53 protein-coding genes are annotated in these 53,828 nt (G+C 63.9%); 27 read left to right on the top strand and 26 right to left on the bottom strand.

The window, feature by feature from the left end:
- Together VM94_RS15470 and VM94_RS15465 are read left to right on the top strand one after the other, a co-directional pair.
- Nucleotides 1-2,167 (top strand): methyl-accepting chemotaxis protein (locus VM94_RS15470; protein WP_046684702.1); only part of this gene is annotated, 2,167 nt, incomplete at its 5' end.
- 41 nt (nucleotides 2,168-2,208) lie between these two features.
- The gene (locus tag VM94_RS15465) at nucleotides 2,209-7,485 is read left to right on the top strand and encodes a hybrid sensor histidine kinase/response regulator (protein WP_046684218.1); all 5,277 of its coding nucleotides are present in this window, start codon (nucleotides 2,209-2,211) and stop codon (nucleotides 7,483-7,485) included.
- Nucleotides 7,486-7,636: 151 nt separating this feature from the next.
- Here VM94_RS15465 and VM94_RS15460 read toward each other — a convergent pair whose 3' ends face one another.
- A complete protein-coding gene (locus tag VM94_RS15460) occupies nucleotides 7,637-9,100 on the bottom strand; it encodes a cryptochrome/photolyase family protein (RefSeq protein WP_046684217.1) in 1,464 nt (487 codons plus the stop codon).
- Between the two features lie 386 nt (nucleotides 9,101-9,486).
- Between VM94_RS15460 and VM94_RS15455 the strand changes: the two genes are divergently transcribed.
- The 6 genes from VM94_RS15455 to VM94_RS15430 all read left to right on the top strand — a co-directional run bounded on the left by VM94_RS15455 (nucleotide 9,487) and on the right by VM94_RS15430 (nucleotide 14,226).
- Nucleotides 9,487-10,089 (top strand): YqgE/AlgH family protein, encoded by a 603-nt coding sequence (locus VM94_RS15455; protein ID WP_034746689.1) that lies wholly within the window; start codon nucleotides 9,487-9,489, stop codon nucleotides 10,087-10,089.
- On the top strand, nucleotides 10,086-10,484 hold the full coding sequence (ruvX, locus tag VM94_RS15450) for a Holliday junction resolvase RuvX (RefSeq protein ID WP_235432920.1): 399 nt from the start codon (nucleotides 10,086-10,088) through the stop codon (nucleotides 10,482-10,484). The genes VM94_RS15455 and ruvX overlap by 4 nt, the downstream gene beginning before the upstream one ends.
- A 39-nt stretch (nucleotides 10,485-10,523) precedes the next feature.
- The gene (gene pyrR / locus VM94_RS15445) at nucleotides 10,524-11,048 is read left to right on the top strand and encodes a bifunctional pyr operon transcriptional regulator/uracil phosphoribosyltransferase PyrR (protein WP_034780225.1); all 525 of its coding nucleotides are present in this window, start codon (nucleotides 10,524-10,526) and stop codon (nucleotides 11,046-11,048) included.
- Nucleotides 11,041-12,006, top strand: coding sequence for an aspartate carbamoyltransferase catalytic subunit (locus VM94_RS15440; protein WP_034746695.1), 966 nt, complete (start codon nucleotides 11,041-11,043; stop codon nucleotides 12,004-12,006). The genes pyrR and VM94_RS15440 overlap by 8 nt, the downstream gene beginning before the upstream one ends.
- A gap of 24 nt (nucleotides 12,007-12,030) precedes the next feature.
- Nucleotides 12,031-13,332: a dihydroorotase gene (locus VM94_RS15435; RefSeq protein ID WP_046684216.1), complete on the top strand. Its 1,302-nt coding sequence runs from the start codon at nucleotides 12,031-12,033 to the stop codon at nucleotides 13,330-13,332.
- Nucleotides 13,333-13,479: 147 nt separating this feature from the next.
- Nucleotides 13,480-14,226, top strand: a complete 747-nt coding sequence (locus VM94_RS15430; RefSeq protein ID WP_046684215.1) for a lysophospholipid acyltransferase family protein — start codon at nucleotides 13,480-13,482, stop codon at nucleotides 14,224-14,226.
- On the opposite strand, the gene VM94_RS15425 is transcribed toward VM94_RS15430, so the two are convergent.
- The 7 genes from VM94_RS15425 to VM94_RS15395 form a co-directional block, all read right to left on the bottom strand.
- Complete coding sequence (locus VM94_RS15425; protein WP_035822080.1) at nucleotides 14,223-14,987, bottom strand: ABC transporter permease; 765 nt, start codon at nucleotides 14,985-14,987, stop codon at nucleotides 14,223-14,225. The two genes, VM94_RS15430 and VM94_RS15425, sit on opposite strands and share 4 nt — an antisense overlap.
- Nucleotides 14,988-14,989: 2 nt before the next feature.
- On the bottom strand, nucleotides 14,990-16,234 hold the full coding sequence (locus tag VM94_RS15420; RefSeq protein WP_046684214.1) for an ABC transporter substrate-binding protein: 1,245 nt from the start codon (nucleotides 16,232-16,234) through the stop codon (nucleotides 14,990-14,992).
- Nucleotides 16,235-16,251: 17 nt separating this feature from the next.
- Nucleotides 16,252-17,046 (bottom strand): ABC transporter ATP-binding protein, encoded by a 795-nt coding sequence (locus VM94_RS15415; RefSeq protein WP_046684213.1) that lies wholly within the window; start codon nucleotides 17,044-17,046, stop codon nucleotides 16,252-16,254.
- Nucleotides 17,043-18,128, bottom strand: coding sequence for an acyl-CoA dehydrogenase family protein (locus VM94_RS15410; RefSeq protein WP_046684212.1), 1,086 nt, complete (start codon nucleotides 18,126-18,128; stop codon nucleotides 17,043-17,045). Before VM94_RS15410 ends, VM94_RS15415 begins: the two co-directional genes overlap by 4 nt.
- A 1-nt stretch (nucleotide 18,129) precedes the next feature.
- Nucleotides 18,130-18,684: a carboxymuconolactone decarboxylase family protein gene (locus VM94_RS15405; protein ID WP_046684211.1), complete on the bottom strand. Its 555-nt coding sequence runs from the start codon at nucleotides 18,682-18,684 to the stop codon at nucleotides 18,130-18,132.
- Between the two features lie 129 nt (nucleotides 18,685-18,813).
- Nucleotides 18,814-19,734, bottom strand: coding sequence for an AraC family transcriptional regulator (locus VM94_RS15400; RefSeq protein WP_046684210.1), 921 nt, complete (start codon nucleotides 19,732-19,734; stop codon nucleotides 18,814-18,816).
- A gap of 93 nt (nucleotides 19,735-19,827) precedes the next feature.
- Complete coding sequence (locus VM94_RS15395; RefSeq protein ID WP_046684209.1) at nucleotides 19,828-20,667, bottom strand: symmetrical bis(5'-nucleosyl)-tetraphosphatase; 840 nt, start codon at nucleotides 20,665-20,667, stop codon at nucleotides 19,828-19,830.
- A gap of 431 nt (nucleotides 20,668-21,098) precedes the next feature.
- Here VM94_RS15395 and VM94_RS15390 point away from each other — a divergent pair, with 431 nt between their 5' ends.
- From VM94_RS15390 to waaA, 4 genes are all read left to right on the top strand, one after another.
- Entirely contained in the window at nucleotides 21,099-21,407 is a 309-nt protein-coding gene (locus VM94_RS15390; RefSeq protein WP_046684208.1) for an H-NS histone family protein, read from the top strand.
- Nucleotides 21,408-21,511: 104 nt separating this feature from the next.
- Nucleotides 21,512-22,894 carry a phosphomannomutase/phosphoglucomutase gene (locus tag VM94_RS15385; RefSeq protein ID WP_046684207.1) on the top strand — a complete coding sequence of 461 codons (1,383 nt, stop codon included), beginning with the start codon at nucleotides 21,512-21,514 and terminating at the stop codon, nucleotides 22,892-22,894.
- A 4-nt stretch (nucleotides 22,895-22,898) separates the two neighbouring features.
- On the top strand, nucleotides 22,899-23,921 hold the full coding sequence (gene waaC, locus VM94_RS15380; RefSeq protein ID WP_046684206.1) for a lipopolysaccharide heptosyltransferase I: 1,023 nt from the start codon (nucleotides 22,899-22,901) through the stop codon (nucleotides 23,919-23,921).
- Nucleotides 23,922-23,939: 18 nt separating this feature from the next.
- The gene (gene waaA, locus VM94_RS15375; RefSeq protein ID WP_046684205.1) at nucleotides 23,940-25,214 is read left to right on the top strand and encodes a lipid IV(A) 3-deoxy-D-manno-octulosonic acid transferase; all 1,275 of its coding nucleotides are present in this window, start codon (nucleotides 23,940-23,942) and stop codon (nucleotides 25,212-25,214) included.
- A gap of 1 nt (nucleotide 25,215) precedes the next feature.
- Here the strand turns inward: waaA and VM94_RS15370 are convergent, their stop codons facing one another.
- The 13 genes from VM94_RS15370 to miaB form a co-directional block, all read right to left on the bottom strand.
- The gene (locus VM94_RS15370; RefSeq protein ID WP_046684204.1) at nucleotides 25,216-26,292 is read right to left on the bottom strand and encodes a hypothetical protein; all 1,077 of its coding nucleotides are present in this window, start codon (nucleotides 26,290-26,292) and stop codon (nucleotides 25,216-25,218) included.
- A gap of 1 nt (nucleotide 26,293) precedes the next feature.
- Nucleotides 26,294-26,608, bottom strand: a complete 315-nt coding sequence (locus tag VM94_RS15365; protein WP_046684203.1) for a hypothetical protein — start codon at nucleotides 26,606-26,608, stop codon at nucleotides 26,294-26,296.
- 64 nt (nucleotides 26,609-26,672) lie between these two features.
- Entirely contained in the window at nucleotides 26,673-27,596 is a 924-nt protein-coding gene (locus tag VM94_RS15360; protein WP_046684202.1) for a M48 family metallopeptidase, read from the bottom strand.
- 44 nt (nucleotides 27,597-27,640) lie between these two features.
- Entirely contained in the window at nucleotides 27,641-28,381 is a 741-nt protein-coding gene (locus VM94_RS15355; RefSeq protein WP_034746739.1) for a lysophospholipid acyltransferase family protein, read from the bottom strand.
- Between the two features lie 16 nt (nucleotides 28,382-28,397).
- Nucleotides 28,398-28,985 carry a D-glycero-beta-D-manno-heptose 1,7-bisphosphate 7-phosphatase gene (gmhB, locus tag VM94_RS15350; RefSeq protein WP_046684201.1) on the bottom strand — a complete coding sequence of 196 codons (588 nt, stop codon included), beginning with the start codon at nucleotides 28,983-28,985 and terminating at the stop codon, nucleotides 28,398-28,400.
- Nucleotides 28,985-31,087, bottom strand: coding sequence for a glycine--tRNA ligase subunit beta (glyS, locus tag VM94_RS15345; protein ID WP_046684200.1), 2,103 nt, complete (start codon nucleotides 31,085-31,087; stop codon nucleotides 28,985-28,987). Before glyS ends, gmhB begins: the two co-directional genes overlap by 1 nt.
- Before the next feature lie 39 nt (nucleotides 31,088-31,126).
- Nucleotides 31,127-32,044 carry a glycine--tRNA ligase subunit alpha gene (gene glyQ / locus VM94_RS15340; RefSeq protein WP_034746745.1) on the bottom strand — a complete coding sequence of 306 codons (918 nt, stop codon included), beginning with the start codon at nucleotides 32,042-32,044 and terminating at the stop codon, nucleotides 31,127-31,129.
- 147 nt (nucleotides 32,045-32,191) lie between these two features.
- Entirely contained in the window at nucleotides 32,192-33,772 is a 1,581-nt protein-coding gene (lnt, locus tag VM94_RS15335; RefSeq protein WP_046684199.1) for an apolipoprotein N-acyltransferase, read from the bottom strand.
- A 16-nt stretch (nucleotides 33,773-33,788) separates the two neighbouring features.
- Nucleotides 33,789-34,667, bottom strand: a complete 879-nt coding sequence (locus tag VM94_RS15330) for an HlyC/CorC family transporter (protein WP_034746750.1) — start codon at nucleotides 34,665-34,667, stop codon at nucleotides 33,789-33,791.
- 117 nt (nucleotides 34,668-34,784) lie between these two features.
- Nucleotides 34,785-35,213, bottom strand: a complete 429-nt coding sequence (locus VM94_RS15325; RefSeq protein WP_046684198.1) for a DUF4259 domain-containing protein — start codon at nucleotides 35,211-35,213, stop codon at nucleotides 34,785-34,787.
- 94 nt (nucleotides 35,214-35,307) lie between these two features.
- Nucleotides 35,308-35,778, bottom strand: coding sequence for an rRNA maturation RNase YbeY (ybeY, locus tag VM94_RS15320; protein WP_046684197.1), 471 nt, complete (start codon nucleotides 35,776-35,778; stop codon nucleotides 35,308-35,310).
- Nucleotides 35,762-36,826: a PhoH family protein gene (locus VM94_RS15315; protein ID WP_046684196.1), complete on the bottom strand. Its 1,065-nt coding sequence runs from the start codon at nucleotides 36,824-36,826 to the stop codon at nucleotides 35,762-35,764. Before VM94_RS15315 ends, ybeY begins: the two co-directional genes overlap by 17 nt.
- Nucleotides 36,823-38,190 (bottom strand): tRNA (N6-isopentenyl adenosine(37)-C2)-methylthiotransferase MiaB, encoded by a 1,368-nt coding sequence (gene miaB, locus VM94_RS15310; RefSeq protein ID WP_046684195.1) that lies wholly within the window; start codon nucleotides 38,188-38,190, stop codon nucleotides 36,823-36,825. Before miaB ends, VM94_RS15315 begins: the two co-directional genes overlap by 4 nt.
- A 649-nt stretch (nucleotides 38,191-38,839) precedes the next feature.
- Here miaB and VM94_RS15305 point away from each other — a divergent pair.
- Nucleotides 38,840-39,166 (top strand): hypothetical protein, encoded by a 327-nt coding sequence (locus VM94_RS15305; RefSeq protein WP_034746769.1) that lies wholly within the window; start codon nucleotides 38,840-38,842, stop codon nucleotides 39,164-39,166.
- Nucleotides 39,167-39,307: 141 nt separating this feature from the next.
- Here VM94_RS15305 and VM94_RS15300 read toward each other — a convergent pair whose 3' ends face one another.
- Nucleotides 39,308-40,153 (bottom strand): HDOD domain-containing protein, encoded by an 846-nt coding sequence (locus VM94_RS15300; protein ID WP_046684194.1) that lies wholly within the window; start codon nucleotides 40,151-40,153, stop codon nucleotides 39,308-39,310.
- On the bottom strand, nucleotides 40,150-40,488 hold the full coding sequence (locus VM94_RS15295) for a hypothetical protein (RefSeq protein ID WP_046684193.1): 339 nt from the start codon (nucleotides 40,486-40,488) through the stop codon (nucleotides 40,150-40,152). The genes VM94_RS15300 and VM94_RS15295 overlap by 4 nt, the downstream gene beginning before the upstream one ends.
- 207 nt (nucleotides 40,489-40,695) lie before the next feature.
- Between VM94_RS15295 and VM94_RS15290 the strand changes: the two genes are divergently transcribed.
- Genes VM94_RS15290 through VM94_RS15275 form a run of 4 tightly spaced genes read left to right on the top strand, consistent with a single transcriptional unit; the run spans nucleotide 40,696 to nucleotide 43,439 of the window.
- Entirely contained in the window at nucleotides 40,696-42,261 is a 1,566-nt protein-coding gene (locus VM94_RS15290; protein ID WP_046684192.1) for a sensor histidine kinase, read from the top strand.
- A gap of 13 nt (nucleotides 42,262-42,274) precedes the next feature.
- Nucleotides 42,275-42,862: a DUF1697 domain-containing protein gene (locus VM94_RS15285; RefSeq protein ID WP_046684191.1), complete on the top strand. Its 588-nt coding sequence runs from the start codon at nucleotides 42,275-42,277 to the stop codon at nucleotides 42,860-42,862.
- The gene (locus tag VM94_RS15280) at nucleotides 42,862-43,263 is read left to right on the top strand and encodes a DUF3224 domain-containing protein (RefSeq protein ID WP_046684190.1); all 402 of its coding nucleotides are present in this window, start codon (nucleotides 42,862-42,864) and stop codon (nucleotides 43,261-43,263) included. The genes VM94_RS15285 and VM94_RS15280 overlap by 1 nt, the downstream gene beginning before the upstream one ends.
- Nucleotides 43,260-43,439 (top strand): hypothetical protein, encoded by a 180-nt coding sequence (locus VM94_RS15275; protein WP_034746783.1) that lies wholly within the window; start codon nucleotides 43,260-43,262, stop codon nucleotides 43,437-43,439. Before VM94_RS15280 ends, VM94_RS15275 begins: the two co-directional genes overlap by 4 nt.
- 70 nt (nucleotides 43,440-43,509) lie before the next feature.
- On the opposite strand, the gene VM94_RS15270 is transcribed toward VM94_RS15275, so the two are convergent.
- Complete coding sequence (locus VM94_RS15270) at nucleotides 43,510-43,917, bottom strand: PEP-CTERM sorting domain-containing protein (protein WP_046684189.1); 408 nt, start codon at nucleotides 43,915-43,917, stop codon at nucleotides 43,510-43,512.
- Between the two features lie 334 nt (nucleotides 43,918-44,251).
- Here VM94_RS15270 and VM94_RS15265 point away from each other — a divergent pair, with 334 nt between their 5' ends.
- The 4 genes from VM94_RS15265 to VM94_RS15250 are packed head-to-tail and all read left to right on the top strand — an operon-like array spanning nucleotide 44,252 to nucleotide 46,356.
- Nucleotides 44,252-44,605, top strand: coding sequence for an ArsR/SmtB family transcription factor (locus tag VM94_RS15265; protein ID WP_034746789.1), 354 nt, complete (start codon nucleotides 44,252-44,254; stop codon nucleotides 44,603-44,605).
- Between the two features lie 8 nt (nucleotides 44,606-44,613).
- Nucleotides 44,614-45,039 (top strand): YeeE/YedE family protein, encoded by a 426-nt coding sequence (locus VM94_RS15260; RefSeq protein WP_046684188.1) that lies wholly within the window; start codon nucleotides 44,614-44,616, stop codon nucleotides 45,037-45,039.
- Entirely contained in the window at nucleotides 45,036-45,467 is a 432-nt protein-coding gene (locus tag VM94_RS15255; protein WP_046684187.1) for a YeeE/YedE family protein, read from the top strand. Before VM94_RS15260 ends, VM94_RS15255 begins: the two co-directional genes overlap by 4 nt.
- A 43-nt stretch (nucleotides 45,468-45,510) precedes the next feature.
- Nucleotides 45,511-46,356 (top strand): ChaN family lipoprotein, encoded by an 846-nt coding sequence (locus tag VM94_RS15250; RefSeq protein WP_052755778.1) that lies wholly within the window; start codon nucleotides 45,511-45,513, stop codon nucleotides 46,354-46,356.
- A 38-nt stretch (nucleotides 46,357-46,394) separates the two neighbouring features.
- On the opposite strand, the gene VM94_RS15245 is transcribed toward VM94_RS15250, so the two are convergent.
- Nucleotides 46,395-47,620 (bottom strand): IS3 family transposase gene (locus tag VM94_RS15245; RefSeq protein ID WP_409929565.1). Its coding sequence is split into 2 segments (ribosomal slippage): nucleotides 46,395-47,252 and nucleotides 47,255-47,620, totalling 1,224 coding nucleotides; the frame shifts between segments, so codons are not numbered across the junction.
- A 69-nt stretch (nucleotides 47,621-47,689) separates the two neighbouring features.
- Nucleotides 47,690-48,517 carry an IclR family transcriptional regulator domain-containing protein gene (locus VM94_RS15235; protein ID WP_082127727.1) on the bottom strand — a complete coding sequence of 276 codons (828 nt, stop codon included), beginning with the start codon at nucleotides 48,515-48,517 and terminating at the stop codon, nucleotides 47,690-47,692.
- A 165-nt stretch (nucleotides 48,518-48,682) separates the two neighbouring features.
- On the opposite strand from VM94_RS15235, the gene VM94_RS15230 reads away from it, so the two are divergent.
- From VM94_RS15230 to VM94_RS15205, 6 genes are all read left to right on the top strand, one after another.
- Nucleotides 48,683-49,381, top strand: a complete 699-nt coding sequence (locus VM94_RS15230) for a 3-oxoacid CoA-transferase subunit A (protein ID WP_034746807.1) — start codon at nucleotides 48,683-48,685, stop codon at nucleotides 49,379-49,381.
- A gap of 10 nt (nucleotides 49,382-49,391) precedes the next feature.
- On the top strand, nucleotides 49,392-50,033 hold the full coding sequence (locus VM94_RS15225; RefSeq protein WP_260687297.1) for a 3-oxoacid CoA-transferase subunit B: 642 nt from the start codon (nucleotides 49,392-49,394) through the stop codon (nucleotides 50,031-50,033).
- A gap of 28 nt (nucleotides 50,034-50,061) precedes the next feature.
- Entirely contained in the window at nucleotides 50,062-51,264 is a 1,203-nt protein-coding gene (gene pcaF / locus VM94_RS15220) for a 3-oxoadipyl-CoA thiolase (protein WP_046684182.1), read from the top strand.
- Between the two features lie 153 nt (nucleotides 51,265-51,417).
- Complete coding sequence (locus tag VM94_RS15215; RefSeq protein WP_046684181.1) at nucleotides 51,418-52,713, top strand: MFS family transporter; 1,296 nt, start codon at nucleotides 51,418-51,420, stop codon at nucleotides 52,711-52,713.
- Between the two features lie 77 nt (nucleotides 52,714-52,790).
- A complete protein-coding gene (locus VM94_RS15210; RefSeq protein ID WP_046684180.1) occupies nucleotides 52,791-53,486 on the top strand; it encodes a fumarylacetoacetate hydrolase family protein in 696 nt (231 codons plus the stop codon).
- Between the two features lie 21 nt (nucleotides 53,487-53,507).
- Nucleotides 53,508-53,828 (top strand): thioredoxin family protein, encoded by a 321-nt coding sequence (locus VM94_RS15205; RefSeq protein WP_046684628.1) that lies wholly within the window; start codon nucleotides 53,508-53,510, stop codon nucleotides 53,826-53,828.

Raw genomic sequence — 53,828 nt, 5'->3', positions numbered from 1 at the left:
GGCGGCCGACCTGCCGCTGCGCCTGCGCGACGCGCTGGGGCGGCGCAAGTCGCTGGCCAGCGCGCCTGCCCGCGACTTGAAGCTGCCGCTGATCGGCCACCTGCCGCTGCAAAAACAATTGAGCATCCTGTCGACGGTGATGGCTCTGAGCCTGGCCGCCAGCCTGCTGTTTGTCGGCCTCAATACGCGCAGCGGCAATATCGCCTCGGCGCAGACGCAGCTGGCCAGCGATGCGCTGATGCATTCGCAGCGCATCGGCAAGGCTGCGCCGAACGCCGTGCAAGGCAACCCGGAAGCGTTCCGCCAGCTCGAGGAAAGCCGCAATGAACTGAACCAGGATTTCCGCCTGATGCTGCGCGGCGGGACGTATCACGGCCGCGATATCGGCGAGTCGCGTTCCGCCCTGCTGGCGGCGGTGGCCGACGCGCGTAAAAAATGGGCCAGCAGCGACCGCGCGGCCAGCACCATCTTGCGCCTGAAGCCGGAGCTGGGCGAATTCGACAAGACCTTGCAGCAATTGAACGCGCTGTCGCCGGCGCTGCTGGCGCAGACCGAGGAAATCGGGGCCCTGAAGGTGCAGCGCGGCGGCAATGCGCGCGACCTGGCCGTCATCGGCCGCCTGATGATGCTGAGCCAACGCATGAGCCGCAGCGCCAGCGAGTTCCTGTCGTCGGGCAGCATTAGCTCGGAAACGGCATTTTCGCTGGGGCGCGACACGACGTATTTCCGCACCGCCGTCGAAGGCTTGCTCAATGGCAGCGTGTCGCTGCAGCTGGCGCCCACGCGCGACGCCGAACTGCGCGACCGGATGGTGGCGCTGAAAGCCAGTTTCGACACGTACCAGAAGCTGGTCTCGTCGATACTTGACCGCCTGGATAAATTCAGTTCGGCGAAAAGCGCCGAACAGCTGATCTTCAACGAAAACGAAGACCTGCGCCAGCGCTTGACCCTGCTGCAGCAGATGTACCACGCGAACCAGGAAACCCTGGGTGTCGCCTTCTGGATGATGGTCGGCGGCGTGTTGCTGACCCTGATCGCGGCGGCCGGCATCGGCAGGGTGCTGCTGCAGGACTCCGTCAACCGCACGCGCGACGCCGAGCGGCGGCGCCAGGAAGCGGAAATCCGGCGCCTGCAGTCGCAGGAAAAAGAGGAAGTGGCGAAGGCCAGGAATGAGCAGAACCAGGCGGCCATCCTGCGCCTGATGAATGAATTGCAGAAGGTCGCCGACGGCGACCTGACGGTGCAGGCCACCGTGTCGGAAGACATCACGGGCGCCATCGCCGATTCCGTCAACTACACGGTCGAGGAATTGCGCGGCCTGGTGGGGCGGGTGACGGCAACGGCCGAGCAGGTCAACCGCGCTTCGACGCAGGCGCAAAGCATCTCGAGCAAGCTGCTGATCGCGTCGCAGCAGCAGTCGCGCGAAATCCAGGGCGTCAGCGCCACCGTCGTCAAGATGGCCAATGCGATTACCGACGTGTCGAAGTCGGCCAGCGTCTCGGCCGACGTGGCGCGCCAGTCGGTGGCGGCCGCGCAGCAGGGTTCGACGGCGGTGGAAAACGCCATCAAGGGCATGCATGAAATCCGCGAGCAGATCCAGGATACCTCCAAACGCATCAAGCGCCTGGGCGAATCGTCGCAGGAAATCGGCGAAATCACCGAACTCATTTCCGACATCACCGAGCAGACCAACGTGCTGGCGCTGAACGCCGCCATCCAGGCCGCATCGGCCGGCGAGGCGGGACGGGGCTTTTCCGTCGTCGCCGAGGAAGTGCAGCGCCTGGCCGAACGCTCGGCCGCCGCCGCCAAGCAGATCGGCGCGCTGGTGCGCACCATCCAGGCCGATACCCAGGATGCGACGCGGGCGATGGAAACGTCCACGCAGGGCGTGGTCGAGGGCGCACGCCTGTCCGACGCGGCCGGCGCGGCCTTGAACGACATCAGCCAGGTATCGAAACATCTGGCGGAACTGATCCAGGGCATCTCGTTCGCCACCGGCACGCAGGCCGGTTCGGCCAGCGGCGTGGCCTTGAATATCCAGCATATCCTGAGCGTGACGGAGCAGACCCAGGACGGCACGCAGCAAACGGCGCAGTCGATCCATAAACTGTCGATGCTGGCGCAGGAACTGAAAAATTCGGTGTCGCGCTTCCGCGTCGCCGCCTGAACGCCGCGCCAGTCCAGGGCGATTTCCTTACCGAGGCATGCATGAGCACACCAGATAGTCCACAGCAATCCAAGCCGTTCGACAGCGAACCTCTGTCGTGGGTGATGGTGGAAATCCGCGAAGCGCTGGGCCGCTCGAAAACGGCCCTGTTCGAAGCGGGTGGCCGCGAGCGCGAGGAACGCGCCACGGCCCTGCAGCATGCGCGCTCGCATCTGCACCAGGCGCATGGCGCGCTGGTGATGGTGGACGTGGCCGGCGCCAGCCTGCTGACGGACGCTGCGGAACAGGCGCTGGCGCGCTTTCGCGACGGCAGCCTCGAATACACGCTGGACCATGCGCAAGTCGTCGCCGAACTGTATCAGGCCCTGAGCGAATACCTGGAAGACCTGGTGGCCGGCACGCCGCCGCAGCCGGCGCGTTTGTTCCCCTATTACCGCGATTTGCAAACCATGCTGGGCGCCGAACGCATCCACCCGGCCGACTTGTTTTTTCCGCCAGCATCGACGCTGGAAGGGCATGCCATCGCGCTGGCGGAATCGCCACCAAGCGCCGATTACCCGGCCTGGCGCGGGCGCTTTGAAAAATCCCTGCTGCCCTTCCTGAAGGCGCAGGATGACGCGGCGCGGCGCCAGCACGCCAGCGACCTGCACGCCATCTTGACCCTCGTGGCCGACGCGCAGCAGGAAGCGCCTGCGCGCACCTTCTGGTTCGCCATGCAGGCGTTTGCCGGGCTGGCGGCCAGCGGCGAGGGCATGGGCACGCTCAACGTCAAGCAGCTGTTCGGCCTGATCAACCTGCAGTTGCGCCGCCTGGCGCAGGGCACGGCCAGCCTGCCTGAAGCGATGTTGCGCGACGTCCTGTTCTTCATTGCCGCGGCACGCGAGCCGACGCCGGAGGCACGCCAGTTGCGCGCCGCTTTCGCCCTGGAAGGCATGCTGCCCGCCGACGTGGAAGCGCGGCGCTACGGCCAGGTCGACCAGGATGCCTTGCAAGGCGCCCGCACGGCCCTGGCGCAGGCGCGCGCCAGCTGGAGCCGCCTGGCGCAAGCCGACCTCGATCCAGTCCTGGGCACGGATTTCGACGCGTCGCTGCAAGAAGTGGCGGCGCATGTGGAGACCTTGAAGCAGCCGGCCTTGGCCAGCCTGCTGCGCGAATGCGCGGCCGTGGCGCGGCAAGCCGTGACCAGCGGGCGCAGTGGGGCCCTGGAAAATGAAATCGGCATGGCGCTGCTGTTTGCGGACACGGGCCTGGAGCAGTTGCGCCGCCTGCCCGACGATTTCGCCGGCAACGCGGAAACCATCGCCGCGCGCCTGCAGGCGCTGTTGGCCGGCGAAGCGCCGCCGCCCGTTACGGCGGGCGAACTGTCGCGCCAGATCGAACAGGGCCAGACGGTGGCCGCGCTTGCCGAGGAAATGAAGACGGGCTTGCGCCAGGTGGAAAAGGTGCTCAACGCCTATTACGCGGATGCAGCGGGTGCAGCGCAGGCGCAGGCGGGAGCTCTCGACGGCGTCGCGCCCGTGCTGGAGCAGTTGCAGCAACAGCTGGCCGGACTGGGACAGGAAGATGCGCGCGGCGCCGTGCTGCAGGTCGATGCGGCCGTGCGGCAGCTGGCCGGTGCCGGCGCCAACGCGGATGGGCGCGCCGAGGCGCTCGACGAGATCGCGCAAAATGTCAGCGCGCTGGGCTTTTTTGTCGATATGCTGGGCCGCAACGCGCAGGCGGCCAGCGGGCGTTTCCATTTCGATGCGGCCGCCGGTACTTTCCGCGCGCTGCCATTTGAAAAAGTCGCCGCCGCCGGCGCCGTGCCGGTGCCCTTGCTCGACCAGGCCCTCGCGCCCGCCGCGCCAGCCGGCATGGATGCCGCGCCGGCAGTGACCGATGTCGACGCCGAGATGCTCGACATTTTCATCGCCGAAGCGCGCGAAGTGCTGACCTTCATCGACACCACCCTGGCCCTGCCGCGCGAGCAAGCCGCCAGCGGCGACCACCTGGCCATGCTGCGCCGCTCGTTCCACACCTTGAAGGGCAGCAGCCGCATGATCGGCCTGGCGCAGTTTGCCGAGGCGGCCGGCGCCATCGAACGCGTCATGAATACCTGGCTGGCCGAGGCGCGCCCCGTCAGCGACGACTTGTTTACCTTGCTCAATTACGGCTGGTATCAGCTCAGCGAATGGGTGGCGGAACTGGAAGGCGGCGCGGGGCGCGAGCGCGAGGCCGGCATGCTGCTGATGGCGGCCGAGCGCGTGCGCGAAGGCGGACCGTTCGAACTGCGCAAGCCGCGCCCGGCCGCGCCCGTGGCCAGCAATGGCAATGTGATCGGACTTCCCTTGGCCACGGCGCCGACGCTCCACGAAGCGCCTGACGATCACCTCAAGCACGTGGGCGAACTGCGCATCAGCCTTCCCTTGTACAACATCTACCTGGCCGAGACGGATGAATTGCTGCGCGTGCTCACGCGCGACTTCGGCGAATGGCGCCATGAACAGCGCGCCGTCAGCGCCGAGGCGCTGCAAGCCGTGCATACCCTGGCGGGAACGTCGGGCACGGTGGGCTTCCAGTCCTTGCGCGACTTGGCGCACGCGCTGGAAACGGTGATCGAAACGGTGGTGCCGCCGCTGGCCGGCTTGCGCGCCGAACAGCACGACGTGCTGGAACAGGCCACGCAGCGCATCGGGCAAATGCTGCAGGCATTCGCGCTGGGCGACCTGGCGCCAACGCAGCCGGACATGATCGAAGCGCTCAACACTCTGTGGCGCGCCTTGACGGCGCCGCCCGGCGAGAGCAAGGAAGACCGCCTTGACGCCCTGTTCGCGGAAGCTTATGCCAGCATCGTCGGCGCGTCGGCGCAGCCCGCCGAACCGGTCGCTGAAGTCCCGCTGCCGCAGCTTGAGACCCTGTTCGAATCGACATATGCAAGCATCGTCGCCGATGCGCTGCAGCCGGAGGCTGCCGACGTGCCGGCGCCGGCGCAGGACAGCGGCGCCAGCGACGACCTGTTCGACGCCGGTTTCGAGCATGCGCCGCCATTGGAACATGCGGCGCCGGAAGCGCCAGCGCCCGCCATCATGCCGGCCGATGCGGCCGCGCTGCTGGCAGCCAGCGCCGGCATCAGCGATGAACTCGACCTCGATCTCTTGTCCGTCTTCCTGGAAGAGGGCGCCGACCTGCTGCCGCAGATCGGCGAGGCGCTGCGCAGCTGGCAGCAGCAGCCGCACGACAGCGGCCAGGCGCAGATGCTGTTGCGTACCCTGCATACGGTCAAGGGCAGCGCGCGCATGGCCGGCGCCATGCGCCTGGGCCAGCATGCGCATGAAATCGAGACGCATATCGAAAACATGCTGCACGCGGGCACCGCCACGCCGCAGGCTTTCGAGGAATTGCTGGCCCATTACGACCATGCGCTGCACCTTTTCGAGCAATTGCAGCAGCCCTTGCTGCCCTTGCCGGGCATGGAAGACACGCCGGCCGCCGAACCGAAAGCGGCGCTGGTGCGCGTGCGGGCCGATATCCTCGACCGCCTGGTGAACCAGGCCGGCGAAGTGTCGATCACGCGTTCTAAAATGGAAAATGAAGTGGGCGTGCTCGGTGCTTCGCTGTCCGAGTTTTCCGACAACCTGGCGCGCTTGCGGCGCCAGCTGCGCGAAGTGGAAATGCAGGCCGAATCGCAGATCGCCTCGCGCATGGCAGTCGGCAGTGAGCGCGAATTCGACCCGCTCGAATTCGACCGTTTTACGCGCCTGCAGGAACTCACGCGCATGATGGCCGAAAGCGTCAACGACGTGGCGTCCTTCCATGAAAACCTCAGCCACAGCGTCGATGCGGTCACGGACGACCTGGTGCTGCAGGCGCGCTTGACGCGCGAGCTGCAGCGCGACCTGATGCAGATCCGCATGGTGCCGTTTGCCAGCATCGCCGAACGGCTGTTCCGCGTGGCGCGGCAAAGCGCCAAGGAAGTCGACAAGCGTGTCAACCTCGACATCCGCGGCGGCGGCGTGGAAATCGACCGCAGCGTGCTCGAACGCATGGCGGCACCCTTCGAGCACCTGCTGCGCAACGCCATCGTGCACGGCGTCGAGCCGCGCGACGCGCGTCTGGCAGTGGGCAAGAGCGAGACGGGCGAGCTGCTGGTGCAGGTCAGCCAGCAGGGCAATGAAGTGGCGATCGCCTTTTCCGACGATGGCGCAGGGCTGGACCTGGAGCGCATCCGCGCCAAGGCGCACGGCGCCGGCCTGGTGGCGACGGACGCGCCATTGACCGACGCGCAGGCGGCCGAACTGATTTTCACGCCCGGGTTTTCCACCGCCGACAGCCTGACGGAACTGGCCGGACGCGGTTTTGGCATGGATATCGTGCGTTCCGAAGCGCTGGCCCTGGGCGGGCGCGTGGAAACGCTGACGCAGGCGGGCCTGGGCATGCGCTTCACCATCCACCTGCCGCTGACCCTGGCCGTCACGCAAGTGGTGCTGCTGGCGGCGAACGGCAAGACGTATGCCTTGCCATCGGTGCTGGTGGAGCAGGTGCTGCACCTGAAAGGCGAACAATTGGAGCAGGTGCGAGCGGCCGGGCGCATCGAGTCGCACGGGCAGTCGCTGGCGCTGCATTACCTGTCGGCCATGCTGGGCGAGACGCCGGCGGCGCAGGCCACGCAGCGCTACGCGCCCGTGCTGTTGCTGAGGAATGGCAATGACAGGCTGGCCTTGCAGGTCGATGACGTGGTGGGCAACCGCGAAGTCGTGGTCAAGCACGTGGGTCCGCAGCTGGCGCGCATGCCGGGCATCGCCGGCGCCACGGTGCTGGGCACGGGCGACATCGTGCTGATCCTGAACCCGGTGGCGCTGGCTCAGCACCTCGAGCATCATCCGGAACTGTTGTCGCAGTATGCGCTGGCCAGCAGCGAGCAGCATGCCGCCTCCAGCGCGCTGGCCGCTCCTGCCGTGCGCGTGATGGTGGTCGACGATTCGCTGACGGTGCGCCGCGTGATGCAGCGCCTGTTCGAGCGCGAAGGCTACCAGGTGCTGCTGGCCAAAGATGGCGTCGATGCGCTGGAACAGCTGCATACGCTGGAACCGGCTGCCATGCCGGCCCTGCTGCTGGTCGACGTGGAAATGCCGCGCATGGATGGCTTTGACTTGACGCGCAATGTGCGCAGCGATGACAAGACGCGCGCCATCCCCGTCATCATGATCACCTCGCGCAGCGCCGACAAGCACCGCGCGCATGCGTTCGAGCTGGGCGTGAATGCGTATTTCGGCAAGCCGTTCCAGGAGGAGGAATTGCTGGCGGAGGTGGGACGGTTGTTGAGCGACGGCGTGGTGTAACCGGCGCCAACGCCAACATTGTTGTCGGATTACGCGGGGCTTTGCCCCGCTAATCCGACCTACGCCTGTTGATTGACGGCGCATGTCGGGTAGGTCGGGTTAGCGCGTAGCGCGTAACCCGACATCACCGTAATGCCAATCAATTACCTGACTACGCCACCACCTTCACCACCGCATAACGCCCCAGGGTTTCCTTGCGCGCCTCGTCGTGCTGCACCAGCGGTTCCGGATAATCGCGTCCCAGCACGATATTTTTTTGTTCGAGCAGCATGCGCGGCACCAGCCAGGGCGCGTGGATTTCCTTGTCGCCCAGCGCCTTCAGCTGCGGCAGGTAGCGGCGGATGAAGCGCCCGCTGGCATCGAATTTTTCCGACTGGGTGACGGGATTGAAGATGCGGAAGTAGGGCTGCGCGTCGCAGCCGGAGGACGACGCCCATTGCCAGCCGCCGTTGTTCGACGCCAGATCGAAGTCATTGAGGTGGAGCGCGAAATACGCTTCGCCGCGGCGCCAGTCGATGCCCAGATCCTTGATCAAAAAGCAGGCCGTGACCATGCGCAGGCGGTTGTGCATATAGCCCGTCTGGTTCAGCTGCGCCATGGCCGCGTCCACCAGCGGATAGCCGGTGCGCCCTTCGCACCAGGCGGCAAACGCAGCGTCGGCCTCGGGGCCCGTTTCCCAGGCGATGGCGTCGTAGGCCGGTTTGAAGGCGCCGCCTTTCACATGCGGGTTCTGGTACAAGATCATGGCGTAGAAATCGCGCCAGATCAGTTCGGCCAGCCAGACGGGCGCGCCATCGCCGCCACCGCCCCGGTCCATCAGGTCGACGATGGTGCGTACCAGGTAGCGCAGCGAGACGGTGCCAAAGCGCAAGTGCATGGACAGGTAGGACGGCCCCTTCAGGGCGGGGAAATCGCGCGCCACGTCATAGCGGTCCACGCGCGGCAAAAAATCCTCGAACAGTTGACTGGCGCCCGACATGCCGGTGGGGATGGCCAGTTCGGCCAGGTTGCTGGCCTCGAACCCCAGCTCGTCCAAGGTGGGCAGGGGCGCCGGCGTGCCGGCGCGCGGCGGCGCCAGGCTGGCCGCGTGCGGCTCGATATCGAACGGCGCCAGGCAGCCGGGTTCGGCGCGCATTTTCTTCAGCCAGGCATTCTTGTACGGCGTGTAGACGGTGTACGGCTTGGCCGACAAGGTCAGCACCTCGTCTTTTTCAAAGATCACCTGGTCCTTGAAGCTGAACCACAGGCGCGCGTCGTGCGTGAGCGCGGCGGCCACGGTGGCGTCGCGGGCGATCGCTTGCGGCTCGTAGTCGTGGTTGGCAAAGACGGCATCGGCGTTCAACTCGGCGGCCAGGCGCGGGATGGCCTCGGCCGCGTCCTCGTGCAGCACGATCAGGTCGCCGCCGAGCTGGCGCAGCTCGGCGGCCAGCTCGGCCACGCTGGCATGGATGAAATCGACCCGCCGGTCGCTGCGCGGCAGCGCAGCCAGGATGGCGGTGTCATATACAAAGACGCAATGCACGGTCTGGCTCTGGCGCAGGGCGTGATGCAGTGCAGCATGGTCAAACGCGCGCAGATCGCGCCGGAACCACACCAGGGAAGTCTTGATTGTCATTATTTCGCGTGTTCAGGGTCAAAGATAGGCCATTTTTTGCCGCCAACAGGGCTTTATGGCCGCTCGCGTCGCGCCTTTGGCGTCGCTGCGGCGGCAATTCAGTGTAAACTACCGGGTATGTTCGCGGTACTTTATGTGCGACAGCGATTTTGCAATCAATTTTACAATTGGCATCGAAATGCGCCCACAGGCAAAGCGAATTGATCATTAATTTATAACATAACAAGAATAACGCCTGGCACCACGGTGCGCGCCGCCCAAGATTCGCGGCAGCTTGCGCCAGGCGTACGATAGCGGGGTAAGCGAGACTTGCCAGCAAGCCCACAGAGAGAGCATCGCGTATGAAAAAGAGTAAAATCGACCAGACTCTACCAGGACATCGTCTGATGCAGGGTGTGGGAGAACCGGCCGCGACCGGTTCCTCCACCCTGAATCTGGCCAACCATTTCCTCATTGCGATGCCGGCCATGCAAGATCCGATCTTCGGCGGCACGGTCGTGTACGTGTGTGAACATAATGAAAACGGCGTGCTCGGCGTCGTCATCAACAAACCCACCGACATGACCATGGAAGTGCTGTTCGACCGCATCGACCTGAAACTGGCGGCCGGCAGCGATACGCCCATCATCAATGAACCGATCATGTTCGGCGGCCCCGTGCAGGACGACCGCGGCTTCGTGCTGCATACGCCGGGCGCGCGCTATTCCTCGTCGCTGACGGTGACCGATGAAGTGGCGTTTACCACCTCGATCGACGTGCTCGAAGCCGTCGCCAAGGGCGATGGTCCCGAGCGCATGCTCGTCTCGATCGGCTACTCGGGCTGGAGCCCGGGCCAGCTGGAAGACGAGATCGGCCGCAACGGCTGGCTGACGGTGGGCGCCTCGGCCGACATCCTGTTCGATTTCCCCATCGAGCAGCGCTACGTGGCGGCCATCAAGCTGCTCGGTATCGACCCCCTCATGCTGGCAAGCGAGGCTGGCCACGCATGAGCGGTGACGTCATCGACACCATCCTCGCCTTCGATTTCGGTTTGAAACGCATCGGCGTGGCCATCGGCAATACCATGATTTGCCAGGCCAAGCCGCTCAGCGTGATCACGGCCACGGCGAACGAGCCGAAGTTTGCCGCCATCGATAGCCTGATCAAGGAGTGGGGTGCCAGCCGCATTGTGGTGGGCTTGCCCAGCCATCCCGATGGCACGGAACACGAGATGAGCGCGCGCTGCCGCCGTTTCGCCAACCAGGTGCATGGCCGCTTCAACCTGCCCGTGGAACTGGTCGATGAGCGTTATTCCTCGGCCGTCATCGCCGCCAAGCGCGGTGAAGTCATCGACGACCGCGCCGCCGCCATCATCCTGCAACAGTATTTCGACGCGAATTATTAATCTGACCCTAGACTCCCTCCCTGAATGATTAAGAACTCTATGCCGCATCCTACGAATCCATCCCAACTCGACGCCGAGGCCCTGTATGCGGTCTTGCTGCAGCAAGTGCAGAGCGGCCTGGCGGGCATTCCCAACGTGGCCATCGTCGGCATCCACTCGGGCGGCGCCTGGCTGGCCGAACGCCTGGCGCGCGACCTGAACCTGCTCGACCGCCTGGGCGTGCTCGATGTGTCCTTCTACCGCGACGATTTCGCCCAGAAGGGCCTGCATGCGGACGTCAAGCCGACGCAGATCAGCTTTGACGTGGCCGGCGCCACCATCCTGCTGGTCGACGACGTGCTGTACACGGGCCGCACGACGCGCGCGGCCATCAACGAACTGTTCGACTATGGCCGCCCGGCCAAGATCATGCTGGCGGCCCTGGTCGACCGCGGCGAACGCCAGCTGCCGGTGGCCGCCGATTTCGTGGCCGCCTTCACTGCCGTGCCGCCGGGCCAGGCCCTGGTCCTGAAGCAAGCCGACGATGGAAAATTCACGCTCACCATAGATACCCACCATGCTTAATCCGCAACTGAATAAACACGGCGAACTGCAACATCTGCTGACGATTGAAGGCTTGCCGAAGTCTATCGTCAACCACATTCTCGATACCGCTTCCTCGTTCGTCGGCATTTCCGACCGCGACGTGAAAAAGGTGCCGCTGATGCGCGGCAAAAGCGTTTTCAACCTGTTCTTTGAAAACTCCACGCGCACCCGCACCACCTTCGAGATCGCCTCGAAGCGCCTGTCGGCCGACGTCATCAACCTGAACATCCAGGCCTCGTCGGCCAGCAAGGGCGAGTCCCTGCTCGACACCATCGACAACCTGTCGGCCATGCATGCCGACATGTTCGTCGTGCGCCACGCGCAGTCGGGCGCGCCCTACCTGATCGCCAAGCACCTGATCGACACCAAGCAGCCGCACGTCCACGTCGTCAACGCGGGCGACGGGCGCCATGCGCATCCGACCCAGGGCTTGCTCGACATGTACACGATCCGCCACTACAAGAAGGATTTCACCAATTTGACGGTGGCTATCGTGGGCGATATTTTGCACAGCCGCGTGGCCCGTTCCGACATCCACGCGCTGACCACCCTGGGCGTGCCGGAAGTGCGCGCCATCGGCCCGCACACCTTGCTGCCGGGCGGCCTGGAACAGATGGGCGTGCGCACCTTCACCAACATGGATGAAGGCTTGAAAGGCGTCGACGTGATCATCATGCTGCGCCTGCAAAATGAACGCATGAGCGGCGCGCTGCTGCCGTCGGCGCAGGAATATTTCAAGAGCTACGGCTTGACGCCCGAGCGCCTGGCGCTGGCGAAACCGGACGCCATCGTCATGCATCCGGGTCCGATGAACCGCGGCGTGGAAATCGATTCGGCCGTGGCCGACGGTCCGCAGGCGGTGATCCTGCCGCAGGTGACGTTCGGTATCGCCGTGCGCATGGCGGTGATGAGTATTTTGGCTGGTAATCAGGGCTGATAGCCCAAGGACGAGTAAGCGAGCATGACGACACTACATATCAAGAACGGCCACCTGATCGACCCTGCCAACGGCATCGATGGCTTGCAAGACCTGTTTATCGCCGACGGCAAGGTGCTGGCCGTGGGCAGCGCCCCGGCCGGCTTCACCGCCGACACGACGTTCGACGCGGCCGGCCTGGTGGTTTCCCCCGGCCTGGTCGACCTGTCCGCGCGCCTGCGCGAGCCGGGTTACGAATACAAGGCGACCCTGGAATCGGAACTGCAGGCGGCGCTCCAAGGCGGCGTCACGAGCCTGGTGTGCCCGCCCGACACCGATCCCGTGCTGGACGAGCCGGGCCTGGTCGAGATGTTGAAATACCGCGCCAAGACGCAGAACAAGGCCCACGTGCACCCGCTGGGCGCACTGACCATGGGCTTGAAAGGCAAGTCGCTGACGGAAATGGCGGAACTGACGGAAGCGGGCTGCATCGGCTTCGCGCAGGCGGAAGAGCCGATCGAAGACACGACCGTGCTGCTGCGCGCCATGCAGTACGCGAACACCTTCGGCTATACCGTCTGGCTGCGCCCGCAAGACCCGCATATCGGCCGTGGCGGCATCGCCCACAGCGGCCCGCTGGCGTCGCGCCTGGGCTTGTCCGGCGTGCCCGTGATGTCCGAAACCATCGCCCTGCACACGATTTTCGAATTGATGCGCGCCAGCCGCGCGCGCGTGCACCTGTGCCGCATCTCGTCGGCGGCCGGCCTGGAACTGATCCGCGCTGCGAAAGCCGAAGGTCTCCCCGTCACCTGCGACGTGGGCGTGCACCATGTGCACCTGACGGACGCCGACATCGGCTTCTTCGATCCGAACGCCAGGGTCACGCCACCGTTCCGCAGCCAGCGCGACCGCGATGCGATCCGCGCCGGCCTGCTTGACGGCACGGTCGACGCCATGTGCTCGGACCACACGCCCGTCGACGACGATGAAAAACTGCTGCCGTTCGGCGAAGCGTCGCCCGGCGCCACTGGCCTGGAGCTGCTGCTGTCCTTGGCCCTGAAATGGGCCGACGACTACGCGCTGGGCCAGCCGCAAGCGGGTGCACGTCCGCTGGCGCGCGCCGTGGCCAAGGTCACGTCCGACGCGGCCCGTGTCGCCGGCATCCCGGCCGGCAGCCTGGCCGTGGGCGAAGCGGCCGACATCTGCGTCTTCGATCCCGCCGCGCGCTGGACCGTGTCGTCGGCCTCGCTGGCCAGCCAGGGCAAGCACACGCCTTTCCTCGGCTATGAGCTGAGCGGCATCGTCAAGGCGACCATCGTTGCCGGACAGGTGGCGTTTCAGCGTTAATTATTTGTATCGGAGCCGTAGGTCGGATTAGCGCTACGCGTAATCCGACAATTCCATGGCGGCTCCTGTCGGCTTACGCAGCGCCTCGCCGGCGCAGCTAAGCCGACCTACGCGGCTGTATGGATTTGCTTCCAACCTTGGTGTCATTTGAAACTTCTGCTTACCTACCGCCTCGCGCGCATTGCCATTCACCTGGGCTGCGGCATGGCCAAGAGCGCCGTGCTCTTTCCCTGGCTGGACCTGGAGGGACGCAACCGGCGCATCCGCCGCTGGTCGACGCAGCTGCTCGACATCTGCGGCGTGCACGTGGCGCAGCCGGCAGACAGCGTGCCGGCACTCGACCATGCGATGGTGGTGGCGAACCACGTTTCGTGGCTCGACATCTTCGTCATCAACGCCGTCCACCCTTGCCGTTTCGTCGCCAAGGCGGAAATCCGCGCCTGGCCGATCCTGGGCTGGCTGGCGGGGCGCGCCGGCACCATCTTCATTTCGCGCGGCAGCAAGCGCGACCTGCGTCTGATTTTCCAGGGCCTGGTGGATAAGTTGACTGCGGGCGAGCGCATTGCATTCTTCCCCGAAGGCACGACCGCCGCGCAAGGGCAGATCCTGCCGTTCCACGCCAACCTGTTCGAGGCGGCCATCGACGCGCAAGTGCCCGTGCAGCCGTTCGCGCTCGTGTATGTGGATGACAAGGGGGCGCTGCATCACGCCGTCGATTTCATCGGCGACATGAGCTTTGCGCAAAGCATGGTGGCGATTCTGAGCGGCCCGCCCATCACGGCGCGTTTGACCTGTCTGGCGCCAGTGGCGACGACAGGCGCGCACCGGCGTGAGCTGGCGGCGGCAACGCAGGCGGCCGTGGCCGCCGCGCTGCCGCTGGAGAAGGCCGCTTAATTTTTGACGTGCAGCCAGCGCGCATGCGCTGCGCGGGCCAGGTAGTCGAGGATAAAGCCTAAAATCCCGATCAGCACGATGGCGGCCATCAGTTCCGAATACGCGAGGCGGTCGCGCGTGTCGAGGATGAAGTAGCCCAGGCCCGCCGAGACACCCAGCATTTCCGCCGGCACCAGCACGATCCAGATGATGCCGATGGCCAGGCGCACGCCTGTCAGGATATCGGCCGTGATGCCCGGCAAAATCACCTTGAAGACGATTTCGCTGCGCGTGGCCGACAGGCTGCGCGCCAGCAGCAGCCAGTTCGGATCGAGCCGCGCCACGCCGGCCGCCGTATTGAGCAAAATCGGCCAGACGGCCGCAAACGCCAGCAGGAAATAGACGGGCGCGTCGCCGACGCCGAGCACCATCACGGCAATCGGCATCCACGACAGCGGCGAAATCATGCGCAGCAGCTGGAACAGCGGCATGGCCGCGCCGGAAAAGCTCTTCGACATGGCCACCAGCACACCGAGCGGCACGCCGATGACGATGGCCAGTCCCAGGCCCACGGCCACCCGTTGCAGGCTCAGGACCACGTGCAGCCAGATATCCGCGCCGCCCACCATCTCCTGGAACGCCAGCGCCGTGGGCAAGGGCGCGAAGGCGGTGGCGATGGGCGTGGATTTCTCCAGCGCCGTCACGCCCATGGACCACAGCAGCAAGGCACAGGCCAGCCCCACCAGGGGCAGGCCGAACTTCGTAAACAACTTGCTTGCCATTGTCAGACCGCCACGGTTTCGCTGCGCAGCAGGTTGGCCGGCAAGCCGAAAGCGGCCGGACCGCCGACCGCCGTGATGGCCTTGCGCACGAAGCGGTCATCGACCAGGTCGCGCGCGGCGAATTTCGGATCGAGGTTGGCCAGGAAGTGCGTGTCGCCCTCGACCTTGGTGCGGCCGATGGCGCGCACCAGTTCTTCCGTGTACGAAGCGAACGGATACGGCTGGAAGTCGATGCGGCGCTGCTGCCAGTTCTTGTGCACGATCAGGCCCTGCTTTTCATAGCCGGCGTAATCGGTGGTGGCCAGCACCTTGGTCAGCACTTGCAGCGGATGCGGCGTGTAGCGGTGCTCGCCCACGTTCGACAGCAGTTTGGCCGTGTCGACCTGGTTCGAGCGCGTCCACAACTGCGCCTTGACGATGGCGTTGGTGACCTTTTGCGCCCATTCGGGACGCGTGTTGATGTCGCGCTCGGACAGGAAGGTGACGCAGCACGCATGGTTTTTCCACACGTCGCCCGAGAAGCGCAGGATCTTGCCGATGCCGGCGTTTTCCGCCGCCGCATTGAACGGTTCGGCCACGATGTAGCCGGCAATCGACTTGCTGGCCAGCGCCGAGACCATTTCAGCCGGCGCCAGCACGATCAGGTTGACTTCATTCGGCTTGATGGCCGCGTTGCGCGCGCGCGTGACCGGCGTCAAGCCGTTGGAGGACAGGATTTGCTGCAGCAGGATGTTGTGGATCGAGTACCAGAAAGGGATCGCGACCGTGCGTCCGCCCAGGTCGGAAACCTTGTTGATCTCGTTGGCCACCGTCAGCGCGGAACCGTTGACGTGGTTCCAGGCGACGACCTTCGCCGGGAATTTGGCGCCGTAGCGCACCCACAGCGTGGCCGGGGACAGCAAATGAATCACGTTGACCTGGCCGGCGACGAACGCTTCGATGATCTGCGCCCAGCTGCGGAACAGCCGCGGCGTTTCCGCCTGCAAGCCTTCCGCTTCGAACAGCTTGCGGGCGTGGGCGACGAGCAGCGGGGTGGCGTCGGTGATGGGCAGGTAGCCGATTTTCACAGGCTGGTCGTCGCCTTTTGGGCCCTGCTGGGCCATGGCGTCACCGGCGAACAGCAGCGGCGAGGCAACGCTGGCCGTGGCCAGGGCCGACATGCGCAGGAAGTCGCGCCGCGTCAGGCCGCAGTCGCAATCGGACGAGGCGCAGATGTGCAGGGGTTTGTTGTGGTCTTCGAATGTCATGGGAATGTTCCGGTCGATTAAATGTGAGCGAAGGCGGGTGCTTGATCCTGCTTTTGCAGCGCCTGCAGGGCGTCGAGGATGTCCATTTTCAGGGCGATCACCTCGGCGCTGTGGCCGATGCGTGGCTGGTCGATGGCGACGGGCCATTCGCGCACGATGTTGCCCGGCTTGCCGCCCATGAGCAAGATGCGGTCGGCCACGAGGATCGCTTCGTCGATATCGTGCGTGACGAGCAGCACGGCCGTGTGCCAGCGGTGCACCACGTCGACCAGCAACGACTGCATCTCGGCGCGCGTGATGGCATCAAGGGCGGAAAACGGTTCGTCGGCGAACAGCAGTTCCGGTTCGCGCGCCAGCGCGCGGGCCAGGGCCACGCGCTGCGCCATGCCGCCCGACAGGGCGGATGGATACAGCTTTTCGCGCCCTTTCAGACCGACCGCTTCAATGGCTTGCGCCACGCGCGCCTGGTGCGCCTCGCGCGTGAGCTTGGGCTGGTGCTTGAAGTCCAGGCCGAAGCCGGCGTTGCCCGTGACGTTCAGCCAGGGCAAGAGGCTGGCCTGCTGGAAGACAAGGGCGCTGCGCGGGTCCGGTTCGCGCATGGGAGCGTCGAGGAACTGGATCTCGCCCGCGGACGGCGGCTGCAAGCCGGCCAGCACGCGCAGCAGGCTTGATTTGCCGCAGCCGCTGCCGCCCAGCAGGCAGACGATTTCGCGCTTGCGCACGCCCAGCGAGACGTGCTGGAACACGGGCGCGGCACCAGCATACGAGAAGCTCAGATCCTGCGCCTGCAAGGCCCAATCGGCAACGCTCATGCCTGCGCTCCCGCCGCCTTGGCTGCCTGCTGGCTGTCGAACAGCTGCAAGGCCGATTGCAACTGCGTCAGGCTGGGGGTGACTATGGGGATGAACGACGATTCGCGCCAGCGGCGGGCAAAGCCCTGCTGTTCGGCGTTCAGGTAGGCGCGCCCGCCCATGGCTTGCAGTTCTAGCATCAGCGCCTGCTGCAGCACGTCGGCCAGCTGTATGCGCAGGCGGAACATGGCTGGCGCCTGCGTCTTGAAGCGGCCATCGTGCACGCCGGCCAGCAGGGTAGCGACGGCTGCCTCCAGGGTGGCTTGCAGCGCTGCGATGCGTGGCGTGAGCTGGTTGCGCGAGCCGGCGGAAATTTGCGCCGCCTTTGCCAGGCTGGCGCGCGCCAGGCCGATCGACAGGCCGCACTGCATGCCGAGGAAAGCCGGGCGTACTTGCGGCAGCCAGGCGGACGCATTGTCGCTGATGATGTCGGTGGCGGGGATGTGCACCTGCGCCAGCTTGACGGAGGCCGTATTGCTGCCGCGCAGGGCGATCAGGTCCAGGTCGTCGCTGCGCTTGACGCCTTCCGTGCCGCTGTCGAAGGCGATGATGACGGGCGGTGCGCCGTCGTCCGGCGCCACGGCCGCCGCCGCGACAAAGCCCGCCTTGCGCAAGTTCGTCACCCACGCAAGTCCGCCGTCGACGAGCAAGCCGTCGCCGTGGCGCGCGCCCGTGATTTGCAGCTGCTCGATGCCTGACAAGAATTTCATGGCGTTCGACAAACCGCTGGCGCCTGCCTGCGTGCCAGCCAGCAGGCCGGGCAAGCGGCGCTCGGCCAGCGCGCGGTTCTCGCTTTGCAGCAGGAATTCGATGAAGCAGCGCTGGCCCCAGAAGACAAAGGCGGCCGTCACGGATTCTTCGGCCACCCTGGCGATGGCCTCGATGGTGTCGCGCACGTCGCCGCCCGCGCCGCCATGTTCCTGCGGCACGCCGATGGCCAGCAGCTTGTCGCCGGCCAGCGCCGGTAATACGGTTTCAGCCAGTTCCGACGATTGGTCGAGCTGGTCGGCATGCATGTGCAGCCAGTGATTGAGGCGGCCCATGTCAGACGGCGCCAGGCAGGTAGGGCGTCAATTGCGGATTGACTGGCGTGCCGGCCAGGCTGTTGGAGAAATTGCACAAGGTGGCCAGGCTGATGCCGAGCACGACTTCCAGCGCCTGCTGCTCGTTGTAGCCGGCGGCCAGAAAGGCTTGATATTCGCTGTCGCTGACGGCGCCGCGCGTGGCGATGACGGTCGTGGCGAAGGTGGCGACGGCGTCGAGCTTCGCATCGCCCGTCGGCTGGCCGTGCTGCAGGGCGCGCACCGTGTCCGGCGTCCGGCCCGCTTTTTTCAGCGAGATGGCGCTATGGCCGGCGATGCAGAAATCGCAGCCGTGGATACGCGCGGCCGTGATCTGCACCACTTCGCGTTCCATTAACGTCAGGCTGGCGCGCGCATTGATGCCGGAGACGGTCAGATAGGTTTCCAGGGCCAGCGGGGCATTGGCCAGCACGCCGATCAGGTTGGGCAGGAAGCCATTGTTGGCGATGGCCTTTTCCACGAAGGGGCGGCTATCGGCCGGGGCGGTATCGAGAGTGTGCAGCGTCAGACGGGACATGGGGTACCTTGCTAAGTTGGTAAGTCACCCGGCCATTATATCGGCCATGCCGTGCACGCAACAGACGTCAGCGTCGTCCTTTTGTGCTCGTTCGTCTGCGATTGTGCGATCCTTGATTTCAGCTGGCGCTTAGCTGGCCAGCTGCCGCAATCGCTGGTCGCGCCGGTAGGCGCCCGGCTGCTCGCCCGTGACCCGCTTGAAGGCGCGCGTAAAGGCGGCGTGCGAGCGGTAGCCCACCAGTTCGGCCGCGCGTTCGACGGAAACGCCGTCGTGCAGGCGGCGTGCGGCGATCTTCATGCGCAGCAGGAGCAGGAACTGGGCTGGCGAATGGCCGCTGGCGCTGGCGAAATGCTTGCAGAAGCTGGCGCGCGACATGCAGGCCGCCTTGGCCATGTTCTCGATCGACCAGTCGTCGGCGGGTGCATCGAGCATGCGTTCGAGCAGCGGTGAGAATGCGGGCTGGTGCAGCAGCGACAGCAGGCCGGCCGCCACCTGCTCGCCCTGCGCCACATGGCGGATCAGGTAAAAGAACAGCAGTTCGACCAGGCGCGAGGTCAAAGGCGACGGCTGTTCCGGATCGCCGCCCGCTTCCGCCAGGATCAGGTCGAACAGCGCGGCAGCGGCGCTGAAGGCGGGCGCGTCGCCGCGTATCAGCAGATACGGCGGGAACGAGTCGACGATCAGGGCGGAGAGGGCGCCGCGAAATTGAAAGAAGCCGCAGGCCAGCGCTGTCGCCGGCTGCTCCGTGGGCGTTTGCAGCGGTAGCATCGCCTGCGTGCTGACCGCCTGTAGCGGATCGCTGTGGGGACTGAGAAAGTGCGGCAGGTCGCGCAGCAGGAAGACGCCATCGCGCGGGCCGAGCGCAATGGGCGCCGCGCCATCGAGGTGCAGATAGCAGTGGCCATCAAGCACCAGGTGGAAGCTGCCCAATTCCCGGCCCGCCGTGGAAGCGCGCCAGCGGCCGCAGTACTGGCCCACATGCAGGACGGCGGTGTCGAGTTCCAGGCTGCCGAGCAGCCAGCGCGCCAGTCGGTCGGTATCAGGATGCATGGGGTCGCAAAGGCAAAAGCTTCATCATACGGGCCAGGCGCGGCAAGGCCAACGACCGATTTCGACTAAGCATATACGCATGATGGCTGCCATTTACCGCTTGCCGCTGTGCTGCTGGAACGTGGGGCAGTCGACTTGCAGCAGCGAGCGGTCTTCCAGGCACACGGCCGACAGTTTCCCGCCCCACACGCAGCCGCTATCGAGGCCGATCAGGTGGGGCCGCAACTGCAGGCCCAGCGCCGACCAGTGGCCGAAGACGATGGTGTCGCCGGCGCTGCGCCGTCCCGGCACGTCGAACCACGGCAACAGGCCGGAGCCGGGCGGCGGGCTGCCGCTTTCCTTCATCTTGAAGTCCATCACGCCGTCCGGCGTGCAAAAGCGCAGCCGCGTCATGGCGTTGACGATGCAGCGCAGCCGGTCGGCGCCCTGCAGGTCGTCGCGCCAGGCGGCCGGCTCGTTGCCGTACATGGTGCGCAGGAAGGCGACCCAATTATCGCTGCGCAGCATGCTGGACACCTCCCCGCTCAGGGACCGGGCCTGGGCCGTGCTCCATTGCGGCAGCAAGCCCGCATGCACGAGCACATGGCCGTCGTGTTCCAGTGCCAGTGGCCGCTGGCGCAGCCAGTTGATCAACTCCTCGCGGTCGGGGGCATCGAGGATTTCGGCGAGGGTGTCGGATGCATGCTCGGGCCGGATGCCGTTGGCCACGGCCAGCAAGTGCAAGTCATGGTTGCCCAGGACGCTGTCGGCCAGGCCTTGCCGCGCCAGAGAATAAATGTGGCGCAGGGTGGCCAGCGAGGCCGGGCCGCGATTGATCAAGTCGCCCGCGAACAGCAGGCGGTACGGGCCATCCGCTGCCGCCCTGATCCGTTCGATCAGTTCGACGGTTTGTGCATGGCAGCCTTGCAGATCACCGATAAAATAAGTTTTCATATATGGCGGGGTAAAGTGGACTACGCGCCTGCATTATAAGCATGCCTGCCCTTTGGCGTTGGATGCATTGCCGGCAGGTGCCCGATTGCGCACATGGCCGGCTGGAAGAAAAAGTGGCTGCCGATTATGTTGTATGGGGATTTAATTGATCTGCATTTCCGGTTGTCATATATCGGTCATAATCCGCCGGTATGGCTGACGGAATGAATAAGCGCACTACGCCAGCCTTGCTGAAATGCAATTTCATCCATGTTTATTCAATTTTCCACGCGCTTCCGGCATATTCTTCATTTAATCTTAATGCGGGGCCGATAAATAAGCCGGAGGCGTGATTCAATTGGCGATAGATTATGCAATGGTGCGCAAATATTTATACAATGTAGTATATTCCACGTGATTTTATTATTTAAATTAATATAAAGGATGTACCAATGGATCTGTCAACAATGACGATGCTGGAATTGCGCAAACTGGACGATAATGTCAAACAGGAATTGGACAGCCGCGAGCGCGAAGACTTGAACAAGGCGCGCGAACAGATCATGGCCATCGCGCAGCAGGCGGGCATTCCGCTGAAACAGCTGATACTCGATGGTTTGCACCCGCGCACGGGCAAAGTCGCGGTACGTTACCGCCATCCTGACAATACCTCTGAACAATGGACAGGCCGCGGCCGCCAGCCGCTGTGGGTCAGGCAGTGGGTGGAATCGGGCAAGTCGATCGATCTGCTGCGCGTATAATTCGGTATACTCTTGGCGCAGTAGCAAGCTGTCAGCCGCGGGCGGCACCTTGCCAGGCACCTTATTTATTCCCTTATTCGTCCCTTACTTATACCGCTCACACCATGCTTCCATTGTCCAGAACGATCTTCAAGGCCTACGATATTCGCGGCATCATCGCTAAAACCCTCGATGCCAGCGTGGCCCACAAGATCGGCCAGGCATTTGGCCAGGCCGCCCTGGCCAAGGGCGAGCAGCGGGTCGTGATCGGCCGCGATGGCCGCCTGTCGGGACCGGAATTGACGGCGGCGCTGGCGCAGGGCCTGCAGGCGGCAGGCGTCGACGTGATCGACCTGGGCGTGGTGGCTACGCCGATGGTTTACTTCGGCACGAATGTGCTCGACACGCGCTCCGGCATCATGGTCACGGGCAGCCACAATCCACCCGACTACAACGGCTTCAAGATGGTGCTGGCCGGCGAAGCGATCCACGGCGAAGCGATCCAGGCCCTGTACCACAGCATCGTCGCGCACGACGGCAGCGCCAGCAGCACGCCGGGCAGCTATGCCACGCACGATATCCGCGCCGCCTACCTCGAGCGCATCCTGGGCGACGTCAAGCTGGCGCGCCCGATCAAGATCGCCGTCGATTGCGGCAATGGCGTGGCCGGCGCGTTTGCGGGCGACCTGTTCCGCGGCATGGGCTGCGACGTCATCGAACTGTTCTGCGAAGTCGATGGCAATTTCCCGAACCACCATCCGGATCCGGCGCATCCGGAAAACCTGCAAGACCTGATCCGCTGCCTGGCCGAGACGGATGCGGAAATCGGCATCGCCTTCGATGGCGACGGCGACCGCCTGGGCGTGGTCACCAAGGATGGCCAGATCATCTACCCTGACCGCCAGATGATGCTGTTTGCTGCCGACGTGCTGACCCGCCACCCTGGCGCGCAGATTTTGTACGACGTCAAATGCACGCGCCACCTGGCGCCGTGGATCAGCAAGCATGGCGGCGTGCCGCTGATGTACAAGACGGGCCACTCGCTGGTGAAAGCCAAGCTGCGTGAAACGGGTGCACCGCTGGGCGGCGAAATGAGCGGCCATATCTTCTTCAAGGACCGCTGGTACGGTTTCGACGACGGCATGTATTCGGCCGCGCGCCTGCTGGAAATCCTCACGCGCGAAGCGGATCCGTCAAGCCTGCTGAACTCCCTGCCGCAGTCCGACAGCACGCCGGAACTGCACCTGGAACTGAAGGAAGGCGAAAACGTCGCGCTGATGGACATGCTGCGCCGCGACGCCGTCTTCCCTGGCAATGAACAGATCATCACCATCGACGGCTTGCGCGTGGAATACGCGGACGGCTTCGGCCTGGCTCGCTCGTCGAACACGACGCCGGTGATCGTCATGCGCTTCGAGGCGGAAACGCCGGAAGCCCTGGCACGCATCCAGGGTCAGTTCAAGAGCGTGATCCTGGCCGCCAAGCCTGACGCCGTCCTGCCGTTCTGACAGCATGGCCGGTCAACCTGGCGCACAGGCGCCCTTGAAAATCCTGCTGGTGCGGGTGTCTTCGCTGGGCGACGTGCTGCATAACCTGCCGATGGTGGCGGACATCGCCCGCCATTTCCCGAACGCGACCATCGATTGGGTGGTCGAAGAGGGCTACACGAGCCTGGTGCGCCTGAACCCGCGCGTGAATACGATCTTTCCGTTCGCGCTGCGGCGCTGGCGCAAGAGCCTGGGCAAGAAGGAGACGCGCGCGGAAATCGCCGCCTTCTTCCGCAGCCTGCGCCAGACGCACTACGATTACGTGTTCGATACCCAGGGCTTGCTCAAGACGGGCATCATCATGGGCGCCGCGCGCCTGGCGTCGGGCGGACAGAAGGTTGGCCTGGCCAATGGCAGCGAAGGCTCCGGCTACGAAGGCATCTCGCGCATTTTTCACACGAAAAGCATTCCCCTCGATCCGCGCACGCATGCGGTAGCGCGCGGCCGCCTGGTGGCTGGTGCAGCACTCGGCTACACGGTCGACACGCCTGCCGATTTCGGCTTGCCGGAAGTATCAAGCAGCGAGCCGCGCCCGGACTGGATGGGCGATGCGCCCTATTGTGTGTATTTCCACGGCACGGCGCGCGACGCCAAGAAGTGGGCGCTGGAAAACTGGATCGCGCTGGGCCAGGCGCTCGCTCCCATGCCGATTCTGCTGCCCTGGGGGTCGCCCAAGGAAAAGGCGGAAGCCGAACAACTGGCGGCCGGCCTGCCGAACGCGCGCGTGCTGCCAAAGCTGTCGATGGGCGACGCGACCCTGCTGGCGCGCCACGCGGCGCTGGTGGTCGGCGTCGACACGGGCCTGACGCACATCGCCGCCGCCTTTGTGCGCCCGACGGTGGAAATCTATGCCGATTCGCCGCTGTGGAAAACGGAAGGCAACTGGTCGCCGAAAATCATCAACCTGGGCGACAAGGGCGCGCCGCCCGGCGTGCCGGAAGTGCTGGCCGCGGCACGGCGCCTGCTGGCAGACTATCCTCCCGCCTGACTTTAATATTCAATAAACATGCGACTTCTTTATACCCTCGCCTGGTGGCTGGCCTTGCCCCTGGTGCTGGCACGGCTGTGGCTACGCGGCCGCCAGGAACCCGGTTACCGCCAGCACTGGGGCGAGCGCCTGGGCTTTTACGGCCGCCAGCCGGCATCTGCCACGGACACCATCTGGCTGCACGCCGTCTCTGTCGGAGAGACGCGCGCGGCCGAGCCGCTGGTCGATGCGCTGCTGGCCGCCTGGCCCGATTGCCGCATCGTCCTCACGCACATGACGCCGACGGGGCGCGCGACAGGTAAATCCCTGTTCGCCAAGCATGGCGCGCGCCTCGTGCAAAGCTATCTGCCCTACGACACGGGCGCCATGCCGGCCCGTTTCATCCGCCATTTCACGCCGCGCATCTGCATCCTGATGGAGACGGAAGTGTGGCCGAACCTGATCCACCAATGCAATCGCTACAAAGTGCCCGTGGTGCTGGCCAATGCGCGTCTGTCGCAGCGTTCGCTGGGCAAGGCGCAGCGCCTGGGTAAACTGATTGCGGACGCGGCGCGCGGCATCACCCTGGTGGCGGCGCAGACGCAGGACGACGCCGATCGGGTGCGCCAGCTGGGCGTGCGCGACGTGGTCGTCACGGGCAGTATCAAGTTCGACGTCGTCGTGCCCGAGGCGGCACTGGCGACGGGGGCCGCGCTGCGCAGCGCCATCGGCCAGCGTCCCGTGCTGCTGTGCGCCAGCACGCGCGAAGGGGAAGAACAGCTGATCCTCGATGCCTATGCCCGCGCCAGCTTGCCCGCGAATGCGCTGCTAGTGATCGTGCCGCGCCATCCGCAGCGCTTCGACGAGGTGGAAAAATTGATCGCGGCGCAGGGCCTGGCCGTGCAGCGCAGATCCAGCCTGGTGCAGGACGATGCCGTTACTGCGGGCACGCAAGTGCTGCTGGGCGACTCGATGGGCGAGATGTTTGCGTATTACGCGGCCTGCGATTGCGCTTTCGTCGGCGGCAGCCTGCTGCCGCTGGGCGGACAAAACCTGATCGAGCCGGCGGCCCTGGGCAAGCCCGTGCTGATCGGCCCCCACACCTTCAACTTTGCGCTCGTGACCGAGCAGGCGATTGCCGCCGGCGGCGCCGCGCTGGTGGCGGACGCCGATGCGCTGATGGCGCAGGGGGCGGCCTTGCTGCAGGATCCGGCGCGTTTATCTTCCATGGGACAGCGGGCGCTGGCGTTTGCCAACCAGCACCGGGGTGCCACGCCGCGTACTATCGCTGCCATCCAACCTCTGCTGCGATAGTTTAGTGCTGCGGGGTCTTGGCAGGAGTCAACTGATGCAGTGCCAGTTCATGCGTGAGCAACGTGCTGTATTGCTCGTCGTGCACTGTCAACAGCGCGCGCAGCGCTGCTTGTGCGCGCTCTTGTGACAGAAGGTCATGCTGTTGACCATTCGGCTCACCGGTAATGCGGTGAGCATCCCTGATCCAACGCAGCAGTTCATGGTCCAGGTACGTCTGGGGTGGCCCGTGTGGTGCGTGCGCCAGGGCCAGGTGCGCGATGGTCGCGAGCCATTGCCACTTGCTGCCGGAAGCGTAGCGTAGTAGCAGATAATGCTCCCCCCTCGCTTCCAGCAAGGGGCGCAGTGTGGCGAAGGGAATGAACGCACCCTGACGCGATACCATTTGGCAGGCAAATTTCTGCATGCCTGGCGCTACGTCGCCTGCAGCTTGCAGGGCGATCGCGTCTTTATCGGATGGCGCCGCCTTGAGCCAGGCGTTGTAGGCAGCCAGGCGCACGGATGGCAGCTTTGACTGCGTAAAGGCACGAATCAGCTCAAGATCTTCTGGCGCGCGCAGGCTGCCCAGCGACAGCAGGCTGACACGAATGGCCTGCGTGTTCGATGCCGGATTGGCCAGAATGGCGCGGTAGCTGATGCGTACATCCTCTCCCATTGTTTGAAGGCAGGCGACGGCCAGGTAGCGTACCGACGCTTGGGCATCCAACAGGCTTGCCAACGCCAGCGCGCGCATGTCCTGGCCGCCAGGCGCTTGCGTCAGCGACAATAACGCACTGGTACGTATCCGGCCGAAAGGCGACAACATCGCCTTGAGGTATAGCGCCGTTTGTACGTCGGGTGCGGTGCTGGCGCACAGCCTTAGTGCTTGCGTTGCCAGCACCGTATCTCCGCGCGTGGCAAGCGCCATACCGATGTATTGTGCTCGGTCGCCCAGGCCGTACTGGTGCAGCATGTAGAAGCAGCTCCTGGCGACGTGGACGTTCTTGCCACAGACGCCATCGAGCAAGTCTTGCACGCTCAGCAGTTCAAGTACGGTGCGTTCAAAGTGCTGCAGCCAGTCCGCATGGTCGCTCCTGCTCATTTCACGCAGGCGCAGAACCGTTCGGTAGTATCTGCAATAACTGGGGGACTGGCGCCAGTGGCAATAGGCGCTGCATGGTGACACGCGCTGCATGGCGCACGGCAGGCACCCAGTCATTGAGGCGCACGATGACCAAGGGCAGCATGCCTGTCCTGTCCAGAGCGGCACAGCGTTCCAGCGCGGCCTGTCGTTCATAGCCGGAATAATGGTTCAGTTCATCTTCCAGCGAGGGCTGGTCACTGGGCGCTGCAGGCAATGACTGGCTTGCTGGCGCGGTGGCCGCCCTGGCGCCAAACAGCATCTTGAAAATATTCATGGACGAAATGGGCAGGATGGAGCATCCAGTATCCCATGCCTACGGCGCAGGCGGTCGTGCCGTCTTATTGGAACAAGACGGGCAACTCCTGCGAACGCTTTCTGAGCGCCTGCTTGGCGCCATCGTAATCGGGATAAATCGATTCCACGGTGGCCCAGAAGCGGGGGCTGTGGTTCATTTCCAGCAGGTGCGACAGTTCGTGCGCCACCACGTAGTCGATCAGCGGCAGGGCGAAGTGGATCAAACGCCAGTTCAGGCGGATCTTGCGCTCGATGGTGCAGCTGCCCCAGCGCGTGCCGGCTGACGACAGCGACAGCGAGTCGTACTGCACGCCCAGCTTGTCCGCGTACAGGTCCAGGCGCGCTTCGAACAGCTGGCGCGCTTCGTGCTGGAACCAGCCCTTCACTTTTTCCTTCAATTGCTGCTCGCTACCCGTGGGCGTGACCCACACGTGCAGTTCATTCGTCTCGCGCTGGAAGCTGGCGCGGTGGCGCGGCGCCTGGTGTAATCGCAAGGTGATGTCGCCACCGAGGTAGGGCAGCACGGCGCCATCGACCCAGGCCACGGGCGGGCGCTGCTGGCGCTGTACCTTGCGCTCGCCCCGTTCCAGCAGTTTCGAGACGATCCAGCTTTGCTTGGCGCGGATGGCGTTGTCGATCTCGGCCAGGGTGACGCGTTTGGGCGCCGTGACGCGCAAGCCGTTATCGTCGATCATGAAGCCGATGGAACGGCGCGTGGAGCGGCGCAGCGCGAATTCGACGAGGTGGCTGCCCAACTGCAGCTGGCGCAGTGGCGGGCCATCGGCGGTGCGTGGCGGGGAAGGCAGGGGAGGCCGGGCAGGGCGAACGATGGGCGGCGCGGGCGCCACTACCGGTGGCGCCACGGGCGGCGCTGGCGGTGCCGTGGGGCGCACCGCCGGGGGCGTGCTGGTCGAGACGTCATGCGCGAACAAATCCAGTTGTTGGTCGCCGACCTTGATGGTCTTCATCTGCTGGCGCAGTGTCGGCTCCTGGATGACCGCGCTGATGCCGTCTAGCCAGCGTTGTAGGCGTGAGGCGAAATGACGCGCATTTCTGATTCTATCCAATTTTCCACCTGTTGCATCATGCTGTCCGGGGTTTGCCCTTCCGGCGAAATCGGTTTGCCTATAGAGACGGTGATCAGCCCCGGGCGTTTGAGGAATGACTGCTTGGGCCAGCACTCGCCTGAATTGTGCGCAATCGGCACCACCACGGCGCCCGTGGCAATGGCCAGACGCGTGCCGCCGCTCTTGTACTTGCCCGCCTGGCCCACGGGAATGCGGGTCCCTTCAGGGAACATGATAATCCATTGGCCATCAGCCAGGCGGCGCTTGCCATGTGCGACGACGCTTTTGAACGCATGCTTGCCCTGCTTGCGGTCGATGGGGATCATGCGCAGCAGCGCCATGGCCCAGCCGAAGAAGGGGATGTACAAAATCTCCTTCTTGAACACATACACGAGCGGGCGTGGCAAGCTTGGCAGCAAGAAGATGGTTTCCCATGCCGACTGGTGCTTCGACAGCACGATGGCCGGCGCGTCGGGGAAATTCTCGGCGCCCTTGACTTCATAGCGGATGCCGCAAATGACCTTGGCGCACCACAGGATAAACACGTTCCAGCGCGAGGTGACCCAATAACGCTTGTTGTAGCTCAATGGCGCGGCAAAAAAGCACACGCAGGCCCAGACGATAGTGGCCACGATCATGATGATCATGAACAGCAGGGATCGCAGGAACAGGGAAATATTACGCAATGCGGTTCTCCGAAGATTAGATACTGAATGCCACGGTGGGCGCCGGTGCGGCTGGCGCCTTGAGCAGGTGGCTGACCACGGCGGCCAGGTCGGGGAAGACCTGGGTACCCGGCGGCAGGCCACCCGTCTCGTTGGTTTTTTCGCCCTTGCCCGTCAATACCAGGTAGGGCACGCAGCCGCTGATGAAACCGGCCTGCAGGTCGCGCAGCGAATCGCCAACAGTCGGCACGCCTTTCAGGCTGGTGTTGTAGCGCTGCGAAATTTCATGGAACATGCCTGGTTTCGGCTTGCGGCAGTCGCAATTATCCGCGCCCGCATGCGGGCAAAAGAATATGGCGTCGATATCGGCGCCGACCTGCTGCGCCAGCGTATGCATCTTCTGGTGGATCGCGTTCAGCACCGTCATGTCGAAGTATTCGCGTGCGATGCCCGACTGGTTCGAGGCGATGACGACGCGATAGCCGGCCTGGTTCAGGCGGGCTATCGCTTCGAGCGAGCCGGGGATCGGCAGCCATTCGGCCGGCGACTTGATGAAGTCCGGCGAGTCATGATTAATGACGCCATCGCGGTCGAGAATAATCAGTTTCAGCGTTGGCGTGCCCATTATGCCGCCAGCTTCGAAATGTCGGCCACGCGGTTCATCATGCCGTGCAGGGACGACAGCAAGGCCAGGCGGTTGTTGCGCAGGGCGACATCCTCGGCCATCACCATCACGTCATTGAAGAAGCCATCGACGTCGTCGCGCAGCTGCGCCAGCGTTTGCAGCGTGCTGGTGAAGTCGCCCTTGGCAAAGGCCGCGTCGACTTCCGGCTGCACGCGCGAGACGGCGGCGGCCAGTTTTTTCTCCGCTTCGTCCTGCAGCAGCGCCACGTTGACGCCGCCGGCGGCGACCAGGCTCACGGCTTCCTCGTTCTTTTTCAGGATGTTCGTGATGCGCTTGTTGGCAGCTGCCAGCGAGGCGCTTTCCGGCAAAGCGGCAAACGCCTGCACGGCTTCCAGGCGCTGCACGATGTCGTCCAGGCGGTCCGGATTCTGTGCCACGACGGCTTCGATTTCATTCGGCGAGAAACCGCGCTCGCGCAGGATGCCGCGCAGGCGGTCCAGCATGAAGGTGGTCACATCCGCCACCGGATCCTTGAAGTCGGGCACGGCTGCAAACTGCGCGGCCGCATCCGCCAGCAAGCCCTGGATCGACAATGGCAGGCGTTTTTCCAGCAGCATGCGCAGCACGCCCAGCGCGTGGCGGCGCAGCGCGAACGGATCTTTGTCGCCCGTGGGCGCCAGGCCGATGGCCCAGATGCCGACCAGGGTTTCGAGCTTGTCGGCCAGCGCCACGGCGGTGCCGGTGGCCGTGGACGGCAGGCTGTCGCCGGCAAAGCGCGGCTGGTAGTGTTCGGAGGCGGCCAGCGCCACTTCTTCCGCTTCGCCGTCATGGCGCGCGTAGTACGTGCCCATGATGCCTTGCAGTTCGGGGAATTCGCCGACCATGTCGGTCAGCAGATCGGCCTTGGCCAGCAGGGCGCCGCGTTCGGCCAGAGCCACGTTGTAGTCCAATTTGGCGGCGATGGCGCCGGCCAGCGACTTGACGCGCTCTGTGCGGGCAGCTTGCGTGCCCAGCTTGTTGTGGTAGACGACGTTGGCCAGCAGCGGCAAACGCGATGCCAAGGTTTTCTTCTTGTCCTGCTCGAAGAAGAATTTGGCGTCGGACAGGCGCGGGCGCACGACGCGCTCGTTGCCGCCGATGATGTGCTCGGGCGTGTCCGTCTCGATGTTCGAGACGATCAGGAAGCGCGAACGCAGCTTGCCTTCGCTGTCCGTCAGCGCAAAATATTTCTGGTTCGTTTGCATGGTGAGGATCAGGCATTCCTGCGGCACGGCCAGGAATTCTTCCTCGAAGTGGCATTCATACACGACCGGCCATTCGACCAGGGCCGTGACTTCGTCGAGCAGCGCTTCGGGCATCAAGACCTGGTCGGCGCCGGCCTTGTCCAGCAGCTGGGCGCGGATGCGTTCCTTGCGTTCCTCGTTGCTGGCGATGACGCTGGCGTTGAGGATCAGGGACGGCGCATAGTTTTCCGCGTGCGCGATGGTGATCGGTTCGCCATCGGTGAGGAAACGGTGGCCCAGGGTGGTGCGGCCGGCCGTCAAGCCCAGCAGGGTCAGGGGCAGGATATTGATGCCGTGCAGGGCGATCAGGCTGTGGGCCGGGCGCACGAATTGCACGGTGGTGCCGTCCGGGCGCTGATAGCTCATCAGTTTTGGTATCGGCAGCTTGGCGGCCGACTCGGTCAAGGCCGCTTGCGCGCCGGCGGCGAGCTGGCTGCCTGGCGCCGTGTACGTATAGAAGAAGCTTTCAGCCTTGCCGTCGGCGGCACGTTCCAGCTCGGCCACCGTCAGGTCGGGGAAGCCCAGCGCGGCCAGTTTCTTGGCCAGCGGCGGCGTGCCGTTGCCGTTCGCGTCCAGCGCCACGGAGACGGGCAGGACTTTTTCGCGGATCGATTTGTCGGGCGAGACTTCGCGCACGTTGGTGATGGAGACGGCCAGGCGGCGCGGAGAGGCGTAGCTGGTGGCGACGCTGTCGGCTTCGAGGAAGTCGCGCGCTTTCAGGCCGTTGACGATGCCGGCCGTGAAGGCGGCGCCCAGTTTGGCCAGCGCTTTCGGCGGCAGTTCTTCGGTCAGCAGTTCGATGAGCAGTGTTTGGTTCATGGTGTTCTTGTCTGGTACGGCGGTGTATGAGCTAGGCGATCAAGCGGCGGCGGGTTGGTCTGCGGCGGGCAGCATCGGAAAACCGAGGCGCTCGCGCGAGTCGTAATACGCTTGCGCCACCAGGCGCGACAGGGTGCGTACGCGGCCGATATAGGCGGCGCGTTCCGTCACCGAGATGGCGCCGCGCGCATCGAGCATATTGAAGCTGTGCGACGCTTTCATGATTTTCTCGTAGGCGGGCAGGGTCAGTTGCAGCTCGATCAAACGCTTCGCTTCCGCTTCGTAGTTGCCGAACTGTTCGAACAGCAGGTCCGTATTCGCGTGCTCGAAGTTGTAGGTCGATTGCTCCACTTCGTTCTGGTGGAACACGTCGCCGTAGGTCAGTTTTTTCGTAGTGCCGTTCTCTTCCCACTCCGTCCATACCAGGTCATACACGTTTTCCACGCCTTGCAGATACATGGCCAGGCGTTCGATGCCGTAGGTGATTTCGCCCAGCACGGGCTTGCAATCGAGGCCGCCCACTTGCTGGAAGTAGGTGAATTGCGTCACTTCCATGCCGTTCAGCCAGACTTCCCAGCCCAGGCCCCAGGCGCCCAGTGTCGGGCTTTCCCAGTCGTCTTCGACGAAGCGCACGTCATTCTGCTTCAAGTCCAGGCCCAGCGCGGCCAGCGAACCCAGATACAGGTCGAGGATGTTTTCCGGCGCCGGCTTCAACACCACCTGGTACTGGTAGTAATGCTGCATGCGGTTCGGGTTTTCGCCATAGCGGCCATCTTTCGGGCGGCGCGACGGCTGCACATACGCGGCGCGCCAAGGCTCCGGCCCGATCGCGCGCAGGAAGGTGCCGGTGTGGAAAGTGCCGGCGCCGACTTCCATGTCGTAAGGCTGGAGCAGGGCGCAACCTTGCTTGTCCCAATAGGTTTGCAAGGTCAGGATAATTTGTTGAAATGTGAGCATCGTATGAGTTCGCCGCGCGGGAGGCTGCGCTTTGTTAAGGTTTGCTTGAAGCCCGGACGCATGCTTGGCAGCGCGTCCGGGCCGGGGTTTTGCTAATTTTAGCGGTTTTTACGGGCCCACTGTGACTCTTCGGGCAATATCGGCCGCTTATTGCTGCGCGGCGCGGCCACGGCGGGCGGCGCGCGACAGCAGGAAGGCCGTCAGCAGGGCCAGCGCGGCCAGGGTCAGCACCAGTTTATTGCCGTACAGAATGTATGGCGTCATGCCGCCCATGCCTTGCACCTTGGCCGCCAGGGTGGCTTGCTGTTCCGGCGGCAGCAGGCTTTGCACGACGCCCTTGCCGTCGATGACGGCGGTGGCGCCCGTGTTCGTCGAGCGCAGCATCGGGCGGCCCGTTTCCAGGCTGCGCATCTGCGAAATCTGCAGATGCTGCGGGATGGCGATCGAGTCGCCGAACCAGGCCAGGTTCGAGATATTGAGCAGCACGGACGCCGATTGCTTGCCATTGCGGTGGGCGCTGGCCAGCTGGCCGGCGATTTCCTCGCCAAACAAGTCTTCGTAGCAGATATTCGGCAGCACCAGCTGGTCGCGTACCTGCAGCGGCGCCTGGACGTCGGCGCCGCGGCCCATGTCGCCCAGCGGGATGGCCATCATGGCGACAAACCAGTGCAGGCCGGGCGGCACGAATTCGCCGAACGGCACCAGATGATGCTTGCGGTACTGGTAGTACGGTCCCGGCGCGCCGTTGGGCGTGATCCCCACGGCCGCATTGTAGAAGCGCTGCTGTTCGTCGAGCACGGGCATGCCGACCAGGATCGTGCTGCCCGTCTGCTGTGCATAGGTGCCCAGGCTATCCAGATAGCCGGGCGGCAGCTGGTGCGGCAGCACGGTGACGGCCGTTTCCGGCGTGGCGATCAGGTCGGCCGGCGTGCTGGTGATCGCGCTCTGGTACATCTGCAGGGCGCCCAGCACGAAGCCGGGGTCGAATTTCTGCTGCTGCGGCACGTTCCCCTGCAACAGGCGCACGGTGATCGGGCGTCCGACAGGGTGGGTCCAGTTTACGTACTGCAAGCCGATGCCGGCCGCGTACAGGGCGATGACGCCGCCCAGCGCGCTCCAGCGCGTGCGGTGCGTGAGCAAGAGCAGGGCGCCGGCGGACAGGGCCGCCAGCCAGCCCAGGCCATACGCGCCGACGATGGGGGCAAAGCCGCCCAGCGGGCTGGTATTGTGGGCGTAGCCGGTGGCCAGCCACGGGAAGCCCGTAAACAGCCAGCCGCGCGTCCATTCGAACAGGGTCCACGTGGCGGGCAGCACCAGCAAGGTCATGGCGGGCAGGGACAGCACCCAGCGCTGGCGCAGCCAGGCGGCCGAGCCCATGGCCAGGGCCACGTAGATGGCCATCAAGAGGGCCAGCAAGGCCACGGCGATGGCGGCGATCGGTGCGGCCATGTCGCCATAGCGGTGCATGGAGATGTACAGCCAGTGCGTGCCGGCCGCGCACCAGCCGAAGCCGTAGGCCCAGCCGATCAGCGCGCCGGCCTTGACGTTCGATGCGCGCAGCACCTGGTAGAACAGCACGCCCAGGCTGAGGATTTGCAGGGGCCAGTAGCCGAAAGGGGCGAACGCCAGCACCGCGACGGCGCCGGCGATGGCGGCAGTCAGCATGCGCGCCCACGTGCTGCGGGGCGGTTTGGCGGGGGCGTTGGGATCGACGCGTCTGAAACGCATTTACAGCACGCGCATGTCAGAGTTCCAGTTCCGGCACGTTGGGCAGGCGCTCGACGAGCAGCACGTGCACCTGGCGCGCATCGGCGCGCAGCACCTCGAAGCGCAGATTGCCCAGGTCGAAAATATCGCCCTTGTGCGCCATGCGGCCCAGGTACTTCGACACGAGGCCGCCGATGGTGTCGACGTCGTCGTCGACCAGGTGGCTGCCCACTTCTTCGTTGAACTGTTCGATCTCGGTCAGCGCCTTGACACGCCAGCGGGGGCCGAACTGGCCTTCCTTGAGCGAGAGGATATTGTCTTCGGCTTCGTCGAAGTCGTATTCATCCTCGATGTCGCCGACGATCTGTTCCAGCACGTCTTCGATGGTGATCAGGCCGGCGACGCCGCTGTATTCATCGACGACGATGGCCATGTGATTGTGGTTGGCGCGGAAATCGCGCAGCAGCACATTCAGGCGTTTCGATTCGGGGATGAAGATGGCGGGGCGCAGCATGTCGCGGACGTCGAAAGTTTCTTCTGCGTAATAACGCAGCAAGTCTTTCGCCAGCAGGATGCCGATGACCTTGTCGCGCTCGCCTTCGATCGCGGGAAAGCGCGAGTGGGCGGTGGACAGGACTTCCGGCATCCATTCCTCGATCGGCTTGCTGATGTCGATGACATCCATTTGCGAACGGGGAATCATGATGTCGCGCGCGCAGAGATCCGATACCTGGAACACGCCTTCGATCATCGACAGGGCGTCGGCGTCGATCAGCTTGCGTTCATGCGCATCGTGTAGAACTTCGAGCAATTCTGCACGGTTCTCTGGCTCGGGGGAAATGAGTGCGGTCAGGCGTTCAAACAGTGACCGGTGGGGCTTGACGTCAGTTCTGACGCCACTAGGGTGCTCGGGCATAGGAGGCGTGAGCCGTTGTTGCGAAGGGATATAGGATACACCAAAAGTGGGGCAATACCGGATTTCCCCGCTTTTGATGCAAATTTAATACGTTGAAGTGCGCCGTTGCGCGATCTTTTACGCCGCTTCCGGGCCCAGCACGCGCGCGCGCAAGGCCGCCACGTCGGCCTGCCAGTCGGCGAAATGCTCGCTGTCCTGCCACAGCTGGCGCAGCTCCGACGACTCGGCCGTGATGCGCTCGAAGGCCAGGCGCGCTTTTTCCAGCAGCGGCGGCGTGACTTTCTTTTTGCAGGCGGTCACCCATTCGTCCACTTCCGCGGTGGCCGGGTCGTCCGCGCCGTCGCCAGGCTGGCCCTGCAGGCGCGCGATCACTTCCAGCGCGGCCAGCGCTTCGGCGGCGAACGGCGCCTCGAGTTCCGCTTCCTGGCTGTCGATGACGTTGTCGAGCGTCGTCTCGACCAGTTCCAGGGTTTTATATTCGTGCAAATCCTGCGCCCAATCCATGGCGTAGTCGTTGCCGAAGGCGTCGGTGGCCCAAGTGCCCATAGTGTGTCCTTGTTGCGTGTGTGGTTGATGGCGCTATTGTGGCATGTGGGGTGTTGTCGGGTTACGGCGTGCCGCCTAACCCGACCTACGCGGCTTATTTTTGGTCCGCGTAGGGATCGGCAATCCCCAGCTTGGCGAGGATTTCCGTTTCCAGGCCCTCCATCTCGGCCGCTTCCTCGTCATCCATGTGGTCGTAGCCTTGCGCATGCAGCACGCCATGCACGATCAAATGGGCCGTGTGCTCTTCCACGCTCTTCTTCTGTTCCGCCGCTTCCTTTTCCAGCACGTCCGTGCACAGGATGATGTCGGCGCGCGTCGGCTCGTCGTCATTCAACTCTTCGCCTTCGTTGTAGGCGAACGTCAGCACGTTGGTGGCATAGTCCTTTTCGCGGTAGTCGCGGTTCAGGGTGCGGCCTTCTTCCGCGTCGACGAAGCGGATGGTGAATTCGGCCGGCGCGAACAGGGCCGCCTTGACCCAGCGGCGCACTTTCGGGCGCGTGATCAGGGTTTCCAGGCGGGTGTCCGGGTATTGCACGGACAAGGACAGTTTATTTTTTTCGGACATTTTTGGCGGCAGCTGGTTTCAATAAGGAGGGTAACTGGGCGGCGTCGGCATTGGCCGCTTGCGCCGTTTCATAGGCGTCGACGATGCGCGCCACCAGCGGATGGCGCACCACGTCGGTGCTGTTAAATTGCGTGAAGCCGATGCCGCGCACGTCCTTCAGCACATGCACGGCGTCGATCAAGCCGCTCGTCTGGCTTTTGTGCAGGTCGACTTGCGTCACGTCGCCCGTCACCACGGCCTTGCTGCCGAAGCCGATGCGCGTCAAGAACATCTTCATCTGTTCGACGGTGGTGTTCTGCGCCTCGTCGAGGATGACAAACGCGTGGTTCAAGGTGCGTCCGCGCATGTAGGCCAGCGGGGCGATCTCGATCACCTGCTTTTCAAACAGCTTCTGCGTGCGGTCAAAGCCGAGCAAATCGTACAGCGCGTCGTACAGGGGACGCAGATACGGGTCGACCTTTTGCGCCAGGTCGCCCGGCAAAAAGCCCAGGCGCTCGCCCGCTTCGACGGCAGGGCGCGTCAAAATGATGCGCTTGACGGCGTCCCTTTCGAGCGCGTCGACGGCGCAGGCGACGGCCAGGTAGGTTTTGCCCGTGCCGGCAGGACCGACGCCGAAGCTGATGTCGTGTTCGAGGATGTCGCGCAGGTAGGCGATCTGGTGCGGCGTGCGGCCGCGCAGGTCGGAGCGCCGCGTTTTCAGCACGGGGCTGGCGATGTCCGGCTCGACGAAGGTGCTGGCGGGTGCGTTGGCGTGGTGTTCCGACGCGGCGGACAGGCCCGCGCGCTGTTCCACCAGGGCCAGCTGCACTTCTTCCAGCGGCACGACCTTGTTGGCGATGGCGTAGAACTGCTCGAGGATTTCCACGGCGCGTTCGGCATTGCTGCCGCCGACGATGAATTTCTCGCCGCGGCGGAAAATCGTCACGTCGAGGGCGGCGGAAATCTGGCGCAGGTTTTCATCGAGCGGTCCGCACAGGTGCGCCAGGCGCGTGTTGTCGAGCGGCTCGGGGATGAAGTAATGCGGCTGTATCGGGGCTTTGGTTTTCAACTGGCTCTTTTCAATGCGGGTGCGCTGGCGACGAGTTCGCCGCGCAGGGTGTAGGAATGGCTTTCGGTGATGCGCACGTCGACCAGCTGGCCGATCAATTGCAAACCGTCCGGGCCGGCGTCGAAATTGACCACGCGGTTGTTCTCAGTGCGGCCTTGCAGCTCACTGTCATCGGTGTCCTTCTTCGAACGGCCTTCGACGAGGATGGTTTGTACCGTACCCACCATGGCCAGGCTGTACTTGCGCGTGTTGGCGTCGATGGCCGCCTGCAGCTGCTGCAGCCGGGCCAGTTTCACCTCGTGCGGCGTGTCGTCTTCCAGGCTGGCGGCCGGCGTGCCGGGGCGCTTGCTGAAGATGAAGCTGTAGCTGTTGTCAAAGCCCACGTCCGCGATCAGCTTCATCATGGCGTCGAAGTCGGCCTGGGTCTCGCCAGGAAATCCCACGATGAAGTCGGATGAAATGGCCATGTTCGGTCGCACGGCGCGGATGCGGCGGATGATGGACTTGTATTCGAGGCCCGTGTAGCCGCGCTTCATGGCGCCGAGGATCTTGTCGGAGCCATGCTGCGCCGGCAGATATAAATGGTCGACCAGTTGCGGGATCTTCGCGTAGGCGTCGATCAGGCGCTGCGTGAATTCCTTCGGGTGGCTGGTGACGAAGCGCATGCGTGCTATGCCGGGAATGTCGGCCACGTATTCGAGCAGCAGGGCGAAGTCGGCGATCTCGCCGCCTTCCATCGCGCCCCGGTAGGCGTTCACGTTCTGGCCCAGCAGGGTGATTTCCTTGACGCCCTGGGCGGCCAGGCCCGCCACTTCCGTCAGCACGTCCTCGAAGCGGCGCGACACTTCCTCGCCGCGCGTGTAGGGCACGACGCAGTAGCTGCAGTATTTGCTGCAGCCTTCCATGATGGAGACGAACGCCGAAGCGCCTTCCACCTTGGCCGGCGGCATGTGGTCGAACTTTTCGATTTCCGGGAAGCTGATGTCCACTTGCGCATCGCCGCTGGCGCGGCGCAGTTCGATCATCTGCGGCAGGCGATGCAGGGTTTGCGGTCCGAAGACCATGTCGACATACGGCGCGCGCTTGACGATGGCGTCGCCTTCCTGCGACGCCACGCAGCCGCCCACGCCGATCAACAGGTGCGGCTTGGCCAGTTTCAGCTCGCGCAGGCGGCCCAGGTCGGAAAATACTTTTTCCTGCGCCTTTTCGCGCACGGAGCAGGTGTTGAGCAGGATCACATCGGCGTCTTCCGGCGTGTCGGTGCGCACCAGGCCGTCGGAAGCGCCCAGCACGTCGGCCATCTTGTCCGAGTCGTACTCGTTCATCTGGCAGCCGAAGGTTTTAATGAATACTTTTTTCTGCATGGAGTCGGGCGCTTATCGGTAAATGTGGCGGCAAACAGGATGGGTGGGCAGGATGCTGCAGCGCAGGGGGCCGCTCAGGGCGGAGCGCGGTGGATGACCGGCCGGGCGCCTCTGGCTGCCCGGTGGCAGGCTCGCTGCAAGTTCAGGCCGTAGTTTAGCGTAAATCGCCGGCACGGGCCATGTCGTGCTGATCTTGCCAACAAGATTGCCGCCTGCATATTGCTTCATTTATCGCGATGCTCAAAAGCATTTATTTCTGTACGGCACCATTGATTTGTAACAAGTTGCTGCAAAGCCTTGTGTGCGCCCGCTGGCATCCTAATGTGTTGAAATAGCATCGTTGCCAAGCCAACCAGCAGCTTGATTGATATTTAACAATCAGGAAGTTTGCGCGAGGCGCAGATGCCGCGTGTTTGGGCTAGTATATTGTCTTATATGCAATTCATTTTTGTGGGTTGCAGTGCTTTTACTCACGCGGCAAGTTGCGTATGTTGGCTGGGCGTGGCTGTGCGAGTCCTGTGCGGGCAGTGCGATAAGGAAAGGGCGGGGGAGGGCAGAGTCCGATGGAAAGACGTTTATTTAAACACTCTAAGCCAGCCTTAAGTTCGTATCGGCATTATTTTCTACATTCACCAGACGAGGAAAAATCATGGCACATCATGCATTAGCATCGCAAGAGAGTTACAACCCGAACCACCTGCTGGATATTCTGCTGAGCAAGATGCAGCTGAAGAACGATGCAGCCCTGTCGCGTCTGCTTGAAGTGGCGCCACCGGTCATCAGCAAGATCCGCCACCACCGCTTGCCGGTTGGCGCCTCGCTGCTGATCCGCATGCACGAAGTGACGGGCATGAGCATCCGTGACCTGCGTGACTTGATGGGCGACCGCCGCACCAAGTATCGTCTGTCCGACGCCCAGGGCCGTCCAAAAGCGGAAGACCGCGGCGATGCGCAAGAATCGAATTACGCGCACTGATGTGGCGGTTGTACGCTGACCGTGCCGCTTGCGTAGCTGCTGGCGGCAACAGGCTGGCGTGGACCGGGCAGCATGGACGTACCGTCATACCCCTAACGGCTTTCGCTTCGCAGCGAGAGCCGTTTGCGTTTGCGGCTTTGTTTAGCTCAGCAGTGCCGAAGTGATTTCGTCGTAGCGCAGCTCCGTTTCGCGGAACAGCTGCAGATACGCGTCTTCGCCCAGGCCCAGCGCATCCCAGGCCACCGGCGAGACGCGCGGCACCATGTCGTCGCCCGCCTGCGCCAGGTCGAGCGCGCAAACAATCGCGTTGGCCACGTGGATCAGCGATGCGAGAAAGCCTGCCCCCGGTGCTTCCGGCTGCAGATAGTTGCCCAGCGCCAGGCGCATGGTGTCGGAAAAATTCCAGTGTTCGGCCAGGGCCACGCCCGCCTGCACGTGGTCCACGCCCAGCACGGCCTGTTCCGCTTCGAGCAGGCTGCAATCGTGCGCGGCCTGGTGCGCGATGACTTGCGCGTAGTGGGCGGGAAAGCTGCTGACCAGCACCAGGCGGCCGATGTTGTGCAGCAAGCCGGCCGTGAACGCGTAATCCTGGTTGAAGCGGATCTGCCGCGCCAGCACCTTGGCGCAAGCGGCCGTCGCTACCGAATGGCGCCAGAAGGCCTTGTCGTCGAAACCGGGGCAGAGACCTTCCGGGAAGCAACCGGTGATGGCGGCCGACGTGATCAGGCTGCGCGTCGTCTGGAAGCCCAGGTACGTGATCGCCTGCTGGATGGTGGTGGCCTTCACTTGCAAGCCATAGTGGGATGAATTGGCCAGGCGCAGGGTTTTCGCCGTCAGCGCCTGGTCGTACGACACTTTTTTGGCCAGCACGGAAATATCGACATCTTCCTGGTCTATGCTGTTGAGCAACTCCATGACGACGGCGGGCAGCGAAGGCAGGTCATCGAGGTGGGCGACGATATCGTCGAGCGTCAGATGGGTGCTCATGCGGCCTCTCCCGTGCCCAGGCGGTAAGCCGTGACATAGCTGCGCAGCAAGGTGGTGGCCGCGTCCAGGGGATCGTCGGGATCATGCTTGCGGAACAGGTAAGCCAGCCGTTCGCTGTCGGCCGCCTGCTGCGCGGCGATTTCTTCGGGCGAAGGGGGCGGCGCCTGGATCGGCAACATGTCGATGTTGTGGCGGGGCATCAGGGCCAGCATGTTTTCCGTCAATACCGCCCCTTGCGGCAACAGCACTTGTCCATGCGCATCGAGCAAGACATCCGACAAGATCATGCCAGGACGAACTTGTTCCAGGGGTAGATGTTGATGCGTGACCGCCATGACGACTCCTTAGATGATTGCGGGATATTACCATTGCCATGACGCAATGTCTCAACCTGCGTCAAAGTCCCTATCGAAAGTGGGAATACTGTAAATCTTGCCAATAAGCATGTCATACCGTACATTTGATTCAGGCCCTTGCATTGCCGACGTATCAGCGCCCGCGCCGCGGGCCGGCGGCTGGCCCGGCCCGGGGAGTGTTGATTGATGGTGAGTATCCAAGTCCGGCTGACCCTGCTTTTTGTCGTGATCGTCACCTTGGTGCTGGGCATTTCCGGCAGCTATACACAATATACATTGAGCAAGGAACTCGAATCGGGCAGCGCGCGCCTGCGCAGCGGTGTGCTCACGCGCTTGCAGACCAGCTTGCCTTCGGCCCTGTGGGACCTCGACAAATCCAAGGTCGACAGCATCGTCGCGGCCGAAATGCTGCCGCCGGAACTGGTCGGCATCCGCGTCTACGACGCGTCCGTCGGCCTGTTCGCCGGCGAAGTGCGCGACGCGGGCGGCACCCTGGTGCCTTTGAGCGCCGACGTGGCCATGGGCGGCACGCCCGTCGAGGCGCCGCTGGTGTTCCGCGACGCCGTGGCGGCGGCCACGGGCGGCAAGCCGGTGATCGTCGGCAAGGTCATCGTCAATTTCAGCCGCGCGCAGATCGATGCGGCCCTGCACGCCGAAGTGCGGCGCAAGGTGCTGGAAGTGTTGCTGCTTGACATCATCCTCGTGGGCGCCCTGGCGCTGAGCCTGCGCATCGTCTTCGAACCGCTGAAACAGTTGCGCGACGGCTTGTTCGACCTGGCCACGCGCGGCAGCGATGAGGTCGAAGAGCTGCCGGAAAACCGGCGCGACGAACTGGGCGACGTGATCCGCGGCTTCAATGCCGTGCAGCGCAAGCTCAAGTCCATCATCGAGGGCAGCCGCGAGGCGGAAGACATGGCGCGCCGCTCGCAGCAGGCAACGGCGCAGGCCATGGACGAGCTGCGCCGCGCGCAGGAATCGCTGCTGCAATCGGAACGCCTGGCCTCGCTGGGCAGCCTGGTGGCCGGCGTGGCGCACGAAATCAATACCCCTGTCGGCATCGCGCTGACCAGCGCCTCGGTGCTGAAGGAAGCCACCGATGACATCAGCGCGGCCGTGGCCGGCGGCAGCGTGAAGAAGACCGACATCGTGCGCTACCTGGAAACGGCCGGTGAAAGCGCGCGGCTGATCATGAACAATGCCTACCGCGCCGCGCACCTGATCCACAGCTTCAAGCAGATCGCCGTCGACCAGGTCAGCGAGGCGCGCCGTTTGTTCGAATTGCGCGACTATATCGGCGAGGTGATTTCAAGCCTGCAGCCGACCCTGAAAAAGACGCGCATCAGCATCGATATCGATTGCCCGGCTGACATCATGCTCGACAGCTATCCGGGCGCGCTGGCACAGGTGCTGACCAACCTGGTGTTGAACTGCGTCGAGCACGCCTTCGATGCGGACACGGCCGGCAACATTCATATCGGCGTGCGCCGCGATGGCGACGCGATCGCCATGCAGGTGCGCGACAACGGCCGCGGCATCGCGCCCGACATGCTCGACCGCGTGTTCGACCCGTTTGTCACCACGCGGCGCGGGCAGGGCGGCACGGGACTGGGCTTGAATATCGTGTTCAACTTGATCGCCAAGCAGTTTGGCGGCACCATCACGGTCAGCAGCACCCTGGGGCAGGGCGCGACGTTCCTGCTGCGCCTGCCCACGGTGACGCCGTTGCCGGAAAGCACCAGCAGCCAGGCATAGGCAAGGAGACAACATGGCACAGATAGAAAACAGTCAGCAAGTGGCGCTGTTGCGCGGGATTAATGTGGGCCGCGCCAAGCGCGTGGCCATGGCCGACTTGCGCAAGCTGCTGGGCGACCTGGGTTTTGCGCAGGTGCGCACGGTCCTTAACAGCGGCAACGTCGTGTATGACGGTGGCATGGTGGCGCCGGCCGAGGCCGCTGCCCGCATCGAGGAAGCGCTGGTGCTGAAACTGGGCGTGGCGGCCAGAGTGACGGTATTGTCGGCCAGCCAGTTTGCCGAGCTGGTCGAACAAAACACCCTGGCGCCGGCGGCCGATGCGGCCCGTCTGCTGACCCTGGTGCTGAACAATCCGGCCGACGTGCAGCGCCTGGCGCCGCTTTTGCAGCAGTCGTGGCAGCCCGAAGCGCTGGCGCTGGGGCGCTGGGCCGCGTATGCCTGGTGCCCCGATGGCGTGCTGGCCAGCAAGGTGGTGGCGGCGCTGGGCGTGCTGCTGGGCGACGGCGTCACGTCGCGCAACTGGGCCACCATGCAGAAACTGCATGCGCTGCTGAACGGAGCCGATGCGCCAGCCACGTCCTCATTTACCAAGGAGCACTGATGCCTTTCATTACCGGTACCTTCGACGTCACCATCACCCCGGAAACCTTGTCGGACACGGCCGCGCAATCGGGACTGGGACGCTTGTCGCTCGACAAGCGCTACCACGGCGCCCTCGACGCCAGCGCGCAGGGCGAGATGCTCAGCGCGCGCGCCAGCGTGACGGGCTCGGCAGGCTATGTGGCGCTGGAACGGGTGGAGGGTACTTTGGACGGACGCCACGGCAGTTTTTATTTGCAGCACAGCGGCACGATGACGCGCGGCGCGCCCGCCTTGTCGGTGACGGTGGTGCCCGATACGGGCACGGAGCAGTTGCAAGGGCTCACGGGCAGCCTGGCCATCCGCATCGAGGACGGCAAGCACTATTATGATTTCACGTATGACATTGTTGAGACGCAATGAACTGGGATATCGTCAAGGGTGTCTTGATTGTGCTCGTCGCCATCAGCGTGGTGGTGACGGCCTTCGTGCTCATTTCCGCCTCGGGCCCGGACAAGGCGGGCTGCATCGCGCGCGCCCTGAAGTCGGGCATTCCGGTGGGGAACATCGAACGGGTCTGCCGCCTGCTCGACAAATAATGGCGCCATAACAAAACATTCCGCACCAGGCGGAATGTTCTTCAGCAGCGCCTTGCCAGTGCCGGCGCCGTCAGTTATCGAATTTTTCCTGTTTTTCGCCGTGCAGGCTCAAGGCCACCAGGCCCAATCCCACCAGCAACATCGAGTACATGCTTGCTTCCGGCACGGGCGCCGGTACATTGGCTTGCTGTGCGGGCGTGGCCGTCATGGGCCGGGCTGGCGCCAGGGCCACGTGACGTGCGCCACTGGTGCTCCAGTGCGGTGCCGCGCTCGCGCTGCTGCTGGCCAGCAGGCGTGCATACGGCAAGTCCGGCGTTTCCCAGCCGGGATTGTTATTCAAGCTGATGCTTTCATCGATCGTCACGCGTTCGCCGGCTTCCTGCAGCTTGCCGGCCGTCGTGTCGCTGACTGCCGCCATGCTCCATGTACTGGCCGACAGCGCCAGCAAGGCCACGCATAACGGCGGATAGATTTTCATCGTGCTCTCCCTGTGGTTCACCGTGCGGCGCAGCCGAAACCGGCTTGCGCATGGACGGACAATTCGCCTGTACGGGGGCGTATCATGGTTTTTCTGCTGTTCTCCCATTACAGCATAGATCGTGACAATTTTGATACGCTTATTTCCTCTTTATTACGAATATTTGTCATTTTGATAGCGTAAACATGATCGCTGCCGCACACTTTGCATGGGCACGCTATCGGCGAAAAAACACTGTTGTTTTTTTGTGCGAATCGCCAGCAGGAAAACAATATATTGATTAGTATATTGTTTATCGTACGCTATTCAACATGACCGCCTGTGGGAGGGCAAGATGGAGACAGTCGCAACACAACACGCCGAATACAACCTCGACGCCATGCGTGGCTCGGCCTACAAGGCCAGCTCGCTGCTCAAGGCCATGGGCAATGCCGATCGTTTGATGCTGCTGTGCCAGTTGTCGCAGGGCGAGCATTGCGTCAGCGACCTCGAGCAAAAAGTGGGCATCGGCCAGCCGACCCTGTCGCAGCAGCTGGGTGTGCTGCGCGAAGAGATGCTGGTGGCCACGCGGCGCGACGGCAAGCAGATTTATTACCGCGTTGCCAGCGCGCCCGTGCTGGCCGTGCTGCAAGTGCTGTACGCGCAATTTTGCGCGCCGCGCGCCCCGTTCAACGACGAAGCGGACTGACCGCTGTCATGACCATAGACTGGCAGCACTTCACGCCGTGGGCCTCGCTGGCCGGCGGCATGCTGATCGGCCTGGCGGCTGCGCTATTGATCCTGTTCAATGGCCGCATCGCCGGCATCAGCGGCATTGCTGGCGGCTTGCTGCGCCCGCGCAGTGGCGACCTGGGCTGGCGCATCGCCTTTCTTGCCGGCCTGATCGGCACGCCCCTGCTGTACCCGTTCTGGCAAGCCTTGCCGCCCGTGCAGATCGATGCGGGCACGCCCGCTCTGATCGTGGCCGGCCTGCTGGTGGGCGTCGGTGTGCGCTATGGCGCCGGCTGCACCAGCGGCCACGGCGTGTGCGGGCTGTCGCGCCTGTCCCCGCGTTCGCTGGCGGCCACGTGTGTCTTCATGGCGGCCGGATTCCTCACCGTCTATCTGTTGCGCCACCTATGAATAAACTGATTCTTTCCCTGTTGAGCGGCCTCGTCTTTGGCCTGGGCCTGATCGTCTCCGGCATGGGCAACCCAGCCAAGGTGCTCGCTTTCCTCGACCTGGCCGGCGCCTGGGACCCGTCCTTGGCGCTGGTGATGGGCGGCGCCATCGGCGTGGCCTTGCCGGCCTTCTGGCTGGCGCGGCGGCGCACCAGGTCGCTGCTGGGTGAAACCATGCAATTGCCGACATCGCGGCGCATCGACCGGCGCTTGCTGCTGGGCAGCCTGGCTTTTGGCGCGGGCTGGGGCATCGCCGGTTTCTGTCCCGGCCCCGCCCTCGTGTCGCTGCTGGCGGGCCAGCCGAAAGCGTGGCTGTTTGCCGGCGCCATGCTGGCCGGCATGGTCGTGTTTGAATTGCTGGAGCAGCGCAAGCTGCCCGCGCCGGCCTGAGACGGTACAATCTGGCGCATCGCCACTTTGGATACCCGTTGACATGAAGACCGTGATTTTCCGTGCCGTTCTACTGAGTAGCGTGCTGGCGCTGGCCGCCTGCGGCAGCCTGCTGAAGAAGGAAGCCCCGCCCGCTCCCGCGCCCGTGGCCGACGCCTTGCCCAATCCGCAAGTGCTGCTGCTCGGTGAAGTGCATGACAATGCGCAAGGCCAGCGCTTGCGGGTCGATGAATTGCAGCGCCGGCTGGCGGCTGGATGGCGTCCCGTGATTGTCATGGAGCAGTTCGACCGCGAAAACCAGGCCTTGCTGACGCGTGCCGCGCGCGAATGCGCCGACCCCGACTGCATCATCCGCGTGATGGAACAGCCGCGCTGGGACTGGAGCTTGTACCGGCCCGTGCTGGACCTGGTCGTCAGCTACCAGCTGACCCTGGTCGCCGGCAATTTGTCGCCGGCCGATGCCTCGCGCATCGTGCGCGACGGCATCCAATGGTCGATGCCGCCCGCCATGGTGGCTACTTACCTGGCCGCGCCCGTGCCGGCCGATATCCTGGAAGGGCAAAAGAAGGAAGTCCAGGCGGCCCGCTGCAATATGCTGCCCGACATGATGGTGGGTGGCGTCGTCAACGCGCAAGTGGCGCGCGATATCTGGATGGCCAAGCTGATCCGCGACCAGGCGCCGCGCGACGTGGTGCTGATCGCCGGCAATGAGCATGTGCGCAAGGATATCGGCGTGCCCCGCTGGCTGAAGCTGGCCGACCCGCAACTTAACGTGCGCAGCATCGGCTACCTGGAGCAGGGCGGCAGCGGCTACAAGGGCACGTTCGACCTGACGCAAACGATGCCGGCGCAGCCACGTCCGGACCCGTGCGCCAAGTTCAAGAAATAAGGTTGTCCAGTCCTAAAATAGGTTGACAGTATTTATTGCTATCTAAACGCCCGATGCACCGCATCGGGCGTTTTGTATTGCAAGGCCGTATGCGGCCGTTCCTGATTGTAGATCCGCACCGATTGCGCGACCATTTTGCTCGCTTGCTTCAGGTCTGCCGGCCGATTGAGCAAGAACTCGCCTTTCAGAATGCCATTGATCCGCTCGGCCAGCGCATTCTGATAGCAGTCGTAGCCATCCGTCATGGAGCAAGTCAGTCCATGCCGACGATGAATTTCCTGGTAATAAGTGGAGCAGTATTGAATGCCACGATCAGAATGGTGAATCAACGGCGTCTTGCGCCGTCGTGCTCGCAGGGCCATCTTCAGGGCTTCGCTGACCTCTTCGGTTTGCAGGCTCGCATGCACGTGGTAGCCCACGATCTTGCGCGAATACGCATCCGTTACCAAACTGACATAGACGAATTTGCCGGCGGTCGGCAGATAAGTGATGTCGGCTACCCATACTTGCTCCGCTCGTGTCGCCAGCACTTGGTCCGGTCCCGCTTTCAGTAAATTGGGATGGCGCCGGAACCGGTGATGACTGTTCGTCGTCTTGTGATAAGCCCGCTGCGGCTGCACCAGCAATCGCTCCCGCCGCAAGATATCGAAGAGCCCGTCACGCCCTACCTTGATATTCGCTTGGGAAAATGCGTCGTCCAGCATGCTGTGCAACTTGCGTGTCCCCACGCGAGGCTGGCGCAAGCGTATCGATTGCACCAGTTGGATGACCGTTTGTGCCCGGACCTGACACTGCCGTTCGCGCTGATGGCTTTGGTAATATGCTTGGCGGCTGATGCCCATGCAGCGGCAGGCCCTCTCAACGCTTAATCCTTGGACTTGCTTGCGCGAGATGACCTGCCTAAAGGCTTTTTTACCACGATGCCATATTCGTCACGCATGACGTCGATGACCGCCTCGAACAGCGCGGATTTCTGTTTTTCTTCCTTGAGTTGGCGTTCCAACTCCTTGATGCGCTGCTCTGGCGTCAGTGGCTTGGTCGGTGTGTCTGTCATGGTCGCTCTCCGTTGGCTTCGGCCCCTGGGATGCGTCCAATCCTGCAGGCCGTGTTTGCGACACCATACCAAAACTGTCGACCGACCTTGTATTCCGTAGCGCATTTGCGCCTGCTTGTACGTCAGCTCGCCTTTTTCCACCTGCTCCACAACGCTCAATTTAAAAGCCAGGCTGTAATCTCGCTGACTGCGCCGAAATCCTTGTTCCATCGGACACTCCTTCTCTGCATCGAAAAAGTGTCAACTTATTCCAGGATGGGTCAGGTTCAAGAAATAAGCCTACTGCTGCACCCGCACGAGCGCGCTGACCCGGCTTGCCGTCTCGAGCAGTTTCGGCAAGCTGTGTTCCAGCAGGTGCGCCACGGACGGCCCCGCCGTCTGGCCGCTGACGTTGATCGCCGCTACCACCTTGCCGGCCCGGTCGAACACGGGCGCGGCCAGGGCGATCAAGCCCTGTTCCAGTTCTTCCTGCACCAGGCACCAGCCCTGGCGCCGCACTTGCGCAATCTCTTCCATCAGGACGTCGATATCGACCTTGGTCGCCGGCGTGATTTTCAGCAGCGCCATCTTCGACAGCCGTTCGCGCAGCACGTCGGGCGCCAGGCCCGATAGCAACACTCTACCCATCGAGGTGCAGTAGGCGGGCAGGCGGCTGCCGATGCCCAGGTTGATCGACATGGTGCGGTGCGCGGACAGGCGCACGACATACACGATGTCGTCGCCGTCGAGCACGGTGGCCGAGCACGACTGGCGCAAGATCTGCATCAGTTCTTCCAGCAGCGGCTGGGCCTGCGTCCACACGGGCAAGGACGACAGATAGGCGTAGCCGAGGTCGAGCACCTTGGGCGTCAAACGGAACAGCCGCCCATCCGCTTCCACGTAACCGAGATGCAGCAAGGTATGCAGGATGCGCCGCGCGCCCGCGCGCGTCAGCTGCGTCCGTTCCGCCACTTCACTCAAGGTCTGTTGCGGCGCGTCCGCGCCAAAGCTGCGCAGCACGGCCAGGCCCCGCGCGAACGATTGCACATAGCTGTCGCCAGGGCGGGGCGCGCCGTCGGCATCAGGGATTTCTTCGGCGGAAGGGGAGGTGCTGCTGCGTGCGGTCATGGCAATTCCAATTGGTCAAGGTGGCAATTATAGCCATGGCGCTGGCGAAAACGGCAAATTGACAAGCGCCCCGATCAGGCATATTCTCACGAATAAGTTCTAAATACGAATATTTGTTCTTTATGCGAACAAATTGCCGATGGGTTTGATTGGGAGGAGACCGCAATGATCGACAAACTGCGTTCCAGCGTGCTTGACGCGCTGGCCGATATCCACGATGGCGCCACCGTCATGATTGGCGGCTTTGGCGGCGCGGGCCAGCCGGCCGAGCTGATCGACGGCCTGATCGCCCAGGGCGCGCGCGACCTCGTCATCGTCAACAACAATGCGGGCAATGGCGACACGGGCCTGGCCGCCCTGCTGAAAAACGGGCAAGTGCGCAAGATCATCTGCTCGTTCCCGCGCCAGGCCGATTCGCACGTGTTCGACGCCCTGTACCGCGCGGGCAAGCTGGAACTGGAACTGGTGCCGCAGGGCAACCTGGCCGAGCGCATCCGCGCCGCCGGCGCCGGCATCGGCGGCTTTTTTACGCCCACCGGCTATGGCACGGACTTGGCCAAGGGCAAGGAAACGCGCGAGATCGACGGCCGCATGTATGTGTTCGAGTCGCCGATCCACGCCGATTTCGCGCTGATCAAGGCGGAGCAGGGCGACCGCTGGGGCAACCTGACTTACCGCAAGACGGCGCGCAACTTCGGCCCCATCATGGCCATGGCCGCGAAAGTCAGCATTGCTTCCGTGCACGAGGTGCTTGACTTGGGCAGCATCGATCCCGAGCACGTCATCACGCCGGGCCTGTTCGTGCAGCGCATCGTGCAAGTGCCGCGCACGGCCACCGGCCCCGCCGGCTTCAAAGCAGCCTGAGGAGTATCAAGTGAATAAATGGAATCGAGACCAGATGGCGGCCCGTGTGGCGGCCGACATCCATGAAGGCAGTGTCGTCAACCTCGGTATCGGCTTGCCGACCCTGGTGGCGAACCACTTGCCGGCTGGCGCGGACATCATCCTGCACAGCGAAAACGGCGTGATCGGCATGGGTCCCGCACCGGCGCCCGGCGAGGAAGACTACGACCTGATCAACGCAGGCAAGCAGCCCGTCACATTGCTGCCCGGCGGCAGCTATTTCCACCATGCCGACAGCTTTGCCATGATGCGCGGCGGCCACCTGGACATCTGCGTGCTGGGCGCGTTTCAAGTGTCTGCCACGGGCGACCTGGCCAACTGGCACACGGGCGCGCCGGACGCCATTCCCGCCGTGGGCGGGGCCATGGATTTGGCCATCGGCGCGAAAAAAACCTGGGTCATGATGGAACTGCTGACCAAGACGGGTGAAAGCAAGCTGGTGCAGGCCTGCACCTATCCGCTTACGGGCATCGGGTGCGTCAGCCGCATCTACAGCGACCTGGCCGTGCTCGACCTGGGGCCAAATGGCGCCACAGTCGTCGAACTGGTCGATGGCTTGAGTTTTGAACAGCTGCAAGCGTTGACGGCCGTGCCGCTGACGGACGGACGTTAATTCAAATACCTTTCTTGGAGGAAAGAACATGACTCACGCTTATATCTGCGACGCCCAGCGCACGCCGTTTGGCCGCTATGGAGGAGGACTCGCCGGCGTGCGCGCCGACGACCTGGGCGCCGTGCCCATCCGTGCCTTGATGGCGCGCAATCCCGACGTGGACTGGACTTTTGTTACCGACGTGTTGTACGGCTGCGCCAACCAGGCGGGCGAGGACAACCGCAACGTGGCGCGCATGGCCGCCCTGCTGGGGGGCTTGCCCGACAGCGTGCCGGGCGCCACCCTGAACCGCCTGTGCGGCTCGGGCCTGGACGCCATCGGCAGCGCCGCCCGCTTCATCAAGAGCGGCGAAGCGGGATTGATGATCGCCGGCGGCGTGGAAAGCATGAGCCGCGCACCATTCGTCATGGGCAAGGCCGACAGCGCTTTTTCGCGCGGCATGAAAATGGAAGACACGACCATCGGCTGGCGCTTCATCAATCCGCTGATGAAAGCGCAGTACGGTGTCGATTCGATGCCGGAAACGGCGGAAAACGTGGCGTCCGACTTCGGCATCAGCCGCGCGGACCAGGATGCGTTCGCGCTGGCCAGCCAGGTCAAGGCGCTGGCGGCGCAGCAGGCGGGCGTGTTCGACAGTGAAATCTGCCCCGTCAGCATCGCGCAAAAGAAAGGCGAGCCCATCGTTGTCGCCCGCGACGAGCATCCGCGCGCCACCACCTTGGAGACCCTGGCCAAATTGAAACCTGTCGTGCGCGCGGACGGCACGATTACCGCCGGCAACGCATCGGGCGTCAACGATGGCGCGGCGGCCCTGCTGCTGGCCGACGAGGCGAACGCGGCCCGCTTTGGCCTGACGCCGCGCGCCAGGGTCGTGGCCATGGCCACGGCCGGCGTGGCGCCCCGCATCATGGGCATCGGTCCCGCGCCCGCCACCCTGAAAATGCTGGCCATGACGGGTTTGACCCTGGCCGACTTCGACGTCATCGAACTGAACGAAGCGTTTGCCGCGCAGGGCCTGGCCGTGCTGCGCCAGCTGGGTTTACCCGACGACGATGCGCGCGTGAATCCGAACGGCGGCGCCATTGCCCTCGGTCATCCGCTGGGCGCCTCGGGTGCTCGCCTGGCCATGACGGCCGTCAACCAGCTGCACCGCACGGGCGGGCGCTATGCGCTGTGCACCATGTGCATCGGCGTGGGGCAGGGCATTGCACTGGTGCTGGAACGGGTCTGATCCCGCGCGTCCCTTGGCGAAAAAAAGTTGCCGGCGCTACGTATTAACCCGTATGCCGGGCGGCTTTTTGACCCTGGTCAAGGGCGTATGATGCAAAACCAGCCTGGGCAACGGGGCTGGCGTTGGCTTTTTCACACGAACAAGAAGATTGATATGACATCCCACGATACTCCGCATGACGTTGCGCAGCTGACTTCCCAGCAGCGCATCAAGGCCATCATTGGCGCTTCCTCCGGTAACCTGGTCGAATGGTTCGACTTCTACATTTACTCGTTCTGCGCGCTGTACTTCTCGCACGCCTTCTTCCCTTCAGGTAACCCGACGACGCAGCTGCTGCAGACGGCCGGCATCTTTGCCGCCGGCTTCCTCATGCGTCCCGTGGGCGGCTGGCTGTTCGGCCGCATCGCCGACAAATACGGCCGCCGCCAGTCGATGATGATTTCCGTGCTGATGATGTGCGGCGGCTCGCTGATGATCGCCGTCATGCCGACCTATGACACCATCGGCGCCTTCGCGCCGTTCCTGCTGCTCGTGGCGCGTCTGTTCCAGGGCCTGTCCGTGGGCGGCGAATACGGCACCAGCGCCACCTACATGAGCGAAGTGTCGGAGTCGGGCAAGCGCGGCTTCTTCGCCTCGTTCCAGTACGTGACCCTGATCGGCGGCCAATTGCTGGCCTTGCTGGTGCTGGTGGTCCTGCAGCAACTGCTGACCCTGGAAGAGCTGCGTGCCTGGGGCTGGCGCATCCCGTTCGTGTTTGGCGCCCTGGCGGCTCTGGTGTCGCTGAACCTGCGTAAATCGCTGACGGAAACAACCACCGCCAGCGAACGCAAGGACAAGGATGCGGGCAGCCTGCGCGGCTTGCTCAAGCACAAGCGCGCCTTCATCACGGTACTGGGCTTTACGGCCGGCGGCTCGCTCGTGTTCTACACGTTTACCACCTACATGCAGAAATACCTGGTCAACACGGCCGGCATGGATACCAAGACGGCCAGCGCCGTCATGACCTGCGCTCTGCTCGTCTACATGATTTTGCAACCGGTGTTCGGCGCCTTGTCCGACCGCATCGGCCGCCGTACCTCGATGCTGTTCTTCGGCGGCCTGGCCACCCTGTGCGTGTTGCCCATCATGCATGCCTTGAAGGACATCACCAGCCCGTACGCGGCGTTCGGCCTGATCATCATCGCCCTGGCCATCATCAGTTTCTACACGTCGATCAGCGGCTTGATCAAGGCGGAAATGTTCCCCGTCGAAGTGCGCGCGCTGGGCGTTGGCCTGTCGTACGCGGTCGCCAACGCCATGTTCGGCGGTTCGGCCGAATACGTGGCGCTGCAGTTCAAGGCCTGGCACGTGGAAGAGTATTTCTACTGGTACGTGACCATCATGTGCCTGATTTCCTTCATCGTCGCCATCCGCATGCCGGACCCGAGCCGCTCGGGACTGCTGAAGTAACGTTGTCGTAAAATGAGGGACACTGCGGTGTCCCTTTTTCATCACCGCCTTTTTTGTCGTGCCGATCAGGAGTTTTCATGTCGTATGTCATTCCCGCACCGATCCAGCCCAGCGTTCCCGTCACGGGCAGCGCCGACAGCTTTCCCGTCCACCGCATCTATTGCGTGGGCCGCAACTACGTCGACCACGCCAAGGAAATGGGCCACACGGGCCGCGAGGCGCCGTTCTTCTTCATGAAACCAAATGACGCCGTGCTGCCCGTGCCCGTTGGCACGACGGGCGAACTGCCGTATCCCGCGCAGACGCAGGATTTCCAGCACGAGATGGAACTGGTGGTGGCCATCGGCAAGGGCGGCAGCGACATCGGCGTGGCCGACGCGCTGGGCCACGTGTGGGGCTATGCGATCGGCCTGGACATGACGCGCCGCGACGTGCAGGGCGCCGCGAAAAAACTGGGCCGTCCATGGGACACGGGCAAGGCCTTCGAACATTCGGCGCCCATCGGCCCCATCACCCCGGCCGCACAGGCGGGCGACGTCAACCATGCCGCCATCACCCTGCACGTGAACGGCGAGTTGCGCCAGGCGAGCACCATCGACATGCTGATCTGGAACGTGGCCGAAACCATCGCCGACCTGTCCACTTACTTTACCTTGCAGCCGGGCGACCTGATCTACACGGGCACGCCGGCCGGCGTGGCGGCCGTGCAGCGCGGCGACGAGCTGGTGGGCGCCATCGATGGCCTGGGCACTTTGCGCGTGAAAGTGGTCTAAGTTCTCAAGGAGACGCACATGATGAACGACACATATTCCGTAGCACAACCGGCGCGCGCCGAGATCGACGCCTTGACCGGGCCGGCCTTGCTGGAATTCGGCACGGGCTGGTGCGGTCACTGCCGCGCCACCCAGGCGCCGCTGGCTGCCGCCTTTGCGCAGCACCCCGGGGTGCCGCATATCCGCGTGGAAGACGGCCCCGGCCGCGCCCTGGGGCGTTCGTTCAAGGTGAAACTGTGGCCGACCCTGGTTTTCCTGAAAGATGGCCAGGAAGTGGCGCGCCTCGTGCGCCCGCTCGACAGCCGCGAGATCGAGCAGGCTTTTGCATTGATTGATGCCTAG

The organism is Janthinobacterium sp. KBS0711, assembly GCF_000988085.1.
Lineage (GTDB): Bacteria > Pseudomonadota > Gammaproteobacteria > Burkholderiales > Burkholderiaceae_D > Janthinobacterium > Janthinobacterium lividum_E.
The sequence above is the reverse complement of the archived record's forward strand: the minus strand, read 5'-3'. Positions and strand labels throughout refer to the sequence as shown.

Bases quoted from the DNA above. Each gene is read 5' to 3' on its own strand.
- VM94_RS15465 (WP_046684218.1), top strand. From the start codon at position 2,209: ATGAGCACACCAGATAGTCCACAGCAATCCAAGCCGTTCGACAGCGAA.
- VM94_RS15460 (WP_046684217.1), bottom strand. From the start codon at position 9,100: ATGACAATCAAGACTTCCCTGGTGTGGTTCCGGCGCGATCTGCGCGCG.
- VM94_RS15455 (WP_034746689.1), top strand. From the start codon at position 9,487: ATGCAGGGTGTGGGAGAACCGGCCGCGACCGGTTCCTCCACCCTGAAT.
- ruvX (WP_235432920.1), top strand. From the start codon at position 10,086: ATGAGCGGTGACGTCATCGACACCATCCTCGCCTTCGATTTCGGTTTG.
- pyrR (WP_034780225.1), top strand. From the start codon at position 10,524: ATGCCGCATCCTACGAATCCATCCCAACTCGACGCCGAGGCCCTGTAT.
- VM94_RS15440 (WP_034746695.1), top strand. From the start codon at position 11,041: ATGCTTAATCCGCAACTGAATAAACACGGCGAACTGCAACATCTGCTG.
- VM94_RS15435 (WP_046684216.1), top strand. From the start codon at position 12,031: ATGACGACACTACATATCAAGAACGGCCACCTGATCGACCCTGCCAAC.
- VM94_RS15425 (WP_035822080.1), bottom strand. From the start codon at position 14,987: ATGGCAAGCAAGTTGTTTACGAAGTTCGGCCTGCCCCTGGTGGGGCTG.
- VM94_RS15420 (WP_046684214.1), bottom strand. From the start codon at position 16,234: ATGACATTCGAAGACCACAACAAACCCCTGCACATCTGCGCCTCGTCC.
- VM94_RS15415 (WP_046684213.1), bottom strand. From the start codon at position 17,046: ATGAGCGTTGCCGATTGGGCCTTGCAGGCGCAGGATCTGAGCTTCTCG.
- VM94_RS15410 (WP_046684212.1), bottom strand. From the start codon at position 18,128: ATGGGCCGCCTCAATCACTGGCTGCACATGCATGCCGACCAGCTCGAC.
- VM94_RS15405 (WP_046684211.1), bottom strand. From the start codon at position 18,684: ATGTCCCGTCTGACGCTGCACACTCTCGATACCGCCCCGGCCGATAGC.
- VM94_RS15400 (WP_046684210.1), bottom strand. From the start codon at position 19,734: ATGCATCCTGATACCGACCGACTGGCGCGCTGGCTGCTCGGCAGCCTG.
- VM94_RS15395 (WP_046684209.1), bottom strand. From the start codon at position 20,667: ATGAAAACTTATTTTATCGGTGATCTGCAAGGCTGCCATGCACAAACC.
- VM94_RS15390 (WP_046684208.1), top strand. From the start codon at position 21,099: ATGGATCTGTCAACAATGACGATGCTGGAATTGCGCAAACTGGACGAT.
- VM94_RS15385 (WP_046684207.1), top strand. From the start codon at position 21,512: ATGCTTCCATTGTCCAGAACGATCTTCAAGGCCTACGATATTCGCGGC.
- waaC (WP_046684206.1), top strand. From the start codon at position 22,899: ATGGCCGGTCAACCTGGCGCACAGGCGCCCTTGAAAATCCTGCTGGTG.
- waaA (WP_046684205.1), top strand. From the start codon at position 23,940: ATGCGACTTCTTTATACCCTCGCCTGGTGGCTGGCCTTGCCCCTGGTG.
- VM94_RS15370 (WP_046684204.1), bottom strand. From the start codon at position 26,292: ATGAGCAGGAGCGACCATGCGGACTGGCTGCAGCACTTTGAACGCACC.
- VM94_RS15365 (WP_046684203.1), bottom strand. From the start codon at position 26,608: ATGAATATTTTCAAGATGCTGTTTGGCGCCAGGGCGGCCACCGCGCCA.
- VM94_RS15360 (WP_046684202.1), bottom strand. From the start codon at position 27,596: ATGAAGACCATCAAGGTCGGCGACCAACAACTGGATTTGTTCGCGCAT.
- gmhB (WP_046684201.1), bottom strand. From the start codon at position 28,985: ATGGGCACGCCAACGCTGAAACTGATTATTCTCGACCGCGATGGCGTC.
- glyS (WP_046684200.1), bottom strand. From the start codon at position 31,087: ATGAACCAAACACTGCTCATCGAACTGCTGACCGAAGAACTGCCGCCG.
- glyQ (WP_034746745.1), bottom strand. From the start codon at position 32,044: ATGCTCACATTTCAACAAATTATCCTGACCTTGCAAACCTATTGGGAC.
- lnt (WP_046684199.1), bottom strand. From the start codon at position 33,772: ATGCGTTTCAGACGCGTCGATCCCAACGCCCCCGCCAAACCGCCCCGC.
- VM94_RS15330 (WP_034746750.1), bottom strand. From the start codon at position 34,667: ATGCCCGAGCACCCTAGTGGCGTCAGAACTGACGTCAAGCCCCACCGG.
- VM94_RS15325 (WP_046684198.1), bottom strand. From the start codon at position 35,213: ATGGGCACTTGGGCCACCGACGCCTTCGGCAACGACTACGCCATGGAT.
- ybeY (WP_046684197.1), bottom strand. From the start codon at position 35,778: ATGTCCGAAAAAAATAAACTGTCCTTGTCCGTGCAATACCCGGACACC.
- miaB (WP_046684195.1), bottom strand. From the start codon at position 38,190: ATGCAGAAAAAAGTATTCATTAAAACCTTCGGCTGCCAGATGAACGAG.
- VM94_RS15305 (WP_034746769.1), top strand. From the start codon at position 38,840: ATGGCACATCATGCATTAGCATCGCAAGAGAGTTACAACCCGAACCAC.
- VM94_RS15300 (WP_046684194.1), bottom strand. From the start codon at position 40,153: ATGAGCACCCATCTGACGCTCGACGATATCGTCGCCCACCTCGATGAC.
- VM94_RS15295 (WP_046684193.1), bottom strand. From the start codon at position 40,488: ATGGCGGTCACGCATCAACATCTACCCCTGGAACAAGTTCGTCCTGGC.
- VM94_RS15290 (WP_046684192.1), top strand. From the start codon at position 40,696: ATGGTGAGTATCCAAGTCCGGCTGACCCTGCTTTTTGTCGTGATCGTC.
- VM94_RS15285 (WP_046684191.1), top strand. From the start codon at position 42,275: ATGGCACAGATAGAAAACAGTCAGCAAGTGGCGCTGTTGCGCGGGATT.
- VM94_RS15280 (WP_046684190.1), top strand. From the start codon at position 42,862: ATGCCTTTCATTACCGGTACCTTCGACGTCACCATCACCCCGGAAACC.
- VM94_RS15275 (WP_034746783.1), top strand. From the start codon at position 43,260: ATGAACTGGGATATCGTCAAGGGTGTCTTGATTGTGCTCGTCGCCATC.
- VM94_RS15270 (WP_046684189.1), bottom strand. From the start codon at position 43,917: ATGAAAATCTATCCGCCGTTATGCGTGGCCTTGCTGGCGCTGTCGGCC.
- VM94_RS15265 (WP_034746789.1), top strand. From the start codon at position 44,252: ATGGAGACAGTCGCAACACAACACGCCGAATACAACCTCGACGCCATG.
- VM94_RS15260 (WP_046684188.1), top strand. From the start codon at position 44,614: ATGACCATAGACTGGCAGCACTTCACGCCGTGGGCCTCGCTGGCCGGC.
- VM94_RS15255 (WP_046684187.1), top strand. From the start codon at position 45,036: ATGAATAAACTGATTCTTTCCCTGTTGAGCGGCCTCGTCTTTGGCCTG.
- VM94_RS15250 (WP_052755778.1), top strand. From the start codon at position 45,511: ATGAAGACCGTGATTTTCCGTGCCGTTCTACTGAGTAGCGTGCTGGCG.
- VM94_RS15235 (WP_082127727.1), bottom strand. From the start codon at position 48,517: ATGACCGCACGCAGCAGCACCTCCCCTTCCGCCGAAGAAATCCCTGAT.
- VM94_RS15230 (WP_034746807.1), top strand. From the start codon at position 48,683: ATGATCGACAAACTGCGTTCCAGCGTGCTTGACGCGCTGGCCGATATC.
- pcaF (WP_046684182.1), top strand. From the start codon at position 50,062: ATGACTCACGCTTATATCTGCGACGCCCAGCGCACGCCGTTTGGCCGC.
- VM94_RS15215 (WP_046684181.1), top strand. From the start codon at position 51,418: ATGACATCCCACGATACTCCGCATGACGTTGCGCAGCTGACTTCCCAG.
- VM94_RS15210 (WP_046684180.1), top strand. From the start codon at position 52,791: ATGTCGTATGTCATTCCCGCACCGATCCAGCCCAGCGTTCCCGTCACG.
- VM94_RS15205 (WP_046684628.1), top strand. From the start codon at position 53,508: ATGAACGACACATATTCCGTAGCACAACCGGCGCGCGCCGAGATCGAC.